The sequence below is a fragment of the Streptomyces palmae genome (assembly GCF_004684805.1).
GTDB classification, from domain to species: domain Bacteria; phylum Actinomycetota; class Actinomycetes; order Streptomycetales; family Streptomycetaceae; genus Streptomyces; species Streptomyces palmae.
Genome location: NZ_SRID01000012.1, coordinates 1 through 44515 on the forward strand (window position 1 = coordinate 1; position 44515 = coordinate 44515).

The 44515-nt window shown below is 71.8% G+C and carries 34 protein-coding genes and 1 pseudogene; 19 read left to right on the forward strand and 16 right to left on the reverse strand.

All coding sequences use genetic code 11. The annotated features are described in order from the left end of the window. Positions 1-36 precede the first annotated feature (36 nt). Both E4099_RS02665 and E4099_RS02670 read left to right on the forward strand, forming a co-directional pair. On the forward strand, positions 37-462 hold the full coding sequence (locus E4099_RS02665) for a TetR/AcrR family transcriptional regulator C-terminal domain-containing protein (RefSeq protein WP_245244533.1): 426 nt from the start codon (positions 37-39) through the stop codon (positions 460-462). Between the two features lie 20 nt (positions 463-482). Beyond that, positions 483-1295 (forward strand): AfsR/SARP family transcriptional regulator, encoded by an 813-nt coding sequence (locus tag E4099_RS02670; RefSeq protein WP_135337264.1) that lies wholly within the window; start codon positions 483-485, stop codon positions 1293-1295. 152 nt (positions 1296-1447) lie between these two features. Here the strand turns inward: E4099_RS02670 and E4099_RS02675 are convergent, their stop codons facing one another. Further along, the gene (locus E4099_RS02675; protein ID WP_059128849.1) at positions 1448-1627 is read right to left on the reverse strand and encodes a DUF6104 family protein; all 180 of its coding nucleotides are present in this window, start codon (positions 1625-1627) and stop codon (positions 1448-1450) included. Positions 1628-1816: 189 nt separating this feature from the next. Between E4099_RS02675 and fxsT the strand changes: the two genes are divergently transcribed. Further along, positions 1817-5836, forward strand: a complete 4020-nt coding sequence (gene fxsT, locus E4099_RS34785; protein WP_167828277.1) for an FxSxx-COOH system tetratricopeptide repeat protein — start codon at positions 1817-1819, stop codon at positions 5834-5836. Between the two features lie 89 nt (positions 5837-5925). Here fxsT and E4099_RS02685 read toward each other — a convergent pair whose 3' ends face one another. The 4 genes from E4099_RS02685 to E4099_RS02700 all read right to left on the reverse strand — a co-directional run bounded on the left by E4099_RS02685 (position 5926) and on the right by E4099_RS02700 (position 12613). Continuing rightward, positions 5926-9684, reverse strand: coding sequence for a multifunctional oxoglutarate decarboxylase/oxoglutarate dehydrogenase thiamine pyrophosphate-binding subunit/dihydrolipoyllysine-residue succinyltransferase subunit (locus E4099_RS02685; protein WP_135337265.1), 3759 nt, complete (start codon positions 9682-9684; stop codon positions 5926-5928). A gap of 234 nt (positions 9685-9918) precedes the next feature. Further along, a complete protein-coding gene (locus tag E4099_RS02690) occupies positions 9919-11034 on the reverse strand; it encodes a HAMP domain-containing sensor histidine kinase (RefSeq protein ID WP_135337266.1) in 1116 nt (371 codons plus the stop codon). Continuing rightward, the gene (locus E4099_RS02695) at positions 11031-11771 is read right to left on the reverse strand and encodes a response regulator transcription factor (protein WP_135337267.1); all 741 of its coding nucleotides are present in this window, start codon (positions 11769-11771) and stop codon (positions 11031-11033) included. Before E4099_RS02695 ends, E4099_RS02690 begins: the two co-directional genes overlap by 4 nt. Before the next feature lie 104 nt (positions 11772-11875). Continuing rightward, on the reverse strand, positions 11876-12613 hold the full coding sequence (locus E4099_RS02700) for a spermidine synthase family protein (RefSeq protein WP_135337268.1): 738 nt from the start codon (positions 12611-12613) through the stop codon (positions 11876-11878). Positions 12614-12759: 146 nt separating this feature from the next. On the opposite strand from E4099_RS02700, the gene E4099_RS02705 reads away from it, so the two are divergent. Both E4099_RS02705 and lon read left to right on the forward strand, forming a co-directional pair. Continuing rightward, positions 12760-13725, forward strand: coding sequence for a rhomboid-like protein (locus E4099_RS02705; protein WP_209446506.1), 966 nt, complete (start codon positions 12760-12762; stop codon positions 13723-13725). Positions 13726-13958: 233 nt separating this feature from the next. Then, the gene (gene lon, locus E4099_RS02710; RefSeq protein ID WP_135337269.1) at positions 13959-16364 is read left to right on the forward strand and encodes an endopeptidase La; all 2406 of its coding nucleotides are present in this window, start codon (positions 13959-13961) and stop codon (positions 16362-16364) included. A gap of 227 nt (positions 16365-16591) precedes the next feature. Here lon and E4099_RS02715 read toward each other — a convergent pair whose 3' ends face one another. Together E4099_RS02715 and E4099_RS02720 are read right to left on the reverse strand one after the other, a co-directional pair. Beyond that, positions 16592-17254 (reverse strand): TetR/AcrR family transcriptional regulator, encoded by a 663-nt coding sequence (locus E4099_RS02715; RefSeq protein ID WP_245244534.1) that lies wholly within the window; start codon positions 17252-17254, stop codon positions 16592-16594. Positions 17255-17318: 64 nt separating this feature from the next. Further along, positions 17319-18170, reverse strand: coding sequence for a lysozyme (locus E4099_RS02720; RefSeq protein WP_135337270.1), 852 nt, complete (start codon positions 18168-18170; stop codon positions 17319-17321). A 263-nt stretch (positions 18171-18433) separates the two neighbouring features. Here E4099_RS02720 and E4099_RS02725 point away from each other — a divergent pair, with 263 nt between their 5' ends. Continuing rightward, entirely contained in the window at positions 18434-18898 is a 465-nt protein-coding gene (locus tag E4099_RS02725) for a MarR family winged helix-turn-helix transcriptional regulator (protein WP_135337271.1), read from the forward strand. Between the two features lie 163 nt (positions 18899-19061). On the opposite strand, the gene E4099_RS02730 is transcribed toward E4099_RS02725, so the two are convergent. After that, positions 19062-19832: a hypothetical protein gene (locus tag E4099_RS02730; RefSeq protein WP_135337272.1), complete on the reverse strand. Its 771-nt coding sequence runs from the start codon at positions 19830-19832 to the stop codon at positions 19062-19064. A 445-nt stretch (positions 19833-20277) separates the two neighbouring features. Here E4099_RS02730 and E4099_RS33925 point away from each other — a divergent pair, with 445 nt between their 5' ends. From E4099_RS33925 to E4099_RS02750, 4 genes are read left to right on the forward strand one after another with little or no spacing between them, the layout of a single operon-like run. Then, on the forward strand, positions 20278-25347 hold the full coding sequence (locus E4099_RS33925) for a sensor histidine kinase (protein WP_245244542.1): 5070 nt from the start codon (positions 20278-20280) through the stop codon (positions 25345-25347). Next, entirely contained in the window at positions 25344-25835 is a 492-nt protein-coding gene (locus tag E4099_RS02740; RefSeq protein WP_135337273.1) for a roadblock/LC7 domain-containing protein, read from the forward strand. The genes E4099_RS33925 and E4099_RS02740 overlap by 4 nt, the downstream gene beginning before the upstream one ends. Next, on the forward strand, positions 25832-26239 hold the full coding sequence (locus E4099_RS02745) for a DUF742 domain-containing protein (protein ID WP_135337274.1): 408 nt from the start codon (positions 25832-25834) through the stop codon (positions 26237-26239). Before E4099_RS02740 ends, E4099_RS02745 begins: the two co-directional genes overlap by 4 nt. A 4-nt stretch (positions 26240-26243) precedes the next feature. Beyond that, the gene (locus E4099_RS02750; RefSeq protein ID WP_135337275.1) at positions 26244-26867 is read left to right on the forward strand and encodes a GTP-binding protein; all 624 of its coding nucleotides are present in this window, start codon (positions 26244-26246) and stop codon (positions 26865-26867) included. Between the two features lie 12 nt (positions 26868-26879). Here E4099_RS02750 and E4099_RS02755 read toward each other — a convergent pair. From E4099_RS02755 to E4099_RS02770, 4 genes and pseudogenes are all read right to left on the reverse strand, one after another. Continuing rightward, positions 26880-27305 (reverse strand): annotated as a pseudogene (locus E4099_RS02755) (C40 family peptidase); the annotation flags it as partial. A gap of 493 nt (positions 27306-27798) precedes the next feature. After that, positions 27799-28092: a hypothetical protein gene (locus E4099_RS02760; protein ID WP_135337277.1), complete on the reverse strand. Its 294-nt coding sequence runs from the start codon at positions 28090-28092 to the stop codon at positions 27799-27801. A 9-nt stretch (positions 28093-28101) separates the two neighbouring features. After that, positions 28102-28857, reverse strand: a complete 756-nt coding sequence (locus tag E4099_RS02765) for a TetR/AcrR family transcriptional regulator (RefSeq protein ID WP_135337278.1) — start codon at positions 28855-28857, stop codon at positions 28102-28104. A 218-nt stretch (positions 28858-29075) separates the two neighbouring features. Then, positions 29076-30005 carry an AurF N-oxygenase family protein gene (locus E4099_RS02770; RefSeq protein WP_135337279.1) on the reverse strand — a complete coding sequence of 310 codons (930 nt, stop codon included), beginning with the start codon at positions 30003-30005 and terminating at the stop codon, positions 29076-29078. Positions 30006-30627: 622 nt separating this feature from the next. On the opposite strand from E4099_RS02770, the gene E4099_RS33930 reads away from it, so the two are divergent. The 4 genes from E4099_RS33930 (at position 30628) to E4099_RS02790 (ending at position 34895) form a co-directional block, all read left to right on the forward strand. Then, the gene (locus tag E4099_RS33930) at positions 30628-30765 is read left to right on the forward strand and encodes a hypothetical protein (protein WP_245244535.1); all 138 of its coding nucleotides are present in this window, start codon (positions 30628-30630) and stop codon (positions 30763-30765) included. A 16-nt stretch (positions 30766-30781) separates the two neighbouring features. Continuing rightward, positions 30782-33004 (forward strand): hypothetical protein, encoded by a 2223-nt coding sequence (locus E4099_RS02780; RefSeq protein WP_135337281.1) that lies wholly within the window; start codon positions 30782-30784, stop codon positions 33002-33004. Positions 33005-33165: 161 nt separating this feature from the next. Beyond that, a complete protein-coding gene (locus tag E4099_RS02785) occupies positions 33166-33534 on the forward strand; it encodes a hypothetical protein (RefSeq protein ID WP_135337282.1) in 369 nt (122 codons plus the stop codon). A gap of 233 nt (positions 33535-33767) precedes the next feature. Then, positions 33768-34895 carry a ferritin-like domain-containing protein gene (locus E4099_RS02790; RefSeq protein ID WP_135337283.1) on the forward strand — a complete coding sequence of 376 codons (1128 nt, stop codon included), beginning with the start codon at positions 33768-33770 and terminating at the stop codon, positions 34893-34895. A 46-nt stretch (positions 34896-34941) separates the two neighbouring features. Here E4099_RS02790 and E4099_RS02795 read toward each other — a convergent pair whose 3' ends face one another. Beyond that, positions 34942-35412, reverse strand: a complete 471-nt coding sequence (locus E4099_RS02795; protein WP_135337284.1) for an ATP-binding protein — start codon at positions 35410-35412, stop codon at positions 34942-34944. Between the two features lie 175 nt (positions 35413-35587). On the opposite strand from E4099_RS02795, the gene E4099_RS02800 reads away from it, so the two are divergent. From E4099_RS02800 to E4099_RS02815, 4 genes are all read left to right on the forward strand, one after another. Further along, positions 35588-36469 carry a helix-turn-helix domain-containing protein gene (locus E4099_RS02800; RefSeq protein WP_135337285.1) on the forward strand — a complete coding sequence of 294 codons (882 nt, stop codon included), beginning with the start codon at positions 35588-35590 and terminating at the stop codon, positions 36467-36469. An 11-nt stretch (positions 36470-36480) separates the two neighbouring features. After that, positions 36481-36678, forward strand: a complete 198-nt coding sequence (locus tag E4099_RS02805; protein ID WP_135337286.1) for a DUF397 domain-containing protein — start codon at positions 36481-36483, stop codon at positions 36676-36678. A gap of 270 nt (positions 36679-36948) precedes the next feature. Then, positions 36949-37779, forward strand: a complete 831-nt coding sequence (locus E4099_RS02810) for an alpha/beta fold hydrolase (RefSeq protein ID WP_135337287.1) — start codon at positions 36949-36951, stop codon at positions 37777-37779. Between the two features lie 182 nt (positions 37780-37961). Then, positions 37962-38774, forward strand: coding sequence for a polysaccharide deacetylase family protein (locus E4099_RS02815; RefSeq protein WP_245244537.1), 813 nt, complete (start codon positions 37962-37964; stop codon positions 38772-38774). A gap of 12 nt (positions 38775-38786) precedes the next feature. Here the strand turns inward: E4099_RS02815 and E4099_RS02820 are convergent, their stop codons facing one another. From E4099_RS02820 to E4099_RS02830, 3 genes are all read right to left on the reverse strand, one after another. Next, positions 38787-40244: a penicillin-binding transpeptidase domain-containing protein gene (locus E4099_RS02820; RefSeq protein WP_135337288.1), complete on the reverse strand. Its 1458-nt coding sequence runs from the start codon at positions 40242-40244 to the stop codon at positions 38787-38789. Further along, positions 40241-41599, reverse strand: coding sequence for an FtsW/RodA/SpoVE family cell cycle protein (locus E4099_RS02825; protein ID WP_135337289.1), 1359 nt, complete (start codon positions 41597-41599; stop codon positions 40241-40243). Before E4099_RS02825 ends, E4099_RS02820 begins: the two co-directional genes overlap by 4 nt. 212 nt (positions 41600-41811) lie before the next feature. After that, a complete protein-coding gene (locus E4099_RS02830) occupies positions 41812-42894 on the reverse strand; it encodes a LysR family transcriptional regulator (RefSeq protein ID WP_135337290.1) in 1083 nt (360 codons plus the stop codon). 57 nt (positions 42895-42951) lie between these two features. Between E4099_RS02830 and E4099_RS02835 the strand changes: the two genes are divergently transcribed. Continuing rightward, positions 42952-44199, forward strand: coding sequence for an MFS transporter (locus E4099_RS02835; RefSeq protein WP_135337291.1), 1248 nt, complete (start codon positions 42952-42954; stop codon positions 44197-44199). Positions 44200-44515 lie beyond the last annotated feature (316 nt).

The window sequence follows — 44515 nt, forward strand, 5'->3', positions numbered from 1 at the left end:
CGAGATCTACACTTATGCGATCGTCGGCAGCGTCAGGTGTGTATAAGAGACAGCCCCCACGAAGCCCCCGACGCCTCCGAGGCGACGGACGACCTGGACGCCGCCGCCGCCCTCACCGCCCACGGGCACCGGGTGCTGCGGGTCCTCCTGGACGAGCGGGCCTCCGCACTGCGCCGGCTGGTCATCGCCGAGGTGGCCCGGCACCCCTCACTGCGCCCCGCCTGCGCCGACGGAGAGCCCCGGCAACTCGTCGACCGGCTCGCCGCACTGCTGCGCCACCACCACGAGCGCGGCGAGCTCGACGTACCCGACCCCGCGTCCGCGGCCGGGCAGTTCACCGCCCTGGTGGTGCAGCAGGGACTGCACCGGTCGATGTACGGCACCCGCGCGCTCACCGAACCCGAGGCCGAGGCGATCTGCGCCCCGGCGGCGGACCTGTTCGTACGCGCCCACCGCAGGTGAAGTGTGAGGAGGTGACATCCATGGAGGTGAGCGTCCTCGGCCCCCTGGCGCTGCACGGCGGCGCCCAGTCCGGGGTCCCGACGGCGATGAAGCCGCGCAAGGTGCTGGCCCTGCTCCTGCTCAACGAGGGCCGGGTGGTGCCCGCCGCGGCCCTGATGAGCGAGCTGTGGGGCGGTGAGCCGCCGCGCACCGGCCCGACCACCCTGCAGACCTACGTCCTGCACCTGCGCAAACTGCTCGCCCAGGCACTGGGCGTGCCGAGCGCCGAGGTCGCCCGCGACATCCTGCAGACCCGACCCGGCGGCTACTGCTTCGTACTGCGCTCCGGCCGCTTCGACGTCCACGTCTACCGCGACCTGGTGGCCGAGGCCGAGTGCGCCCTGGACGCGGGGGACGAACGCACCGCCGAGACCGCCTTCCGCCGCGCCCTCGCCGTCTGGCAGGGCCCGGCCCTGGTCGACGTCGTCCATGGACGCCCGCTCCAGGCCGAGGTCGCCAGACTGGAGCAGTCCCGGCTCACCGTCACCGAGCGCAGCATCGACACCCGGCTGCGCCTGGGCGGCCACCAGGAGGCGCTGAGCGACCTCGCCTCCCTGGTGGTGGAGCACCGCTTCCACGAGAGCCTGCACGGCCAGTACATGCTCGCCCTGCACCGCTCCGGCCAGCGGACCCGGGCACTCGCCGTCTTCCAGCGCCTCCGGCTGACCATGGCCGAGGAGCTCGGCCTGGAACCCTCCACCCGCCTGCAACGCCTCCAGCAGGCGGTACTCGTCTCCGACCCCCGCCTCGACTACGAGACGGGCACACCGGGGCGAGGCCCGGTGGTGGCGTAGCGGGGCCCGCGTGGCCCGGTCGCGGGCGGGGTCAGCGGCTCGGGCGGCCCGCCGGGACCGGGCGGGTCACCGGCACGGGGGTGTGCCCGGAGGTACCCGTCTCACGCTGCCGGACGAGCGCGCGGGCGCCGCGGCCGGGCCGGGCACCCGGGTCACTCGTCGTCTTCGTCGTCCAGCCGGGCCAGCCAGGTGGCCAGCCGCTCCACCGGCACCTCGAAGTCGGGGTTGAGGTCCACGAAGGTGCGCAGCTGCTCGGCGAGCCACTCGAAGGTGATCTCCTCATCGCCGCGCCGCTTCTCCAGCTCCTCGATGCCGCGGTCGGTGAAGTACAAGGGGAGCTCCAGACGGGATGGGTGAACGTACGGATCCAGGATAAGCACCGCCGCCGGCGCGCATTCCCGTGCCGGCGCCGGACCGCGCTTTCCCGGACCCGCCCGGCACGCCGGGGCCGGGCGGTACGTTCACCTGGTGCGGTTTCCGGCGGCGCGGCCGGGCCGCCGGCGGCAGGGGGAGAGGTGGCGATGGACGACGAGACCGCGGCGGACGGGGCGGCGGGCGGCGGCGAGGCCGAGGGGTCAGGGGAGGCCGACCGGCTGCCCCGGGCCGCGGGGCGCGGGGAGCTGGTGGCCGCCCGAGAGGACGGTGGGCGGACCGGCCCGCTCCTGCCGATGAAGAGCGATCTGGCGCCGGAGTGCCGGGCCCTGGCCCTGCGGCTGCGGGAGCTGTTCAGCCCGATCGGCGTCTCGATCCGGGTGTACGCGCTGCGTACCCAGCAGTCTCCGGCGACGGTGGCGCGCTACCTCAGCGGTGCCCGGGTACCCCCCGCCGAGTTCGTGGACCAGCTGGCCGTCACGGCGGCCAAGGCCACCGGGCGGCCGGTGTCCGAGGAGGTGCTCGCCCATCTGCGGGACCTCCACAGGGAGGCGCTGCGGGCGACCGACAAGGTCGGCTGGGAACTCCAGCGGCTCCGCGACCGGCTGGCCGACGCGGACCGGCACCGGGAGCAGGCGGAGACCCTGGCCGAGGTACTGACCGACGCCCTGCGGGAGCGCAAGGCCCGGATCGCCGAGATGGAGGTGGACCAGCGGCGGATCGCCGCGGCGGGCGCCGCCGAACGGGAGGCGTACGGCGCGGAGATCGCGCGGCTGCGCGACACGGAGGAGGGGTTACGCACCGAGCGCGACCGGCTCCGTGCCGAGGTCACCCGGCTCCAGGACCAGTTGGACCAGGCCAGACGGCAGGTGATGGCCGCCGAATGGCGCTGCGACGAACTGGAGCACCAGCTCGCCACGGCCGAGGAGAAGGCGGCCGGTACCGCGATGTACGACCCCTACGCCGAGCAACTGGACCTGGCCGAGGAGCAGCGCGCGGTGGCCGAGCGCGAGGCGGAGCGGCTCAGGGCGGAGATGGCCTCGCTGCGCGCCGAGCGGGACGAGGCGGTACGGACGGCCGCCGAGGCGGCGCGGCTGGAGGAGGAGCGGAAGGCGGCCGAGCAGGCGCGGCAGGAGGAGGAGCGGGCGCGGAAGGCGGCCGATCGGGCACATCGGGAGCAGCGGCGGAAAGCGGGCGAGTGGGCACGCCAAGCGGCGACGCGGGCCTCGCAGGTGGCAGGGGAACAGGACGCCGAGCAGACGGCACCTGATTGGGGCATGGGGCAAGCGGTGCGGGACGAGGCCGAGCGGGAGCTGGCCCGGATGAGGGCGGGGCTGGCGAAACTGCGCGCCGAGCACGACCAGGAGGCATCGGCGCGCGCCGATGCCGCGCAGCGGGTGCTGGAGGAGCTGGGCCGGCACCAGACGGCCCAGGCGTGGGCCGCCGACCTGATGGCGCGCGGGGGGCTGGAGGAGGCGACCTTTACCGCCGAAGTCCTGGAGGAGATGGCCCGGTGGCGGGTGGACCGGGAGACGGCTCGGAGCCGGACGGAGCGGGAGTTGGCCGCCGAGCTGATGGCGCGTTTGCTGGAGGGGGCGGAGGGCGACACCACCCCTGAGGAGTTGTGGGAGGTGATCGGTCTGCGGCCCGAGACCGCCAGGGAGCTCCTGCGGAACCTGGCCGCCGAGTCGCCGCAGACGCGGGTGGCGGAGGCGTGGCGGGTGGAGTCCGTCAGGGAGGGCCCGGCACGTGCGGAGTGGATGGCATCGGGCGAGGTCGTGGACGCGGAGATCGTGGCGGAGCCGGCCGCCGAGCCGGAGCCACCGGCCGATGAGCGGGTGCGGGTGCCGCGGGTCGCGGAGCCGGGGTACCCCGGTGAGTCGGCGGAGGCGCCCGCGGCCGGGGAGCCGGTGCTCCGCAACCCCCTGTTCGTCGGGCGCGAGGACCTGATCGAAGCGGTCCGGGCGCGCCTGGAGGGCGCGGATACCGAGGTCGGGATGTGTGTGCTGACCGGCCTGCCGGGGGTGGGCAAGTCGGAACTCGCGGCCGAGTACGCGCACCGGTACTCCGGCCGGTACGACCTGGTGCGGTGGATCGACCCGGCGCCCCTGGGGACGGTCCGGGAGCGGCTGGGCGCGATCGCCGCGGAGCTGGAGCGGCCCGCCGGGGGTGCGGGGGAGGAGCACGGGAGGAGGCCCGAGCGGCGCTGGCTGGTCGTGCTGGACGGGGCCGAGGACCCGTTCCTGGTGCGCGAGCTGCTGCCCAAGGGGCCCGGCCGGGTACTGATCACCTCGCGGAACCGCCGATGGGCGGGGCGCGGGGCAGATGTCCTGACCGTGCCGGAGCTCCGGCGTGCCGAGAGCATCGCCTATCTGATGCGCGCCGCGGGCTCGGGCACCCCCGGGGAGCTGGACACGCTCGCCGATCGGCTGGGTGACCTCCCCCTGCTGCTCGTCCGGGCCGCGCGCCACATGGCCATCACCCTCACGGGGCCGGACCACCTCGCGCGACGGGTCGCCGAAGGCCATGGCCGGCATCCCGCGCTCGGCATCGAGCAGCTCTTCGGCCCGGTGCTGAACCGGCTCCGGGACCGTTCCCCCGGCGCGTACGACATGCTCCGCTGGTGCGCGCTGTTCGAGGACGGCGCGGTGCCGCTGGCGCTGCTGGATCCGCTGCTCGCTGCCCGGGACGCCGACGGACCGGTCGTCAGCCTGGTGCGCAAGTCGCTGCTCAACCGCGACCTGGACCGAGAGGGGAGGCCGTATGTGTGGATGCACCGGGCCCTGCGGGCCGAGGTCAGGCATCGGATCCCGGCCGAGGAGCGGGCCAGGCTCACCGGCCGGATCCGGGCCGCGCTGATCGAGGCCGAGCCCGGTGACCCCGCGAGCCGCAAGAGCTGGGTCTGGTACGGGATGGTCACGCCGCACCTGGAAGCGGTGGGCGCGCTGGCGGACGCGGAGACCGAGGCGCTGGTGTTCGGCTGCGTACGGGTGCTGCACTTCCGCGGCCAGGCCCGGGCGGGAGTCGGGCTGGCGGAGCGGGCCCTGGCCGGTTGGCGGCGGCTGGGTGCGGACCACCCCCGGCTCAACGCGATGGCGGGTCTGCACACCACCCTGCTCCGGGCGGACGGGCGGTACCAGCGGGCCGAGGCGCTGGACCGGGCGGAGCTGGACCGCCAGCACGGGCTCGCCGGCGGCCCGCACCATCCCGAGACCCTGAACGCGCTCCGGGGGCTCGCCGCCGATCTGCGCGGCCTGGGCCGGTACGCGGAAGCCCACGAGCAGGCCGAGCTGGTCTACCAGGGCCGGCTGAGCACCCGGGGGCCGGACCACTGGGTCACCCATGCGGCGCGGCTGGAACTCGCCGACTCGCTACGGCTGCTGGGCCGCTACCGGGAGGCCCTGGAGCTGGACGAGGCCGGCGTGGAGGCGATGCGCGGTCGCACCGGGGACGCCGCGGCCCAGGCGCTGCGGCTGCTGGGCCGGCAGGGGTGGGCGCTGGGACTGCGGCTGACCGGCGCCGGTCGGGCGCTGGCGGTGCAGGCACCGGTGGCGGAGGAGGCGCGCCGGCTCCAGGGCCCCGACAGCCCGCTGGCCCTGGGAGCCGAACTGGAGCTGGCCCTGTGCGAGCTGCGGCAGGAGGACCGGTCCCGGGGACTGGACCGGCTGCGGACGGTGTACGGAAGGGCGACCGAGCTCTTCGGGCAGCGCGCCCCGCTGACCCTGTTGGCGCTGGCCCACCTGGCGATGGCCGAGGCCCTGTACGGGCGGGGGGCGAGCGGCGGCGATCTCGCCGCGAGGTCGCTGGAGGGCTACCGGGCGGTGTTCGGCGGCGGCCATCCGTACACCCTGGGCGCGATGGCCAACCAGGCCATCACCGTCAGGATGGCCGGCGGGTACGAGGAAGCGGAGCGCCTGGGCCGGTTGGCCGGCCAGGGCTTCGAGGACGTGCTGGGGCCCGACCACCCCTGGACCCTCGGGGCTTTCTACAACCTCGGGGCCAGCCGGCTCGCGCGGGGCCGGACCCGGGAGGCCCACCAGCTCATGAGCGAAACCCACCTGCGGGCCGTGCGGTCCCTGGGCGCGGGGCATCCCCTGCCCCGGCTGATGCTGGAGCTGGGCCCTGGCAAGACGAACCCGCCCTGGCCCTTCGAACCGCTGCCCCTGTGAGGGCCGGCCCCTGAAAAAGCCGGATGGCCCGGTCCCGCGGAACGCGGGACCGGGCCATCCACCGGTCTCGGAGGACCGTGGCTCGGAGGTCAGATCTCGAAGACCTCGTTGACCAACTGCTGCTGCTCCGCCTGGTGGCGCTTGTTGGAGCCGACCGCCGGGGAGGACGAGTGCGGGCGGGAGACCCGCACCAGGCGCTCGGCCGCGGGCAGGTCCGCACCGACCGACAGGTCGAGGTGGTCGATCAGGTTGAGCGCCACGAACGGCCAGGCACCCTGGTTCGCCGGCTCCTCCTGGGCCCACACGAACTTCGCCGCGTTCGGGTACTTGGCGATCTCGGCCTGGAGCTCCGCGCCCGGCAGCGGGTACAGCCGCTCCAGCCGGATGATCGCGGTGTCGGTCACGCCCCGCTTCTGCCGCTCCGCCTCCAGGTCGTAGTAGACCTTGCCGGAGGTCAGGACGATCTTGCGGACCGCCGACGGGTCGACCGTCTCGTCACCGATGACCGGCCGGAACGAGCCGGAGGTGAACTCCTCCGCCTTGGAGGCCGCGGCCTTGAGCCGGAGCATCGACTTCGGGGTGAAGACGACCAGCGGCTTGTGGTGCGGGTTGTGCACCTGCCAGCGCAGCAGGTGGAAGTAGTTCGACGGCAGGGTCGGCACGGCGACCGTCATGTTGTTCTGCGCGCACAGCTGGAGGAAGCGCTCGATCCGGGCCGAGGAGTGGTCCGGGCCCTGGCCCTCGTAGCCGTGCGGCAGCAGCAGGGTGACGCCGGAGTGCTGGTTCCACTTCTGCTCGGCGGAGGAGATGAACTCGTCCACCACGGTCTGCGCGCCGTTGACGAAGTCGCCGAACTGCGCCTCCCACATCACCAGCGCGTCCGGGCGGGCCAGCGAGTAGCCGTACTCGAAGCCCATCGCCGCGTACTCGCTGAGCAGCGAGTCGTAGACGGTGTAGCGGGCCTGGTCGTCGGTCAGGTAGAGCAGCGGGGTGTAGTCCTCGCCGGTCTCCCGGTCCACCAGCACCGCGTGCCGCTGGCCGAAGGTGCCGCGGCGGGAGTCCTGGCCGGAGAGCCGGACCGGGGTGCCCTCCATCAGCAGCGAGCCGATGGCCAGGGTCTCGCCCATGCCCCAGTCGATGGTGCCGTCCTCGATCATCGCGGCGCGGCGCTGCAGCTGCGGCAGCAGGCGCGGGTGCACGGTGACCCGGTCGGGGATGTTCACCTGGGACTCGGCGATCCGCTTGACGACCTCCTGGCTGACGGCCGTGTTGACCGCCACCGGGAACTCCGGCTCCGCCTCGGGCACGTGCGTCGGCGCGGGCTGCGCGATGGCCTCGCGGACCTCGGTGAAGACCTTCTCCAGCTGGCCCTGGAAGTCCTGGAGCGCCTGCTCCGCCTCCTCCAGGGTGATGTCTCCCCGGCCGATGAGCGACTCGGTGTACAGCTTGCGCACCGAGCGCTTCTTGTCGATCAGGTCGTACATCAGCGGCTGGGTGAAGCCCGGGTTGTCGGTCTCGTTGTGGCCGCGGCGCCGGTAGCAGATCAGGTCGATGACCACGTCCTTGTTGAACGCCTGGCGGAACTCGAAGGCCAGCCGGGCGACACGGACGACGGCCTCGGGGTCGTCACCGTTGACGTGGAAGATCGGCGCCTCGATCATGCGCGCCACGTCGGTGGCGTACATCGAGGAGCGGGAGGAGGCCGGGGCGGCGGTGAAGCCGACCTGGTTGTTGATCACGATGTGCACGGTGCCGCCGGTGCGGTAGCCGCGCAGCTGCGACATGTTGAGCGTCTCCGCGACGACACCCTGGCCCGCGAAGGCCGCGTCGCCGTGCAGCGCGATCGGCAGCACGGTGAAGTCGGTGCCGGCCTTGCCGATGATGTCCTGCTTGGCGCGGGCGACGCCCTCCAGGACCGGGTCCACCGCCTCCAGGTGGGAGGGGTTGGCGACCAGCGAGACCTGGATCTGCTCGCCGTCCAGGCCGGTGAAGGTGCCCTCGGCGCCCAGGTGGTACTTCACGTCGCCGGAGCCGTGCATCGACTTCGGGTCGAGGTTGCCCTCGAACTCCCGGAAGATCTGCGCGTACGACTTGCCGACGATGTTGGCCAGTACGTTCAGCCGGCCGCGGTGGGCCATGCCGATGACGACCTCGTCCAGACGGGACTCGGCGGCCGCGTCGATCACCGCGTCCAGCAGCGGGATGACGGACTCGCCGCCCTCCAGCGAGAAGCGCTTCTGGCCGACGTACTTGGTCTGCAGGAAGGTCTCGAACGCCTCGGCCGCGTTCAGCCGGCGCAGGATGCGCAGCTGCTCCTCGCGCTCCGGCTTGGTGTGCGGGCGCTCCACACGGTCCTGGATCCACTTGCGCTGCTTGGGGTCCTGGATGTGCATGAACTCGATGCCGGTGGTGCGGCAGTACGAGTCGCGCAGCACGCCCAGGATGTCGCGCAGCTTCATCATCGACTTGCCCGCGAAACCGCCGACCGCGAACTCGCGCTCCAGGTCCCACAGGGTCAGGCCGTGCTCGACGATGTCCAGGTCGGGGTGCTTGCGCTGGCGGTACTCCAGCGGGTCGGTGTCGGCCATGACGTGGCCGCGCACCCGGTAGGAGTGGATCAGGTCGAAGACCCGGGCGGCCTTGGTGACGTCGTCGTCGTGGCTGACGTCGATGTCCCGCAGCCAGCGGACCGGCTCGTAGGGGATCCGCAGCGCCTGGAAGATGTCGTCGAAGAAGCCGTTCTCGCCCAGCAGCAGGTTGGCCACGATCCGCAGGAACTCGCCGGAGGCAGCGCCCTGGATGGTCCGGTGGTCGTAGGTCGAGGTGAGCGTCATGACCTTGGAGACGCCCAGCTTGTTCAGGGTGTCCTGGGAGGTGCCCTGGAACTCGGCCGGGTACTCCATGGCGCCCACGCCCATGATCACCGACTGGCCGGGCATCAGCCGCGGCACCGAGTGCACGGTGCCGATGCCGCCCGGGTTGGTCAGCGAGACGGTGACGCCGGTGAAGTCGTCCATCGTCAGCTTGTTGGCCCGGGCCCGGCGGACGATGTCCTCGTACGCCTGCCAGAACTCGAAGAAGTCGAGCGTCTCGGCCTTCTTGATGGCCGCGACGACCAGCTGGCGGTCGCCGTTCGGCTTCACCAGGTCGATGGCCAGGCCCAGGTTGACGTGCGGCGGCTTGACCAGCGTCGGCTTGCCGTCCTTCTCCGCGAAGGACCAGTTCATCGACGGCATCGCCTTGATCGCCTGCACCATGGCGTAGCCGATGAGGTGGGTGAAGGAGACCTTCCCGCCCCGGGCCCGCTTGAGGTGGTTGTTGATGACGATGCGGTTGTCGAACAGCAGCTTCACCGGAACGGCGCGCACCGAGGTGGCGGTGGGCAGCTCGAGCGAGGCGTTCATGTTCTTCGCCACCGCGGCGGACGGACCGCGCAGGGTGAGGAACTCCGGCGCCTCGGCCGTGGTGGCCGCGGGCTTGGCGGCGGGCTTCTGCTCGGCCGGGACCGGCTTGGCGGCGGCCGGCTTGGCCGCGGGCTTGGCGGCCGGGGCGGCAGCCGGCTGGGCGGGCGCGGCACCGGCCGCCGGAGCGGCGGGGGCCTGCGCGACAGGAGCGGTGGCCCCGCTCACCGGCTGCTGCGGCGCGGCCACAGCGGAGCTGGTGTCCTGGCCCGGCTTGTAGTCGGCGAAGAAGTCCCACCAGGCTCGGTCGACCGAGTTCGGGTCCTGGAGGTACTGCTGGTAGATCTCGTCGACCAGCCATTCATTGGCGCCGAACGCGGCAGCAGGGTTCTTCCCCTGCCCGTCCTGGTCGGTCGAGACACTGGTGTTCGGGGACTGTGGCGACACGGCGGCAACCGCCCTCTTCCGCTTCCTTAGGTGGTGGACAGCGGGAATAAAGGCTACGCCTCTTCGGCGCCTTACGTGCAGGCCGCACAGGTCATCGTCGCGCAAGTCACATTGTTCGGCGGGTTTCGGGGTGTGAGATGGCGGGAAACACCCCTGGTTCCGCCGTGGTGGACCTGCGCGAGGAGCGACACCGAGCGGCGTCCACACGCCCGCATGTGGGTTTCCGCTCCGACCCTACGTCAACCCTGGTCCTTGCGGTTGTCCCGGAAGACTGACCTTGATGCGGCAGCCCCGCGGCGATTCGGCCACTCGGATCCGGCCACCGTGGAGATCGACCGCCCAGCGGGCGATGGCCAGCCCCAGCCCGGTGCCCCCGTCCGCGCCCGGGCCGCTGGGTGTCGGCCCGCCCCGGTTGAAGCGCTCGAAGACCTTGTACCGCTCGGCCTCCGGGATGCCCGGCCCCTCGTCCAGCACCTCCAGCTCCAGGCTCTGCCGCCCTTCGCCGCGCCGGGCCCGTACCGTCACCCGGCCGTGCTGCGGGCTGTGCTTGATCGCGTTGTCGATCAGATTGGCGACCACCTGGTGCAGCCGCTCGGCGTCCGCGTGGGCGGTCAGGTCGGAGGGGAACACGTCCAGGTTCAGGTGCACGTCCTTGCGGGAGCGGGCACCCGACCGGGCGTCCGAGGCCGCGCTGCGGGCCATGGACGCCTCCTTGAGGATCCCGGCCAGATAGGGCCACACCTCGAAGCTCTTGGCGTGCAGCGGCACCACCCCGTTGTCCAGCCGGGACAGATCCAGCAGCTGCTCGACCAGCCGGCCCAGCCGCTGGGTCTGCCGCAGCGCCACCCGCATGGTCTCCGGATCGGCCTGGGAGACCCCGTCCACCACGTTCTCCAGCACCGCCCGCAGCGCGGCGATGGGGGTGCGCAGCTCGTGCGAGACGTTGGCGACCAGTTCCTTGCGGTGGGTGTCCACCGCCTCCAGGTCGGCCGCCATCCGGTTGAACGCGGTGGCCAGGTCCCCGAACTCGTCCCGCCGCTCGGCGGCCCGCACCCGGCGGGTGTAGTCGCCGTGCGCCATCGCCTGGGTGACCTCGGTCATCTCGTCCAGCGGGGCGGACAGCCCGTGCGCCACGAACTGGGTGATCAGCAGCGAGGCGATGATCGAGAAGACGGTGATGATGCGCAGCTCGGTGTCCGAGTGGACGGCCACGAACACCAGCAGGGTGGTGATGATCACCGATCCGATGACCAGCGCCCCCAGCGCCGCCTTGACGGAACGGTACGGGTCGATCGGCCGCAGCGCCTCCCACAGGCGGCTCCAGGCCTGCCGCCCCGGCACCACCCTCATGCGGCGGGGGTCTCCAGGGCGTAACCGACGCCGTGCACGGTACGGATCCGCTCCGCCCCGATCTTCCGGCGCAGCGCCTTGATGTGGCTGTCCACGGTGCGGGTGCCCGAGGCGTCCGCCCAGTCCCACACCTCGGCGAGCAGCTGCTCCCGGGAGAGCACCGCGCGCGGGGTGTTCGCCAGGCACACCAGCAGATCGAACTCGGTGGGGGTGAGGTGGACGTCCTCCCCGCGCACCCGCACCCGGCGCTGCGCGTGGTCGATCTCCAGCTCCCCGAGCCGCAGGATGCCGCTGCGCGGAGTGTGGGCGGCCAGCGCGGCACGCTCCACCCGGCGCAGCAGCACATGCACCCGGGCGGCCAGCTCGCGCATCGAGAACGGCTTGGTCATGTAGTCGTCCGCGCCGACCCCGAGCCCCACCAGCATGTCGGTCTCGTCATCCCGCGCCGTGAGCATCAGCACCGGTACCGGGCGTCTGGCCTGCACCCGGCGGCACACCTCCAGGCCGTCGAAGCCCGGCAGCATCACGTCCAGGACCAGCAGGTCCGGCTGCCAGGCCTCGGCCGTGTCCACCGCCGCCGGACCGTCGGTCGCGGTCTGCACCTGGAAGCCCTCGGCACGCAGCCGGGCGGCGATGGCGTCCACGATCGTCGGATCGTCCTCGACGACCAGCACCCGGCGCTGCGCACCGGGTGTAGCCGCGGCGGCGCTGTTGTGGCTGGTGTGTGTCGGTTCCATACGCCCGCCCCCTGCGTCGTCCCTGTCAATCTGCGGTCCCGCGCCTGGTCAGTGCCCGGCCGCGCTCGTAGGCATGCAGCGTAGAGGCAGCGCGCGGGGCTCGGCTACGCGCCCCGAGTCGCGAAGTGGACCACGTCCGGGACACCGCGGGCAACCGCGATCTCTTCCGTCCGTACGTCGGTGAACCCCGCATTTCGGAGCGTCTCCTCGAAAAGCGGCGAGGGCTGGGCGGACCAGATGGCGAGCACTCCACCGGGGGTCAGACGGGCCTTGCAGGCGGCCAGTCCGGCAGGGGAGTACAGCCCCTCGTTGTCCTCGGTGACGGTCCAGTCCGGGCCGTTGTCGATGTCCAGGCACAGGGCGTCGAAGGCGGTGCCGGCGGGGCCGGGCTCCCGGAGGTAGGCCACCAGGTCGGTGTGGACGATCTCGCTGCGCGGGTCCGCCAGCGCCCCGGCGGAGATCGCGGACAGCGGCCCGTCGCGGTGCCAGTCGATCACCGCCTGCTCCCGCTCCACCACCGCGATCCGGCCCCAGCGGGGCTCGGCCGCGGCCTCTGCCAGCGAGAACCCGACCCCGAGCCCGCCGATGAGCACCGCCGGCGAGGGCCGGTCGGCGGGCAGCGCGGCGAGCGCGGCGCGGATCAGCAGCCGCTCGGACCGGCCGTCCGAGGTGTCCATCAGAAAGCAGCCGTTGGCGATGATCTCGTAGACGGCGTCCTGCCCCGGCGCCCCCTCGTCCGGCCCGCCGCCCCGCCGCCGCAGCACCACCTCTCCGTACGGTCCCTCGCGCCGGTCCAGCACGACGGGGCGCGGGTCGGTGGTGGCAGGGTGCAGGGGATACATCGGTGGACCTCCCATGGGGGAAATGCTCTGACGGGCACGACAGGCCGAAGGTTGCTCGATGTGATAGCAATCACACGAAAGTGGGCCTCGTCATGCGGCTGCACGGCCAATTGTGGACGCTGTCCAGTGGAGGGAGGTGAGCCCTGGTGGGCGAACCCCGCACCACGCCGTCCGACTCCTCGGGGTGGGTCGCCGCCGCGCCCGGAGCCGGCACCCCGCGGCTCGGCGGACCCGCCCGAGGTCGGCGGGCACCGGCGTCGCCGAGCCGGACCCTGCACCCCCTCTGTCGCACCCTGCCGCGGACCTGTGCTCGGATCCCGTTCACCCTCGGCTACACCCTGCTGCTGATCGCCACCAGTCTGTACGCGGACCTCGGCGACCCCGCCGCCGTGCACGCCCTGAGGGCCGGCTCCAGCACCGATGTCTCACACCTGGCGGACCGCCCGCTGCTGGTGCTGCCGGCCAGCGGCGCCTGGGTGGTGGGCGGCATCCGCTCGCCCTACCTCCTGGTGTTCCTGCTGGTGATGGGCGCCCTGGAGCGCCGGATCGGCGGGCTGCGCGCGGCCGGGATCTTCCTGTTCGGCCATGTCGGCGCCACCATGCTCACCGAACTGCCGGTCGCCGTCTCGGTCGCGGTCGGCCATCTGCCCGCCAGCTCGCTGCGCCGCATGGACTACGGAATCAGCTACGGCCTGCTGGCCGGCGCCGCCGCACTGGCCGGGCTGCTGCGCCCCAGGGTGCGGGCGGCCCTGCTGGCCGCCGCGGGCGTCCTGCTCGGCGTCGCCCTGGTCCGGCTGAGCGATCCGGTCACCGACTGGGGCCACCTGCTGGCCCTCCTCGCCGGCCTGGCCTGCTGGCCCCGTGCCCGCCGCGCGGCCGAGGCCCGAGCGAGGCGGGCCGCGGGGCGATCCGGCGGCCGCGCGGAAGCGGGCGCGGGGCCGATCGGGGCGGCGGAGGTGTGTGCGGGGGCTTGTCGGGCCGAGGCGACGGCTGGTGCCGGGGAGACCGCGGATTCGGCCGGTCCGGAGGAAGGCGCTGACCGACTCGGTTCCCGGGATACCGCCATTCGGGGCGGCGCTCGCGGGATGGGGGATGCCGGCCGGTGCCCGTGAGGCCGTGGACCCAACCGGTGCCCGTGAGGTCGAGGACCGGGGCTGACGTGCGGCGATCCTCCTCGGCGGGCTGACTTTGACGCGCCCCGCCGTCACGCGGAGTGCCCTGCGGCCCCCCCCCTGATCGCTCACAGCGAACACGCCCCGGGGAACAGCCGAACACCCTCCGTGCATTGAGTCAGTGAGATCCGGTTGAGTCCGGATCGCTCAACTTGCCTGCCGAAGGGGAGATCATGGCTTCGACGTCCACTCCGCTCACCCTGCCAGTGCTGCCGCTCGACGACGAGGTGGTGCTGCCCGGCATGGTGGTGCCGCTGGACCTTTCCGACACCGATGTGCGGGCCGCGGTGGAGGCCGCTCAGGCGGCTGCCCGCTCCGACGGGGGCAAACCGCGGGTGCTGCTGGTGCCGCGGGTGGACGGGACCTACGCCGCGGTCGGCACCCTGGGCACCGTGGAGCAGGTCGGCCGGCTCTCGGACGGCGACCCGGGCGCCCTGATCCGCGGGGTGCACCGGGTCCGGATCGGCGCCGGCACCACCGGCCCCGGCGCGGCCCTGTGGGTCGAGGGCACCCGGATGGAGGAGGTCGTCCCCGATCCGCTGCCCGGCGCGGTGGCCGAGCTGATGAACCAGTACAAGGCGCTGGCCACCAGCTGGCTGCGCAAGCGCGGCGCCTGGCAGGTCGTGGACCGGGTGCAGCAGATCGACGATGTGGCGCAGCTCGCGGACAACTCCGGCTACTCGCCGTTCCTCAGCGTCCAGCAGCGGGTCGAACTGCTGGAGACCGCCGATCCGGTGTCCCGGCTGAAGCTCGCGGTGGCCTGGCTGAGCGACCATCTGGCCGAGCAGGACGTGGCCGAGTCGATCGCCAAGGACGTCCAGGAGGGCGTCGACAAGCAGCAGCGCGAGTTCCTGCTGCGCCGCCAGCTGGAAGCGGTCCGCAAGGAGCTCGCCGAGCTCAACGGCGACCCGGGGGACGAGTCCGACGACTACCGGGCCCGGGTGGAGGCGGCCGAGCTGCCGGAGAAGGTCCGGGAGGCGGCCCTCAAGGAGGTCGACAAGCTGGAGCGGTCCAGCGACCAGAGCCCCGAGGGCAGCTGGATCCGCACCTGGTTGGACACCGTCCTGGAGCTGCCGTGGAGCGAGCGCACCGAGGACGCCTACGACATCCCGGGCGCCAAGGCGGTGCTGGACGCCGAGCACGCGGGCCTGGAGGACGTCAAGGAGCGGATTACCGAGTACCTGGCGGTGCGCAAGCGGCGCGCCGACCGCGGGCTCGGCGTGGTGGGCGGTCGCCGCGGGGGCGCGGTGCTGGCCCTGGTCGGCCCGCCTGGGGTGGGAAAGACCAGTTTGGGGGAGAGTGTCGCCCACGCCATGGGGCGGAAGTTCGTCCGGGTCGCGCTCGGCGGCGTACGGGACGAGGCGGAGATCCGCGGCCACCGGCGCACCTACGTGGGCGCGCTGCCCGGCCGGATCGTGCGCGCGATCAAGGAGGCCGGGTCCATGAACCCGGTGGTCCTGCTGGACGAGATCGACAAGGTCGGCTCGGACTTCCGCGGCGACCCGGCGGCGGCCCTGCTGGAGGTGCTGGACCCGGCGCAGAACCACACCTTCCGGGACCACTACCTGGAGGTCGAGCTGGACCTGTCCGACGTGGTCTTCCTCGCCACCGCCAACGTCCTGGAGGCCATCCCGGAGGCGCTGCTGGACCGCATGGAGCTGGTGCGCCTGGACGGCTACACCGAGGACGAGAAGGTCGTCATCGCCCGTGACCACCTGGCCCCGCGCCAGCTGGAGCGCGCCGGTCTGGAGGCCGGCGAGGTGGTGCTGACCGACGAGGCGCTGCGCAAGCTCGCGGGAGAGTACACCCGGGAGGCCGGCGTACGGAACCTGGAGCGGGCCATCGCCCGACTGCTGCGCAAGGTGGCGGCCCAGCACGAGCTGGGCGAGCGCGAACTGCCCTTCACCATCGGTGCGGAGCAGCTGCGCCCGCTGATCGGCCGGCCGCACCACACCCCCGAGTCCGCCCAGGACCCGGCGGAGCGGCGCACCGCGGTGCCGGGGGTGGCGACCGGGCTCGCGGTCACCGGGGCCGGCGGCGACGTGCTCTTCGTGGAGGCCTCGCTGGCCGACCCGGAGACCGGCGGCGCGGGGCTGACCCTGACCGGTCAGCTCGGCGAGGTGATGAAGGAGTCGGCGCAGATCGCGCTCTCCTTCCTGCGCTCGCACGGCGCCGAGCTGGAGCTGCCGGTGGGTGACCTCAAGGAGCGCGGGATCCATCTGCACGTCCCGGCGGGCGCGGTGCCCAAGGACGGGCCGAGCGCGGGCATCACCATGACCACCGCCCTGGCCTCGCTGCTCTCGGGCCGCCAGGTGCGTCCGGAGGTGGCGATGACCGGCGAGGTCTCGCTGACCGGCCGGGTGCTGCCGATCGGCGGGGTCAAGCAGAAGCTGCTGGCCGCGCACCGGGCGGGGATCACCACCGTGATCATCCCCAAGCGGAACGAGCCGGACCTGGACGATGTCCCGGCCGAGGTGCTGGAGAAGCTGGAGGTCCACCCGGTCGCGGACGTACGGCAGGTCCTGGAGTTGGCCCTCCAGCCGGCCGCCGCCCAGCGGAAGACCCCCGTCGCGGCCTGACCCACCGAGGCTCTGGCCGGGTCGGCCCGCGCCGCACGGACCGCGTCCTCGTGGATCCGGCGGACCGCGGGCACCCCGGCCCGGCCGGGGTGGACCGACCCCGGCAAGGGTGATGCGACCCGGTCAGGATGGTCCGACGCGGGCCAGGGTGATGCGGCCCAGGGCGGTCCGGCCTCGGCGAGGACGGTGCGACCCAGGGGCCAGGGCGGTCCACGGCACGGCCGAGGTCACCCCGCGCCGGGCCCGTCCGCGCCGGGCCCGTCCGTCCGGGGCCCCTTCGCCCGGGGCCCCTTCGCCCGGCGGGCCGGGCAGCTCTGCTCGATCAGGGTGCGGGCGGCCTCGCGGGCCGCCTCCGCGACGGCCGGCCCCGGATGCAGCGAGGCCGCCGCCAGGGTGCCGTCCACCAGCACCGAGAACTGCAGAGCGAGGAGCTCCGGGTCCGCCGCCCCGGCGGCCGCGGCCAGTTCGGTCAGCCAGGTCCGTACCGCCCGCTTGTGTTCGGCGGTCGCGGTGTGGGGCGCGGTGCCGGGCATCATCTCCCCGGCGGTGTTGACGAAGGCGCAGCCCCGGAAGCCCTCCCGCACGGTGATCGTCCGCAGCGCGTCGAAGACGCCCAGCAGCTGGTCCCGGGGGTCCTCCCCGGCGGCCCGCGCCATCTGCCGCAGATAGTCCCGCCGGTTGTGGTCGGCCTGCTGGAGGCAGGTCAGCACCAGCTCGTCCTTGGAGCGGAAGTGCGCGTAGAGCGTGGCCTTGGCCACGCCCGACTCCGCGATGATCCGGTCGACGCCCACCGCGCGCACCCCGTACGCGTCGAACAGCGCGGTGGCGGTGGACAGGATCCGCTCTCGCACCGGGGAGCGGGGGGCGGACTCGCTGAGTGACATGCGCATGCCCTCCAGCGTAGGGCGGTCGGACAGACCTGTCCGTGCGCTGGAGGGCCCGGGACGATCAGGATCAGCCGTTGGCCAGTGCCTGCAGCCGGTCGTAGGCGCCGTTGAAGCTGTCGTGGTCACCGACGGTCGGGCCGGTGGAGGTGTACTGCCAGATGGTGTGGAAGCCCCAGCCCGCCGGCAGTTCGCCCACCGAGCTGCCGTAGCGCGGTATCCACAGCGGGTTGATGCTGCCGAAGCTGCCGTTGTTGCCGGTGCAGGTCTTCCACCAGCTGGTCGAGGTGTAGATCACCGGGTCGCGGCCGGTGCGGGCCCGGTAGGTGTTGGAGAAGTCCTTGAGCCAGTTCACCATCGAGGCCTGGCTGAGGCCGTAGCAGGTGGAGCCGTACGGGTTGTACTCGATGTCCAGCGCGCCGGGCAGCGTCTTGCCGTCGCGGGACCAACCGCCGCCGTGGTCCACGAAGTAGTTGGCCTGGCTGGCGCCGCTGGAGACGTTGGGCAGCGCGAAGTGGTACGAGCCGCGGATCATGCCGATGTTGTACGACCCGTTGTACTGCTGCGCGAAGTACGGGTTGGTGTAGCTGGTGCCCTCGGTCGCCTTGACGTAGGCGAAGCGGACGCCGCTGTTCCAGAGGGTCGACCAGGGCACGTTGCCTTGGTGGCCGCTGACGTCGACGCCTTCCACCGAGGCCAGCAGAGAGGGCTCCGAGTCACCGGGCTTGCCGCCGCGGACCGCGCCACCCTCGTGGCGAAGGATCTGCGAGCCCGCCCAGTGGTCGTCGGGCCCGGTGGTGGGCTGCCGGTCGGCGGCCGAGGCCGTACCGGTCAGCGTGGACGAGGCGGTCAGGAGCGCGGCGAACGTCCCGATGAGCGCGGTCAGCGCTCGCCGGACGGTCCTTGATCTCTGCACGGCCATGGCAGTGCCTCCGAAAGCTGTGAGGGGGGAGAGTTGTCATTTGGTGTGCCCATGACATGAACGACGCTACGGGCGTAGATAGGCCGGAGGAAAGGGGGTCCGGGTGCTGCCGTTGGTCTAATCCTGCGAAATACTGACGGAGCTGCGGTGACGGCCGTGGTCGACGGAAAGTTTCATCCAGCTGAAAATCCGGAGAGGGCGCTGACGTGCACAATACCGGGCCTAAGCCGCCCGAGCCGGGAGGCTCACACGTCGAGGGTGCAATGGGTGTGGACCATGCATTCCTGGCCCTCGAACGCGAATTGGCCGTTTTCATCCGCCGGGCCAGGGCCTCGTCCGGGGAAATGGCGCGCGAGGTGCACCCCGAACTCGAGCCCGCGGCCTACGGGCTGCTGGTGCGGCTGGTGGACGCGGGGGAGCAGCGGGCCACCGACCTGGCCTCCTACTTCGGCGTCGGCAAGGCCACCATGAGCCGTCAACTGCGTGCCCTGGAGGTACTCGGCCTGGTCACCCGCACCCCCGATCCCGCGGACGGCCGCGCCTTCCTGGTGCGGCTGACCGAAGAGGGCCGGCAGCGCTTCCAGCAGGTACGCACGGCCCGGCGGGCCCGGTACGCGCAGCGGCTCGCCTCCTGGGAGCGCACCGAGGTGGCCGAACTGGCCCGTCTGCTGCACCGGCTCAACATGGTCCAGGAAGGCGAGGACCCGGTCCAGGATCCGGCGGACTGACCCTCCGCTGACGGGGACCCCGCGCCGGGCACTCCGTACGACCCGCGTTGACGGTGCCCGCCTCCCCGGGACTTGGCCCGGGCCCGGCTGCCCCGGAGCCGCCGCCGCTCCCTGATGCCGGCTCGGCAGGGCGCGGCCCTTCACCAGCCGCCGTCCGCGAGGGTCATGGTTGCGCGAAGACGACCGCCGCGTCGTCATACGCCTTGCCGCGGGGGAAGCGCGTCCCGGTCGGGTCCGCGTCCTCCGCCGCCCGGACCTGGTCGATCAGTGCCTGCGGCCCCTCCTTGCGGAGCAGGGCGAAACACTGGCTCCAGTCGCCTTCCCGGAACACCTCCACCCAGCGCCCGGCCCCGTCGCTGAGCGCGGCCAGCGCGCGGACCCGGTCGCGCGGGGTGCTGCCGGTCACGGCCCGGCCCGCGACCCGCGGATCCGCGGCAGCGGTGAAGAAACCGCCCTCGATGTTGCGCAGCCCGGCGAGGCGGTGACCGGCGGCGCGCAGTCGGTCGATACGGTCGTCCAGGACCGGGGTGACCGCCCCGTCCGGCCCTTCCAGCAGTAGGACCGAGTCGGACAGGACCAGGTACTCCACGGTGGTCTCGTCCCAGCGCGCCGCGACCACCGTCGACTGCGGAGTAAGCGCGTGAGAAAGGTCACATGTGTGACGATGAACCTCGGTGGTTCGTTCGATGGCCGAAGACAGGCAGTCCGCCAGCGGCATATCCCGCCGCGAACCGGACAGTTCGAGGAGCGCCCCGCCGAGGCGCGCCGTGAACCAGGGGACCCCGTGTATGCAGCCGTCCTCGTCCGGGGGTGGCGTCACCCCGTCCAGTAGGACCAGTACGCCGCCCACACCGGAAGCCGGCAGCGCTACTGACACATAGTCCTCGTTGGGACGTTGAGGGTCGCCGGGGCTGGTCGCCAGTTCGATCCGCATGGGCCCAGTCTGCCGGAGGGGCGCTGGACGGTCCCTGTGGGCGATCGACCGTCAAGAAGGTACGTACCAGAGCCTCAGTTGCCGGGTTCAAGGCGGAATCGTTGATTCCGGGCAGTTGTGGGCGCACATCCTGCCAGGACCGGCAAGCGTTTTCCAACTGCGGTGCGTTCCTCGGCGGCTCCCCGCCTGACGTGCGAGTTGATGGCCAACTTCAGCATGATGTTCACTCGTTCAGGTGGCGGGGCATGTGTTGCGCGTCCGCCTCACAGTGGTACTGGAAAGGTCGGATTCCGTGCCTGGGGCACCTCCCTGGGGGCACCACCCAGCGGCAGCTGGGGGGAGTGGGCTGGGAGAGGGTGGGGGCCGAAACTCTTGTCGAGCAACCGTCACCTTCTGGTTCCACAGCGGATCGGGCGAGAAAAGAATGTGAGCACCGGTGCGGAAGATGCGGCTTCGGGGCAGCAACGGCGAGCGTGACGGAGAAGGGGCACCCGAGGAGCAGCGCGAGCGTGGCGCCGCGCCGCGCCGCCGGCCTGCCCGGGTGCGCAACCGACTGGTCGCCGGTGTTCTGGTGGTCTCGATCGCCGTGGCGGCGGCCGGCGCCCCCGCCATCGCCGCCGCCATCGACGACACCCATGACTCGCAACGCCTGGTGGACCTCGCCCAGGCCGGCCGGGAGGCCGTGGTCCTCGCCCACTCCCTGGCCGACGAGCGCGACGCGATGACCGAGTTCGTCGCCGCCGGCCGCAGCTCCGCCTCCGGTGCCGGCGTCTCGGAGAGCCAGCGCGCCCGGGTCGACCGCCAGGCCGGCGAACTGCGCCCGGACGCCCCCGAATCCCTCCAGCGGCTGCTGGACAACCTGCCCCGGCTGCGCCAGCGGGCGCTGACCGGACGCGGCTCGGCCCTGGACGTCTTCCAGGCGTACACCGAGACCGTGCAGGCGCTCCAGGACCTCGCCACGCTGCTCGCCCGGAAGATGCCAGAGCGCGCCGACACCGGCAGCGCCGACGCCCTGGCCGCCCTCGGCCGGGCCAATGAGCAGGCGTCCGCCACCCGGGGCCTGCTGCTCGGCGCGCTCGCCGGAGGCGGCGGCCAGCCCGCGCTCACCCGTACCGCCCAGCGCACCGAGGTCAGCGAGCGGTCGGCCCTCGCCGACTTCAAGCGGCTCGCCCCGGCCGATGCGCGCGAGCGCTTCACCAGTACCGTCAACGGCGCCGAGGTCTCGGCCGCCGAGAGCTTCCTGACCCGGCTCACCGACCAGCCGACGCTCTCCGCCGCCGACCAGGCGATGGACGCCGACCGCATCGGGGCCGACCTGTCCGCCCGGATCGAGCGGATGCGCGGCGTGGAGTCGGCGCTCGCCACCGACGAGCTCCAGCGGCTGGAGAAGCTGCGCGACGACGATGTCACCGACCTGGAGCTGCGGATCGGCCTGGTCGGCATCTGCCTGCTGCTGGCGCTCGGGGCGGCGATCTCCACCGCCCGCTCCATGACCCGCCCGCTGGCCGCGCTCCGGATCGGCGCCGGGCGGGTCGCCGGCGACCCGATCACCGAGGAGCCGGTGGCCTTCAAGGGCCGCGACGACGAGTTCGCCGAGACCGTGCGCCATGTCAACGCCATCCAGGAGGGCGCGCGCCAGGAGCACGAGCGCGCCGCCAAGCTGGACGCCGACCGCGCCCGACTGGTCAGCGAGCGGCGCCGGCTCGCCGAGGAGCGCTCCGAACTGCGCCGGGAGCGCGACGAGGTGTCCGCCCGGCTGGACGGCCTGCGGGCCCGGGTGCACGGCAGCTTCGTCAGCCTGGCACTGCGCAACCTCGGCCTGATCGAGCGCCAGCTGGCCGTGATCGAGGGCCTGGAGGAGCGCGAGCACGACCCGGACCGCCTGGAGACCCTCTTCCAGCTGGACCACCTCGCCACCGGGATGCGCCGCTACAGCGAGAACCTGCTGGTCATCGCCGGCTCCGAGCACAAGGCCAGCCACCCGGGGCCGGTGTCGCTGCTGGATGTGCTGCGCGCCTCGATCAGCGAGGTCGAGCGGTACGACCGGGTGCAGATCCACTCCCTGCCGCCGCACTCCTATGTCGCCGGGTACGCGGCCGACAGCGTCAGCCACCTGGTCGCCGAACTACTGGAGAACGCCACCACCTTCTCCCCGCCCGAGGCCCATGTGCAGGTCTCCGGCTGGCTGCTGGAGACCGGTGAGCTGATGCTCTCGGTGCAGGACGAGGGCATCGGGATGACGCCCGAGCGCTTCGACGAGCTGAACAACCGGCTGGCCGAGCCGGTCCCCGACTACTGCCAGGGCCCCAACGCGGAGGACCCGCTGGGCCTCGGCCTCTATGTGGTGACCCGGCTCGCCGCACGCCACGGCGTACGGGTGCAACTCCGCCCCCAGCAGCAGGGCGGTGTCGCGGCCGTGGTCATCATCCCCACCGCGATCCTTCCGGCCCCGCCCGCCGGTGCCGTCTCCGCCGCCGACACCTCGGACGAGGAGGGTCTCGGCGCGGGGGGTTCCAGCACAGGTGTCCTGGGCGAGGCCGCCCCCGGCGAGGGTGTCCTCTCCGAGTCGACGACCCTGCCGGAGGCCGGTACCGACGGGGCACCCGTTACGGACGGAACGGCTGCCAGGGGTGCCGCCGACGCCCCCGGCCGGACCCTGCCCTCCCTGCCGCGCCGGGGCGGCTCCCGCGCACCCGCCAAGGCCGAGGCCGGCGATGGCGAGCGGGCCGGTACGGGCACGGCTGCCGTGAGCGAGGCGGACTCCGGTGAGGGGCACACCTCCGCCACGGGGGCCACCTCCGGTCCGCCGACCGCCGCCGAGTCCGCGCCCGACGCCGTCCCCGCCGACGAGACCGGGCCCGCCTCCGGCGCGGAGGGCATCGTCGCCGCGGCCGGGTCGAGCGAGGCGTACGGGGTGGTCGAACCGGCTTCCGACGCCGATGCCGCCTTCGGCCCCGGCACGGGCGAGCCGACCGCCTCCGGCGCGGACGCCGGTCTTGGTACCGATGCGGCGTCAGGCGCGGGGGTCGGCTCTGGCGTGGACACCGCCTCCGGTGCGGATGCCGGTTTCGGTACGGATGCCGGCTCTGGCCCGGGCGCCCGTTTCGGTGCGGACCCGAGCCGTCCGGGGGTGGATCCCCTGGTGGCCGCCGCCGAGCGCAGCATCCGGCTGGCCGCCATCAGTGGCGACCTGCACTTCAACCGCCATGAGCCGGACGCCGAGCCGGATCCGGCGAACGGGGCCGAACAGGGCCACCCCGAGCACTCCGAGGCCGATGCCCCGCCCGCTTACGACCTGCACGCCGACCAGCCTGAGGACCTCGACTCCGCGGGCGACGCCTTCGCGGACATCGATATCGATCCGGACGGCGATGCGGACGACGTGGCCGACCTGGCGGCCCTTCCCGGATCGGAGGGCGACGGCGGCCGTCCCGGCTCCGACGGCGGCGCCCCCGCGCCGGGCCGGGCCTGGGCCGGCATGCCTCCGGCGGCCGGCGGGAACTCCGCGCCCGGGGCCCGCGCCGGTCGGGGGCTCGGCTTCACGGATCCCGAGCCGACACCGCACGGCGGCATCCCGGTAGCCGGCCAGGCCTGGACCACGCCCAGCGCCCCGGGCCCGGACCGTACGCCGATCCACCAGGCCACGGACCGCGCCACCGACCGGCGCGGCGCGGACGACGACTGGCCCGTGGCGGAGCAGCCCACCGAGACCCGGCCGGGTGCCGACCGGCGACGTGGCGGGGAAGACGACTGGCCTGTCGCGGACCAGCCCGCCGACCCGCGGGAGACTCCTGGACACCGGCACACCGGTGCCGCTGACGCCCTCTTCAACCCGCCCGGTCGCGGCACGGACCGGCGGCGTGGTGGCGGTGACGACTGGCCCGTGACAGGGCAACCCGGTGCCGGTCTCCCTGCCGAAGAGCGTTCTGCCGCAGCCGGTCGCGGTACGGGCCGGCGGCGTAGTGCGGGTGACGACTGGCCGACGGAGCAGCCCGGTGCCGGTCTGCCTGCCGAGGACCGTTCCCCTGCTGCTGGTCGCGGTGCCGAGCGGCGGCGTGGTGGCGGTGACGACTGGCCCGTGACGGGGCGGCCCGGTGCCGGTCTGTCTGCCGAAGACCGTTCCGCCGCGGCCCGGCGCGGTGCCGACCGGCGGCGTGGTGCGGGTGACGACTGGCCGACGGGGCAGCCCGGTGCCGGTGTGCCCGCCGAGGACCGTTCCGCTGGGATCAGCCCCGGTGTCAACCGGCGACGTGGCGCGGGTGACGACTGGCCCGGTGCCGAGCGGTCTGCCGATGCGCCGGGGAGCCGCGCGCACCAGGAGCCCGGAGCGGGTGGCGGGGCTGCGGTGACCGGTGCCCGGGAGGCCCGTTCCCGCACGGCGGAGCCGGACACGCACGGCCGTGCCGAGGAGGGGAACCGCACCCCGCCGCTGCCGACCCGGCGCAGGCCCGCCCGCGAGACCGATCGGTCCGGCGCGCCCCGCTGGGAGCGCGGAGGGGACACCCCGCCCGGCGGCATGCCGGGTTCGGGCATCCCGCACCCGGACCGGGGCGCCGCCCCGGGCCCGACGGACGGCGCGCCCGCGCCCAGGCTCCCGGAGCAGGGTGGTGCGGGTCGCGCCACCCCGTCCGGCGGTGCCCCCGAACGGCGGCTCACCGACAAGGGCCTGCCCAAGCGCACTCCGGCGCGCGACCTGCCCAGGCGCCCCGCCTCCGGCAGCGCCCCGGACCGTACGGAGCGCGCCCCGGACCGTACGGAGCGCACCCCGGACCGTGCGCCCCACCCCGAGGACCGTACGACCCACACCGCGCGCCGTACGCACCGCACGCCTGACCATCCATCGGGCGGCACCGACCGTTCCACGGCCACCGGACGACCCACCGGTCACCCCGGAGCACCGGGCCACCCGGACGCCGCGAAGCGGTCCGGCACCGCCCAGCACCCCGGCACCACCGGGCAGTCCGGCACCACGGGGCACCACGGAGCCGATGACCGTGCCGGCACCACGGGGCACCCCCGCACCGCCGGCCGGCCCGGCATTCCTGGAGCCTCCGGGGCTTCCCCGGCAGCCGGGGCCTCCGAGGCCCCCCTGCCGCACCGTGTCCCCGGTCAGTCCGCGCCCGGCGGCACGCCCCGGCTCACGGACAAGGGGCTGCCCAAGCGGACCCCGAAGAACGTGGCCCGCCCGGCGCCCGCCGTGCGGCAGCGGCCGAGCGGGGTCAACGCCGAGGAGCTGCGCCGCAGGTTGGGCTGCTTCCAGCAGGGGGCGCGCGACGGCAGGCGGGACGCGGAGGCCGAGGCGACCGGGCGTCACCGGATCCTCGGAGAGACTGCCCCGACCGGGGCCGACGCCGAGGCGACGGGGCGTCATCGAATGGGGGAACAGGCGTCGCAGGGGCGTCCCGTCGGGCCGGAGCCCGACGCGGGTCGGTCCGGGCAGGTCCCGGACGACCGGCTCCGTGCGTACACGGGGGCGCAGGAGGACAGTGGCACTGTTGAGGAGGCACGCGATTGAATGCGCCCAGTAGTACCTACGGGCTGAGCACCGAGGCCCGGAACCTGCACTGGCTGCTGGCCAATCTGGTCGAGGAGGTGCCGGGCGTCCGCTCGGTTGCCGTGGTCTCGTCGGACGGCCTGCTGCTGCTCTCCTCGGATCCGCAGCCTGGTGCGAAGCCGGCCGTCGCCGACCCCACCGCGCAGGACGGGCCGAAGGGGTCCAGCGCGGACCTGGCCACCATCGTCTCCGGGCTGGGCAGCCTGACGCTGGGCGCCTCCCAGCTGATGGACGGCGGCGGGGTCAAGCAGACCATGGTCGCGATGGACGAGGGCAGTCTGTTCGTGATGTCCATCAGCGACGGTTCGCTGCTGGGCGTGCACGCCACCCCGGACTGCGACATGACCGTGGTGGCGTACCACATGGCGCTGTTCGTGGGCCGGGCCGGGCATGTGCTCACCCCCGAGCTCCGCAGCGAGCTACGCAAGTCCATGGAGTCGGCGCAGTGACCCTGTCCACCGGGCTGCCGGTGCGTGGCGCGGCGGGCCGGCAGCCCGCCCGCGTGCGCCCGTACTCACTGACCGGCGGGCGGACCCGCTCCGGTCATGTGCTGCTGGTGGAGACCTTCGTGGCCACGCTGGACGGACCGGAGGCGGGCTGGGAGCAGCCTGCCGAGGGCACCCGTGCGTCGCGGCTGCGGCCGGAGCTCAAGGCGATCGTCGAACTGTGCCGCAGGATGCGGTCGGTCGCCGAGATCTCCGCCCTGCTCAAGATCCCGTTGGGCGTGGTCAGGGTGCTGCTGAGCGACCTGGCCGACCAGGGAAAGATCCGCGTCTACGGCACCGGGCGGGCCCCGGGGCAGCCGGACCACGCACTGCTGGAAAGGGTGCTCGTTGGACTTCGCAGACTCTGACGGGATGCAGACGGCGACTCTGACGGCGATACCGCCGGATGTCGATGAGGCTCTGCAGGGCTGGCAGACCGACCGCAGCCGGGCGCCGATCGCCACCAAGATCGTGGTGGCCGGTGGCTTCGGGGTCGGCAAGACGACCTTCGTGGGTTCGGTCTCGGAGATCACTCCGCTGCAGACCGAGGCGTTGATGACGCAGGCCAGCGAGGAGATCGACGACACCGAGGCGACTCCGGACAAGACGACCACCACGGTCGCCATGGACTTCGGCCGGATCACCCTCGAATCCGACCTGGTGCTGTACCTGTTCGGCACGCCCGGACAGCAGCGCTTCTGGTTCATGTGGGACGACCTGGTACGCGGCGCCATCGGCGCGGTGGTGATGGCCGACACCCGCCGCCTGGAGGACTCCTTCCCGGCGCTCGACTACTTCGAGACCCGCGACCTGCCGTACGTGGTGGCGGTCAACCACTTCGAGGGGACGACGAGGTTCGAGGCCGAGGACGTGCGGGACGCGCTGTCCGTGCCCACCGACGTACCCGTGGTGATCATGGACGCCCGCAACCGGAGCACGGTTCTGGAGGCGCTGCTCGCCCTGGTGGGATACGCACTGGACGTCACCCCCGAGTGACGTAACGTTCCCTCAATCGAGGCCCCCGCCCTGGCTCTCCCTGAGCGGGGGCGGCGGTACGTACCCCTCCAGCGGCGGGCTGCCGGGGTCCGGGCGGACCGCGCCCAGCACGGGGTTGGCGGCCAGCGGGGACATCCGCACGGTGGTGCCCGGCCGGAGCGCCTCCACCACGGTGTCCTCGCCCGCGTACAGCGCCACATGCGAGGCATCGGCGTAGTAGACCACCAGGTCGCCCGGGCGCAGCTGGTCCAGCGGTACGTGCGGCAGGTCCCGCCACTGCTGCTGGCTGGTGCGCGGGATGGGGCGCCCGGCGTACGCCCAGGCGCCGGCGGTCAGCCCGGAGCAGTCGAAGGAATCGGGGCCTTCGGCGCCCCAGGCGTAGGGCTTGCCGATCTGCTGGAGCGCGAAACGCAGTGCCTTGTCACCCTCCGCCGACGGCGGGTGCTCGGTACGGGGCGCCCGGCGGGCCTGCTGCGCGTGCGGGGCGGTGTGCGCCCTGTCCCTCGGCTGACCGGCCCGCCGCTCGGCGTGGGGTGCCCCGGCGGGGCGAGTGGGCTGGGCGGCTGCCACCGCGATCTGGGGGATGCCCACCGCGGCGGCGGCCAGGGACGCCGCGCAGGCCATCCGGACCATCCGGCCTGTCATCTGCTCACCTCCGGGCTCCGCTGGTGGGCCCGATGCTGGCACGGTCGACCGATCGATCCCCAGATTTATGCGTTGATCAGATGAATGCCTGGGCCGTACGGGTGGTGGACTCCGGTTCCCACACCCTGTCGGCGCTTCCGGACAGCGGATCGCCCGACCCGTACCCACCGAGCCGTGCGGGGCGAATCGCTCCGCAGTGGCTCCTTCCTCCGCCTTGCATCCGCACGCGCCAGACCTCGCTCCCTGATCCAGCACGATCGACCGGACAGGACCTGGACCAGTGATGTCAATGGTCCGGGCCGGGCCGAGGCGGCGTATCCGGCTTCGACCAGGGCCACTTCAGCTTGGTGCGCGGTTTTCCCTCCGGCGCGTACTCGTACCGCCAGCCGCGCACCAGCCCCAGCCGGCCGCCCCCGCTCACCGGCGCCCGCAGATAGACGTGGACCACCGGGGGGCCGCCCGCCTCGTCCGGCACCGGTACCTCGTAGCTCTTCGGCGGCTGCCCGGTCGGCCCCACCAGCACCGGCAGTACCCGGCCGTCCAGTGGGCCGCCGACGAAGAGGGTGTTCTCGCTGCGCACGGGGTCGTCCTACTCGCTTTCCGGATCCAGGAGACGGGCGGCGTCGGCCAGCACCGGCATGACGCCCCGGGCCAGGGTGCCCACCGGGCCCCCCGGCTCCTCCAGCAGCAGCGCCGTCCTGGCCACCCGCGCGGTCTGCTCGTCACTCGCCGCGGTGGCCGTCAACATCGCCACCAGCTGGTCCAGCAGCCAGTCCCGCAGCTCCGCGGCGGGCAGCTGCTTCTGCTCGTCCAGCCAGATCAGCGAGGCCGCCTCCACCACCGAGATCCAGGTGCGCACCATCATCCGCAGCCGCGGCCCCGGCTCGGCCACCTGCATGTGCAGCAGGATCTGGTCGGCGGCGGCGCGCCGCACCTCGTCCACGATCGCGCCGGTCCGGGAGGTCTCGGCCACCGAGCCGCCCTGGAGCAGCGCGCTGAAGCCGGTGTCATGGCTGTCCACGAAGGCCAGATAGCGGTCCAGGGCATGGGACATCCGCTGGGTGAGCGGACCGGTCCGCTCCTCGACGAAGCACCGCTCCAGCTCGTGCGCCGCGCTGCGCAGCGCGGCCTCGTACAACTGCTGCTTGCCGCCCGGGAAGTACCGGTAGACGAGGGGGCGGGAGGCTCCCGCGGCGGCGGCCACATCGTCCAGCGAGACGTCCTCCGGGGCACGCCGGGCGAACAGCGCGAGGGCGGCGGAGATCAGCTGGGCGCGCCGCTCCTCGACGCTGAGCCTGCGATACGCGCCGCGGCGTGCGGCTGCCGGGGCGCTCCCTGTCGTCATGACAGGCAGCGTAACCGCACCGCCGGACGATCCTCAGGCCAGGCCGCGGGCCCGGCCGAACCTGTCGCGCGCCGCACACCGGGCGTGCGGCGCGCGGCGGACGCCACCGATACGCGCCCGCCGCACCTCCCGCTCCGGTGCGCCGGCGACCCACCCCGAGTGACCGGTCACCGGGTCCGGTCACTCGGGTCCCTCAGGCCCCGCCCCCTGCCGGCCGCTCAGGCGAGGAGGCCGGAGCTCTTCCACAGCCGGCGGCCGACGCCCCGCATCAGCCCGATGTCGTCCAGGAAGTCCGTGAGCCGCTTGGCGCCGGTCTGCATCACCTCGCGCCGGTGCCCGCTCGCCCTGACCTGGGCCACCGCCTCCCGCCGGTCCAGGCCGACGTCCGCGTACGCCTTCGGGTTGATGAAGGCCTCCGAGAAGACCCGGGCCGCCTGGCCCGAGCTGACGCGGGTCAGCTCCGCCTCCCAGCGCGGGCAGGTGGCCATCTGGCGGCGCAGCTCCTCCCGGGCGTACCGGACGTGGCGGGCCTCCTCCACCACGTGGATCCGGGTGACGCCGCGCACCAGCGGCTGGATCCGCTCGTCCGGGAAGGTCAGCCGCTGCATCCAGTCCAGGATCTCCTCGCCCAGCAGGGTCGCGGCGAAGGACCCGGGCGTGGTGGAGATGGTCTTCAGCAGCCGGGCCAGGTTGTGGTGGAGCGGGGAGACCGGGTAGCTGGGGGTCCCGGACTTCTGTATCAGGCGGGCGAACATCTTGGAGTGCCGGCACTCGTCCGCGATCTCGGTGAGCGCGTAGCGGACGTGCGCGCTGGTCACCGGGCGGTCGTAGATGTGCCGGACCAGCAGCTGCATCAGGATGATCTCGAACCAGATGCCGAGCGAGGCCAGCGCGGAGGCCTCGTGCCGGGCCAGGTCCATCCGCTGCTCCTCGGACATCCGCTTCCACAGCGGGGTGCCGTAGAGCGAGACCAGCTCCGGCGGCCAGAACCACTTGCCGTCCTCCAGCGGCGCGTCCCAGTCGAGTTCGGTATCCGGGTCGAAGGAGTGCTTCGCCGACGAGTCCAGCAGCCGCTCGGCGACCTGCTCGCGGTCCTTCAGGAGTCCGAGCGCGTCCCGGAGCAGGGGAGGTTCGATGGTGGAAGTCATGGTTGAGAACACCTCGTCGGTAGGCAACTCTGGGTCGCACTCTTATAAGACTGCGTGTCAGTAAGGGTCGTCAATCCCCTGCGTGGGACTTGTTGACGCTCCAGGCGGGCGCGCTGGCGTCTGCGGTGGAGAGGTGGAGGGGCAGGTGTGAGTGTCGGGTCCGGGCGAGTCGGTGAGGACGAGTCGCCAACCTCTCATGATGTCGAAAATTGACGTCAATCAGACGTCGATCGACCAGCCTTGATTGCTCATAGGCGTCAAGTGACTGCGAGCTGTTATCGTCGGGCCCCGGAAGGTCGCTGGCTCTGTCTGTCAACAGGCAAGGGGGACTGGGGAGATGTGGGACGAATGGGAACGGCTCAAGACGGAGGCGCGGGACCGCTACCGGGAAGGCACGCGACTGGATGGCACCTCGGGGCCGCGTGGTGGCGATGGCCCCGACCTGAGGACCAACCATGCGGGGAAGAAGGTTGCGGTCAGAGCCTTGCGGGAGCGGATACGGCCTGAGACGGCAACAGCCGGGAGCCGGGCGGATGGCAACAGTGCCGCAGCGGTAGCCGAGTTCTCCCAATGGGATACCGGTACCGGGCTCGAGGAGGCGCACCAGGAGTGGAAGGTGCAGGTGAAGAACTTGAAGGAGCGCCTCAAGAAGGACCAGGAAGCGCTGTCCCAGGCCAAGCAGGGCTTCCAATACGTCGACTACGACGTGAGCAGTCGAATATCCGGGATCGATCTGGACCCCGACCGGCGCGAGATCTAGATAAAGAGGCGCGATCATGCTCACGTATCACGAAGTGATGACTGTCAGGCTGGGCGCACTGACCACTGCGGCAACGGACTGGGACGCGATGGCCGGGGACCTTCAGGAGTTGGAGAGGCTGTATAAGTCCGCAGTGGAGTCGGTTGCGAATGATGGCCAATGGGTCGCGGTCAGCGCGGACGCCGCCGCCTCGCGATTCGCGGTGACCCGGAAGCAGTTCGCCGACGCGCAAGTCGAGGCTCGTGCCATCGCCTCACTTCTGAGGGACGCCCATGGACAGTTCACCACGCTGATCAGAGACTTGGAGGATATCGTCGAACAGGCCGCGAAGGCTGGGTTCTATGTCAACAGCCAGGGTAAGCCCGTCTATGACTACACCAAGATAGAGGGGCGCAACGACCCCGACTCCGATTATCAGGATCAAGTTGCCAAAGTCCAGAAGGCCGAAGCCGCGTGGACGAAGAAAATCAAGGGCGCTGTGCAGGCGGTCGATGATGCGGACCAGGGTGTCAAGCTTGTGCTCCGGAAGGCGGCAGGCGTCCGAAGCCTGGGCGATATTCTAATGGGGCACGAGGCCAGTTTTAATGGGTCGGCAGGTGGTGACATCCAGATGTATGAGGCACGCGAGGCCAAGAAATACGCGGATCGGCTGCTGGCCGGTGAAGAGTTGGACTCCGGCGAATTGGAGGAGTGGCGCCGTCTGCTACGAGTCAACTCCGATCACCTGATTTTCAGCCGGACACTGCTCGACTCACTGGGACCGGAGAAGGCACTTGAGCTCTCTGACAAGATCGATGAGCTTGCCTACTACGACGACACCAAGAACAAGAAGCTTTACCTGGGTGTCAATGGGGGGCTGTCCGATTCGCTGGCAACTGCCACGCGAGTCCCGGATTTCAAGGATGCGAAGGGAAATCATCTGCGCTTCGGGACCGAGGCGTACAACAAGGCGTTCGCCGGCTGGAAGAAGACCGACGATGCAGATTTCTATAACCGGTGGCGCGAGGCGTTCCGTGAGCAGAGTTCGAACGAGACCTCCAGGCGTAAGGTAACGGACAAACAGACAGTAAATGCATATCAGAGCCTGGCCACGCTGATGCTTCAAGGCCATGGCTACTCCCCGCAATTCGTGGCCGATGTCACCGATGACATGATCGCCGCCGAGAAGGGTAACTCCTACATCTTTCATCTCCGCGGTAAGTACAGTGACGAGAACGGCAAGGGATGGTTTGCAAATGACCCCATTGATGCCGCTCTGGAGGTCATGTCCCGCGACCCGGAAGGAGCTGCTGGATACCTCGACCCCGGCACGACTGCCGGCAAGGAGCGCTTCGACTATCTACTCGGTGACGGCGGTGACAGCCGTGACTGGAACGTCATCGACACGAAGCGATACGTAGGCGACGCCGAGCTGGATGCGGACGGTGCAGTGGACACCGACGATCGCAAGGGTCTCGGTGACGCCTTGACCGCGGCGGCCACCGGCGTCTCACCGTCAGGGACGGCACATGGGCCAACCGGCCACACGGACGTGAATAACCGCACCTTCAAGTACGCGCTGAAAGTCCTGTCCGGCCAGGGTGACGACATGCCGGCCTCGCTGCGGGACGACATGGCGAAGATCTTTACGAACCATGGCAGCGAGGTGCTCGTGGCGATGCGTGACTACACGGCAAGGCCAGGGACTCTGGACCAGGATCAGGTCATGGAGGTTACCAAGCAGATATCCCGAAGTCAGTACTCTTACGGGCTACTCCATGAGGGTATGAATTATGCCATTGTCAACAGTTTCTACGACAAGGGCCAGAATCCGGAGGACACTCTAAGCGGGGCTGGTATGGCCATCGGTTTTATGGAGCAGGCCCGTTACAGCGCGCTCAAGGGCGACCAGTACGACTATTCGTGGGACAAGATGGGGAGTTATCACATATCGGGAGCGATTCTCAACTTTATTCCCGGTTATGGGGACATTATCCAGCGTGGGGCAGATATCGCCACCTCGGCGTGGGTCATGGATGAGCAGGCGCAGCAGGCCGAAAAGTTGACAGGCGACTACAAGGAAACTTATGGACTTCGGCGGCAGCAGCTCAATGCACTCGCCGACCAGTGGTACGTCGTCAATCACGACTGGGCGAGGAATCATGCAGGCTACTCGGGCGATCAGGGGATATATAACTCGATTGCCGCGGCGGCGAATGATGGGAACAAAAAGGCGAATGGCCTTGGGGGGAATCAGTGACAAGGGTGACTGGTCGGTTGCTGCTGGCACTTGTCCCTTTGGCCCTTCTTGGGATTGCATGCAGTGAGAAGAGCTATGCTTTTCCGGGCAAATTCTGTGGCGTTCCCATGAGTAGGGAGAGTCTGCAACCACTGTTGCCAGAGGGAAATAGCGTCAGGCAGATGAATGAGGATTCGGAGACTTTGCCAGGGGCCTTCTGCAATATCGTAATTGACGGGAAGCGCATCCTCTTTGTGGAGATTCATTATGTGGAGAATCCCCGTGATTTGGATCTGAAGGATCTGAATAGGCCTCCTGAGGGATTTGAGAACGCTGCCATGAGGAAGCCTCCCCTTCCAGGGAAGGCCGCTGTCGGCAGCAACGGCGGCGTGGTGTGGGTGAAGTGCGATGAGCCGGGTGCGCTCTTTACTCTTAGCATGTATTTCGGTGGTGACGAGGTAGAGGATTCGCCCGAGGGGTACAAGAAACTTCAGCGGTTCCTTGACGAGTTCACGCCGAAGGTTGCGAAGAAGTATGGCTGCACCAAGTAGCGTGCCGATCGGGTTCGACGTGGGCCCGGTCCGGCTGTCCGCGAGGCGCGGGAGCAATGGTTGAGGGCATCCCCTCGGGCGGCAGCCTTGAGGGGATGCCCTTGAGTGACACTTGGGCGGCAGAGTGCCCATCCTGGCACGGGACTTGTTGACCGCTGTCTTCGGGCGTGTGAGCCTGCCCCTGAGACACATCCACCAGACGGGGGAGCCGCAGCAGTTGTCAGGAGGCGCCCGTGTCCACACAGGAGCTCTACGTACAGCAGCCCGAGGATCCGATCTGGCAGGTGCCCGCGAGGGGTGCCGCGCGCTTCAACTGGGAGTACGACGAGGGCCGCGAGCGGCTGCTGGCCCTCTACCAGAAGGGCAAGGACAAGCAGTGGGACGCGGTCACCCGGATCGACTGGGACCTGGAGGTCGACCCGCTGGACCCGCTGGGCGCTCCCGACGAGACGCTGATGGTGCACGGCACCCCGTACTGGGACCGCATGAGCGAGCGGAACCGGGCCGAGTTGCGGCAGCACTTCGCGGCCTGGCAGTTCAGCCAGTTCCTCCACGGCGAGCAGGGCGCGATGGTGTGTGCCGCCCGGATCGTGGAGTCGGTCCCCGACCTGGACGCGAAGTTCTACTCCGCCACCCAGACCATGGACGAGGCCCGGCACGCCGAGATCTACAGCCGCTTCCTGCGCGAGAAGCTCGGACTGCTCTACCCGATCAACCCCGATCTGGGCTCGCTGCTCGGTGACACCCTGCGGGACTCCCGCTGGGACATGCCCTACCTGGGCATGCAGGTGCTGATCGAGGGCCTGGCGCTGGCCGCCTTCGGCATGATCCGCGACACCACCGACAAGCCGCTGCCCCGGCAGATCCTCACCTACGTCATGCAGGACGAGGCCCGGCACGTGGCCTTCGGCCGGATGGCGCTGCGCGACTACTACCGCCAGCTCACCGACGCGGAACTCCGCGAACGCGAGGAGTTCGTGATCGAGGGCTGCCATCTGATGCGGGACCGGCTGCGCGGCGTCGAGGTGCTGGAGAACTTCGGCATCCCGCGCGCCGAGGCCGAGGAGTACGCCGAGCGCTCCGACTTCCTGGCGCTCTTCCGCAAGCTGCTGTTCAGCCGGATCGTGCCCTGCGTCAAGGACATCGGGCTGTGGGGGGAGCGGCTCCAGCGAGCCTATGTGGACATGGGCGTGCTGGAGCTGGGGGACAGCGACCTGGACCGGCTGATGGCCGAGGACGAGTCCCAGGCCGAGGAGTTGGACGCCGCCCGCGAGCGGCGTTTCGCGGCGGAGGAACGGGCCCGTACGGCGGAGGTCGCCCAGACCATCGCGTACGGGGCCGAGGGCGGCGAGCCCAACTGACGCGGTGCCGGCGGATCCCCGTGAGGCGTGGCCGCCGTACGGCCGACTACCAGCCGCCGGGGCTCCGCTGGCCGCCCAACTCGAACCAGGTGTCCTTGCCCGGCCCCGGACCGTGCTCGCACACGCCCCAGGCGTCGGCACCGGTGGCGATCAGCGCCATGCCGCGCCCCGACTCCTCCTGAGGGGACACGGTTGCCCGGCAGACGGGTCGGCCGGGCGCCTCGTCGTGCACCAGGACCCGCAGGCAGTACGGGGCGGGGTTCCCGGCCCACTCGGCGAACAAGGTCACCGGCGTGGAACACCCCTTGGCCAGGCAGGCGTTCACCGCGTTGGTGACCGCCTCGGAGGTGAGCAGCAGCGCCATGTCCGTGAGGTCGCCCCGCCGCACGGCCAGCAGTAAGGCCCGCACGGTCTCTCGGGCGGCGCGTACCCACACGGGCTCCGGCGGGAAGACGAGGGAGACGAGGCGGTTCGCGTCCGCGATCTCGAAGTCGGTGGAGGGGGTGGTGGGGAGCATGGCGACCTCCAACAGTGCATATCCCTGGCGGGAGTTGGATCGCCGACGCTAGGCGTACCGGTGTATTCGTTACAACTGTGTCCGGCGGAATTCCTTCGTGTGGGTGACCTGACGGCGATGGGGTGGTTCCTGCGGGGCCCGCGGGACACACTGCGAAGGTCGCAGGGAGGGACGCATGCCGCCGAGAAGTACTCCGAGTGAACGACAGCGTCGACTGGGCGCCGAGCTTCGCAAGCTACGGACAGGTGCGCGGATGTCCGGCGACGAAGCCGGTGCGCTGCTGGGGGTGGAACGCACCCGGATAAGCCATATCGAGGCCGGGCGCGTCGACGTGCCCCGCAACGGGCTGTACAAGTTGCTCCGTGCGTATGGCTGCCCGGAGGGCCCGCTGTTCGAGGGGCTGATGGAGATGGCCCACGACCGGGGCAAGGGCTGGTGGGACGAGTTCCGGGACGTGGTGCCTCGCAGGCACCTCGACCTGGCGGAGCTCGAATCCCGCGCCTCGGCCATTTGTATGCACGAGCCCATGTTCATCCCGGGCATGCTTCAGACGCCGGCCTACGCGCGTGCCGTCATCCAGGCGACAGGCAGAGATCCCGAACACATCGACAGGTATGTGGGGTTTCGTGTGGCGCGGCAGCGGATCCTTGAAGGCGATCGTCCGGCTGCGTACCACGCGGTGATCCATGAGGCGGCTCTGCGTGTGAGAGTCGGCGGCGTCGACGTCATGCGCAAGCAGCTGCTGCGGCTGATCGAGGTGTCCAGGCTGCCCAACGTGACCTTGCAGATCTTCCCGTTCGAGAGGGGTGCCTACGCGGCTTTCAGTCGCCCCTTCCTGATTTTCCACGGCTCGACTCCGGAACTGCGCACGGTCTACCTGGAGCGGCCGGACGATTCGGTGTTCCTGGGGGATGGAGAGCGCATCGAGGGCTACGCCAAGATGTTCGAGAAGCTGGCCGACTTGGCGCTTGCACCGGTCGATCCAGAGGCCGCACCGGAGTCCCATCTCTCCCGCGACTCGCTGGGGCTGATCCAGCACGCCATATACGAACTGTGAGAAGGAGACAGATGTCCCCCCTCGTGTGGCGCAAGTCCTCGTTCAGCACCGGCGACACCGGCGAATGCGTGGAGCTGGCCGCCGGCCCTTCCGGAACCGTCCGTATCCGGGAGAGCGACGCCCCGGACGCGGTCGCCCGCACCACCCCCGCCGCGCTGCGCGCCTTCGTGCGGGCCGTCAAGGCAGGCGCGTTCGACCGAATCATGTGACGAGATCAAGATCATCTTGTGACACTTCCCTTGGTACGTTCATGGGGCGCTGATCGCCACAAACGGCTTCCGTTGGGGAGGAAGGCGAGCGGCGTTGAGGTGCCCTCTACGGCGGTGGAGGGCACCTTGTGCATGTCCGCGAACGCGGCGGCTTGTCGTTCACCCCATGAGGCTCGCTCGGCAGTGGACGGGGAACGACGAGGCCAGCGCCGGTTTTCCGGGCCGAAAACGCCATGGCGGGCCTGAGCGTGCGCTTCCTAGCATGCCGTCATGCCCACGGGACCAGCCTCAGACCACGCCACGCGCGCATACCTCACCGCCCCCGATGGGCGACGCCTGTCCTACCTCGACCTCGGGCCGGCGGAGGGGCGGCCCTTGCTCGCTCTGCACGGACACCTCGGCGAAGGGGCTGACTTTGTGGAACTCGCCCGTGCCCTGGGCCCCGACGGGTGGCGGGTCATCGCGCTGGACCAGCGGGGGCACGGGGACTCCGACCGGGCGCAGCGGTACGACCGGGACGGATACCTCGCCGATCTCCTTCTCCTGCTCACCCACCTGGGCCTGGAACACCGGCCCTTGCCGATCCTCGGACACTCCCTCGGTGCCATCAACGGTTACCACCTGGCTGCGGCGAAGCCTGACGCCGTAAGTGCCCTGATCAACATCGACGGGCCCGCGTCCCTGCCCGTGGTGGACCCTGTCCCGCTGTCCTTCCTGCTCGACCTGCCGTACTCCGCTCCCACCCGCGAGGAACTCCGCGAGGAACTCCTCCTTGCCTGCGGCGCCCTGACGCCGCTGCTGGAAAGCGGATTGCGACCGCACCACGAGGGGTGGCGGCTCGGCTGCCACCCCGCGGACATGGTCGACTCCGACACCCGCGTGCTCGGCGACCACTGGCGCCAGTGGCTGGGCTCCCGCTGTCCCGCGCTGCTTCTGCACGGCACGGCCAGTACCGTTCTGCCGACCGCACAGGCTCGCGAGATGGCATCGCGGCGCCCCAGGACCGCCCTGGTCGAGTTGGACGCCGATCACTGGGTGCATCTGCGGAGGCCGAAGGAGTCGGCGGCCGCGATCCGCCGATTCCTGGGCGCCAGTTCTTGAACGGGGCAGCGGCGGACGAACCGGGAACGGACACTCAGCTCACCGCTGACCAGCGCCTCGTGACGCGTACCACATTGAAATCGGCCAACCGATCTGCTTAGTCCCGCCGTCATTGCAGGTGGAAACGCCCCCCGCGCGCGGGAACCGCCCCCCACTCGCGTGCCGAGCAGAAAGCCGTTCTCATGGCATCTCTGAAGGAACAACAGCGGCGTCTGGTCATGGCCATAGCCTCTGCGCTGACGCTGATAGGCGCGGTGGTGGGGACGGTCGCGTTCACCGAGGCGCCCGCTCAGGAGACGTCCAGCGCGCAGGGCGGCAAGGCGCGCGCGGAACGGCCGGGGCGGTCGGCGGCCAAGCCGGGGGGTGAGGTGCGGGCGGTGCCGGAGAGCATCGCGCACGCCACCGAGCGCGGGGGCAAGACGGTGAGCATCACCATCGACGACGGGCCGGACCCGAACTGGACGCCCCAGGTGCTGGACGTCCTGAAGGACAACGGGGTCAAGGCCACCTTCTGCATGGTGGGCCCGCAGGCCCAGGCCCACCCGGACATGGTCAAGCGGGTGGTGGCGGCCGGGCACCGGCTGTGCGACCACACCATCTCCCATGACACCGCCATGGACCGCAAGCCGGTGGCGTACCAGCAGCGCCAGATCCTGGACGCGCAGCGGATGATCGAGGCGGCCTCGGGCGGCGTCAAGGTGCGGTACTACCGGGCCCCGGGCGGCGCGTTCACCCCGGACAGCCGGCGGATCGCCGCCGCGCACGGGATGCGCCCGCTCGGCTGGAACGTGGACACCAAGGACTTCCAGCTCCCCGGCACCGCCGCGATCGTGCACACCGTGAAGAGCCAGCTGTCCAACGGGCCGACCATCCTCTTCCACGACGCCGGCGGCCCGCGCGCCCAGACCGTGGAGGCGCTGCGGCAGCTGCTGCCCTGGCTCAAGTCGCAGGGGTACGGCTTCAGCTTCCCCGAGATCGCCCCGGCCGGCCGCTGACCCGCACCGCACTCAGCGGCGCAGCGCCGCCCGCATCACCTCGCGGGCGATCGGCCCCCCGTCACCGCCGCCCGTGATGTCCTCGCGGCGGGACTTCGCCCCCTCCACCACCACCGCCACCGCGACGCGGGGCGCGTGCTCCTCGCGCTGCCGGGCCCAGCCGATGAACCAGGCGTAGGGCACGCCCGCGTTGCGCACCCCGTGCTGGGCGGTGCCGGTCTTGGCGCCCACCACGGCGCCGGGCAGGGCGGCCTGGCGGCCGGTGCCGTGGCTGACCACCCCCACCATCAACCGCTGGAGGATCTCCGCGGTGCGCGAGTGGATCGGGCGGCGCAGCACCACCGGCCGGGTGTGGTCGATGGTGGTCCCGTTGGCGTCGGTGAGCCGGTCCACCAGATAGGGCCGCATCAGCGTGCCGTGGTTGGCGACGGCGGCGGCGACCATCGCCATCTGGAGCGGGGTGGCGGCCGTGTTGAACTGGCCGATCGAGGAGAGCGCCAGCTGCGCCGGGTCCAGTCGGCGGCCGAAGGCGCTGGGGGCCACCGGGGCCGGGATGCGCAGGCCGCTGTCGTTGAAGCCGAAGCCCCGGGCGGTGGCGAGCATGCCGGGGAGCCCGACGCGTACGCCGAGCCGGGCGAAGACCGTGTTGCAGGAGAGGGCGAGCGCGCGCCGCAGGGAGGCGTGGGCGCAGTGGCGGGAGCCGTCGCGCAGCCGGGTGGTGGTGCCGGGCAGGGTGTACGGACTGCCGGTGTCGGTCCGGGCGTTCGGGTCGGTGACGATCCCGTGCTCCAGCGCCGCGGCGGCGGTGACCACCTTGAAGGTGGAGCCGGGTGGGTAGGTGCGGCTGAGCGCCCGGTTGAGCATCGGCTGCCGCGGGTCGGTGGTGAGCCGGGCCCAGTTCTGGGCCACCTTGCCGTCGTTGCCGGAGAGCCCGCCCGGGTCGTAGGAGGGCGTACTGACCAGGGCGAGGATCTCCCCGGTGGTCGGTTCGACGGCGGCGACCGCGCCCGTCCGGCCGTGCAGCGCGCGGTAGGCGGCGCGTTGCACGGCGGGGTCGATGGTGGTCTCCACCGCCCCGGCGGGCTGCGGGGTGCGGGTGAACCTGTGCCACAGCCGCATCAGGTCCAGCCGGGTGTCACTGCCGGAGAGGACGCCGTCCGCGGCGGACTCCAGCAGGGAGGTGCCGAAGGTCTGCGAGGCGTAGCCGGTGACCGGGGCGTACAGCGGCCCGTCCCGATAGGTGCGCTCGTAGCGCAGCCGCTGCCTGGTGTCCTTCGAGCCGGTCACCGGCACCCCGCCGACCAGGATGTCGCCGCGCGGATGGCCGTAGCGGGCGATCACCGGTCGGCGGTTGGCCGGATTGGTGTCGTAGGTCTTCGCCTCGAACACCTGGATGCGGACCGCGTTGGCCAGCAGCGCCGCCGACAGCAGCAGGCAGAAGGCGGAGAGCGCCTTGATGCTGCGGGTCATGTCCGCGGCACCGCGTCGGCGCGGGCCCGGTCGCTGAGCCGGACGAGCAGCGCGACGATGACCCAGTTGGTGACCACCGAGGAACCTCCCTTGGCCAGGAACGGCATGGCCATGCCGGTCAGCGGGATCAGCCCGGTCACCCCGCCCGCGATCACGAAGACCTGGAGGGCGAGGATCGAGGCCAGCCCGACCGCGAGCAGCCGCCCGAACTGGTCGCGCAGCGCGAGCGCGGCTCGGAAGCCGGCCGCCACCAGCAGGGCGTAGAGCACGAACAGCGCGGCCAGTCCGGCCAGTCCCAGCTCCTCGCCGGCGGTGGCCAGGATGTAGTCCGACTTCACCGCGAAGCCGATCAGCGCCGAGTGGCCCTCGCCCAGGCCGGTGCCCAGCTTCCCGCCCGCCGCGAAGGCGAACAGCGACTGCGCCAGCTGGCCCGGACCGGCACCGCCCGCCTCCGTCCCGGCCAGGGGATGCAGCCAGTCCTGCACCCGTCCGTTGACGCGCGGTTCCAGCCGGGCCACCGCCACCGCCCCGGCGGTGGCCAGCAGCGCGCCGAGGACGATCCAGCCGATCCGGCCGGTGGCCGCGTACAGCATGACCACGAACAGCCCGAAGAACAGGATCGAGGTGCCCAGGTCCTGCTCCAGCACCAGCACGCCCACGCTGACCAGCCAGATCGCCACCACGGGGGCCAGCACCCGGCCGGGCGGCAGCCGCAGGAACCACAACCGGCGCCCGGAGTGGGCCAGCGCGTGGCCGCCCGCCGCCAGATACGCGGCGAAGAACACCGCCAGCAGCAGCTTGGCGAACTCCCCGGGCTGGAAGGAGTACCCGGCGAACCGCACCCAGATCCGGGCGCCGTTCAGCGCCGGGAAGAAGATCGGCACGATCAGCAGGATCAGCGCCGCCAACCCGCACACATAGGCGTAGCGGGACAGCACCCGGTGGTCCCGCAGGCAGACCACCACCAGCAGGAACAGGGCCACCCCCAGGGTGGACCACACCAGCTGGGTAGGGGCGGCCCGCTCGCCCGGGGTGGCCTGGTCCAGCCGGTAGATCAGCACCAGCCCCAGGCCGTTGAGCAGCACCGCGATCGGGAGCAGCAGCGGATCCGCGTACGGGGCCCGTAACCGCACCGCCAGATGGGTCAGCAGCGCGATCCCGCCCAGCCCGGCCGCGTAGCTGCGCGCGTCCGGGGGTACGGCGCCGCCAGTGGCCAGGCCGACCGCGGTGTAGCCCAGCAGGCAGACCACCACCGCGCCGAAGAGCAGCGCCAGCTCCACACCACGGCGGCGGGGCACTCCCGCGGTGGTGTCCCGGCCGGCGGGAGGAGCCTGGGTGGTCGTCGCGCCGCGCATGACGGGAATCTAGCAAGCGTTGCGGCGTATGTCCCTTATGTTGATATTTATCGGGGAGGCGGTGGGCGGCGGGGATGACCGGGCGACGGGGTGACGGGAGCGTGTTGACGCCGCCCGTGCCGCGGGCCGGTCGACCATTCGTCGGCGAGCCGAGCCGCCGCCCGCACATGGACCGCCGGGCGCGGTGCGGTGGGGTTCCCTGTCGCGGTCCGTCACATCGGGGGTGCTGTCACCGGGGCCCGGCCCGCCAGAGGTGGCATGGCTCGGTCCGGTAGAGCTGCCGGCACTGGCACCGAGGCCCGGTCCGGCGGCGGAGCCGGTATCCGTGCCGCGGCCCGCTCGCTCCACGGATCCGTGGTCAGGTCCGCCATCGCTCGGCTGAGGGCGCGTATCCTCTCGGTCTCGTGTGCACGCCGCCACACCAGCCCGAGCACCGAATCGGGCAGGCCCGTCACCGGTACGAAGGCCACGTCCCGGCGCCGCTGGTACAGCGCGGTCGGCGCGCAGCAGAGCATCATGCCCCGGCCCGCCGCGACATAGGTCATCCCCTCCTGGAGGGTGGACACCTCCGGTCCGCGCGGTATGGCCCGGCCGGCCGGGGTGGTGGTCGGGGCCATGAACTCCTGCCAGTACCGCGGGGCCGGCCCCGCCGGGGCGATCAACCGGACCTCGGCCAGCTCCTCCACCGACACCGCGGCGCGGGTCGCGAACGGGTGCTCCGCCGGGGTGGCCAGGGTCTGCGGCTGCCGGGAGAACGTGGGCCCCAGCACCAGGTCCGGCTCGGCGACCGGCAGCAGCACGATGGCCGCGTCCACCGCCGCCGCGCGCAACGCGCCGAAGGGATCGCCCAGCGGTATCTCCACCGTCTCCACCTCGCAGCCGGGGCAGTGCGCGCGGAAGGCCGTGATGACGCTCATCACCCGCTCGTCCGCGGTGCCGGTGAAGCCCAGCCGCAGGGTGCCCTCCAGCCCGCGCGCCCGGGTGCGGGCAGCCTCCACCGCCCCGGACAGGGCGGCGTAGGCGGGCGCCAACTCGGCCAGGAACCGCTCGCCCAACGGGGTCAGCCGCACCCGCCGACTGGTGCGCTCCAGCAGCCGGGCGCCTATCCGGCGCTCCAGCGAGGCCAGCAGCTGACTCACCCTGCTCTGCGAGACGTACAGCCGCTCGGCCGCCCGACCGAAGTGCAGCTCCTCGCTGAGCGCCAGAAAGCACTCCAGCTCACGCAGCTCCAGCGCGCTCCCCGCCACCGCGATCTCCCCCTCCCTCCGGGCCTGCGATCGATGAGTCCCACTCATGGAAGGCTGAGAACTTCCGCGTTGTTCCCCAGGCGCGTACGGATGTTCGCTGGAGCCATGTCCAAAGCCACCGAACTCACCACTCCGGCACCCGCCGCCACCAGCGCCACCGGCACACCGCTCGCCGGCTGGCTCGCCGTCATCTCGGTCGCGGTCGGCATCTTCTCGGTCGTCACCAGCGAGATGCTGCCGGTCGGCCTGCTCACCTCGATCGGCACCGACCTCGATGTCTCCGACGGCACCGCCGGACTGGCCGTCACCGTGCCCGGTCTGGTCGCCGCGGTCAGCGCCCCCTTGGTGACCACCGCGGTCGGCCGGCTGGACCGGCGGCTGGTGCTCTGCGGGCTGATGGCGCTGCTGGCCACCGCCAATCTGCTGTCCGCCTTCGCCCCCGGCTTCGCCGTGCTGCTCACCGCCCGGGTCCTGGTCGGCGTCAGCATCGGCGGTGTCTGGTCGATCGCGGGCGGGCTGGCGGTACGGCTGGTGCCCGAGCGGTCGGTGGGAACCGCCACCGCGCTGATCTTCAGCGGGATCGCGGTCGCCTCGGTACTGGGCGTCCCGGCCGGCACCCTCATCGGCGACCTGGCCGACTGGCGCACCGCCTTCGCGGTGGTCGGGGTGCTCGCCCTGGCCGTGCTGATCGCCCTGGCCTGCCTGCTGCCCCCGCTGCCGGCCACCGGGACGGTGCGGCTGGGCGAGGTGCCGGGGCTCCTCCGCAACCCCCGGCTGCGGAGCGTACTGGCCGTCACCCTGCTCCTGGTCACCGGCCACTTCGGGGCGTACACCTACGTCCGCCCGGTGCTGGAGGACGTCTCCGGGGTCGGCACCGGGCTGATCAGCACCCTGCTGCTGGTGTACGGCCTGGCCGGCATCACCGGGAACTTCGTGGCCGGGGCGGCGGCCCAGCGCGATGCGCGCCGTACCGCGCTGGCCCTCAGCGCCCTGCTCGCCGCCGCCGAACTCGCCCTCCCGCTGCTGGGGCGGGGTCCCGTCGGGGCCACCGCGCTGCTGCTCCTGTGGGGGGTGGCCTACGGCGGGGTCTCGGTCACCACCCAGACCTGGGTGACGGATGCCGCCCCGCACACCCGAGAGGCCGCCTCGGCGCTGTTCGTCGGCGCGTTCAACGTCGCCATCGCGCTCGGTGCGCTGCTCGGCGGCCAGGTCGCGGACCGCACCACGCTCTCCGGCGTCCTGTGGTGCGGCGGCGCACTCGCCGTACTCGCCCTGCTCACGGCGGCCCTGTCGGGGCGCGGCGACCGGACGTCCAAGGACCCGGCGGCGGGGAGCGCGGCGGGGAGCGCGTGAGCGGGGCGACGCGGTGAGGGGTGGCACGGGCGCGGGGTCCACCCTTCCGGCGCGGCCCGCACGCCTGTGCCCGCACCTGCCCGCACGCTTCGCGCGCCCGCACGGGCCCGCACACTCACACGTCCGAGGGATGGGCCCCGCGCACTCGCCCGTGCCCGCACCGGCCCGCACACTTCGCGCGCCCGCACGGGCCGGCGTATTCGCACCCCGCCCGTGCGGGCTCACACACTCACACGCATGCCCAAGGGCCCGGCGCACTCGTCCTCGCACGCCCGCGCCCCGCGTACTCGCACCCGCACGGGCCCCGCGTGCACCC

Coding starts and splice junctions, on each gene's coding strand:
- E4099_RS02780 (WP_135337281.1), top strand. CDS start 30,782: ATGCTCACGTATCACGAAGTGATGACTGTCAGGCTGGGCGCACTGACC.
- E4099_RS02700 (WP_135337268.1), bottom strand. CDS start 12,613: ATGTATCCCCTGCACCCTGCCACCACCGACCCGCGCCCCGTCGTGCTG.
- E4099_RS02770 (WP_135337279.1), bottom strand. CDS start 30,005: ATGACTTCCACCATCGAACCTCCCCTGCTCCGGGACGCGCTCGGACTC.
- E4099_RS02785 (WP_135337282.1), top strand. CDS start 33,166: ATGAATGAGGATTCGGAGACTTTGCCAGGGGCCTTCTGCAATATCGTA.
- E4099_RS02800 (WP_135337285.1), top strand. CDS start 35,588: ATGCCGCCGAGAAGTACTCCGAGTGAACGACAGCGTCGACTGGGCGCC.
- E4099_RS33925 (WP_245244542.1), top strand. CDS start 20,278: ATGCGGCTTCGGGGCAGCAACGGCGAGCGTGACGGAGAAGGGGCACCC.
- E4099_RS02720 (WP_135337270.1), bottom strand. CDS start 18,170: ATGGCCGTGCAGAGATCAAGGACCGTCCGGCGAGCGCTGACCGCGCTC.
- E4099_RS02750 (WP_135337275.1), top strand. CDS start 26,244: ATGCAGACGGCGACTCTGACGGCGATACCGCCGGATGTCGATGAGGCT.
- E4099_RS02670 (WP_135337264.1), top strand. CDS start 483: ATGGAGGTGAGCGTCCTCGGCCCCCTGGCGCTGCACGGCGGCGCCCAG.
- lon (WP_135337269.1), top strand. CDS start 13,959: ATGGCTTCGACGTCCACTCCGCTCACCCTGCCAGTGCTGCCGCTCGAC.
- E4099_RS02810 (WP_135337287.1), top strand. CDS start 36,949: ATGCCCACGGGACCAGCCTCAGACCACGCCACGCGCGCATACCTCACC.
- E4099_RS02815 (WP_245244537.1), top strand. CDS start 37,962: ATGGCATCTCTGAAGGAACAACAGCGGCGTCTGGTCATGGCCATAGCC.
- E4099_RS02825 (WP_135337289.1), bottom strand. CDS start 41,599: ATGCGCGGCGCGACGACCACCCAGGCTCCTCCCGCCGGCCGGGACACC.
- E4099_RS02725 (WP_135337271.1), top strand. CDS start 18,434: ATGGGTGTGGACCATGCATTCCTGGCCCTCGAACGCGAATTGGCCGTT.
- E4099_RS02835 (WP_135337291.1), top strand. CDS start 42,952: ATGTCCAAAGCCACCGAACTCACCACTCCGGCACCCGCCGCCACCAGC.
- fxsT (WP_167828277.1), top strand. CDS start 1,817: ATGGACGACGAGACCGCGGCGGACGGGGCGGCGGGCGGCGGCGAGGCC.
- E4099_RS02765 (WP_135337278.1), bottom strand. CDS start 28,857: ATGACGACAGGGAGCGCCCCGGCAGCCGCACGCCGCGGCGCGTATCGC.
- E4099_RS02795 (WP_135337284.1), bottom strand. CDS start 35,412: ATGCTCCCCACCACCCCCTCCACCGACTTCGAGATCGCGGACGCGAAC.
- E4099_RS02690 (WP_135337266.1), bottom strand. CDS start 11,034: ATGAGGGTGGTGCCGGGGCGGCAGGCCTGGAGCCGCCTGTGGGAGGCG.
- E4099_RS02830 (WP_135337290.1), bottom strand. CDS start 42,894: ATGAGTGGGACTCATCGATCGCAGGCCCGGAGGGAGGGGGAGATCGCG.
- E4099_RS02805 (WP_135337286.1), top strand. CDS start 36,481: ATGTCCCCCCTCGTGTGGCGCAAGTCCTCGTTCAGCACCGGCGACACC.
- E4099_RS02695 (WP_135337267.1), bottom strand. CDS start 11,771: ATGGAACCGACACACACCAGCCACAACAGCGCCGCCGCGGCTACACCC.
- E4099_RS02820 (WP_135337288.1), bottom strand. CDS start 40,244: ATGACCCGCAGCATCAAGGCGCTCTCCGCCTTCTGCCTGCTGCTGTCG.
- E4099_RS02715 (WP_245244534.1), bottom strand. CDS start 17,254: ATGCGCATGTCACTCAGCGAGTCCGCCCCCCGCTCCCCGGTGCGAGAG.
- E4099_RS02730 (WP_135337272.1), bottom strand. CDS start 19,832: ATGCGGATCGAACTGGCGACCAGCCCCGGCGACCCTCAACGTCCCAAC.